Source organism: Shinella sp. M27, assembly GCF_049199905.1.
Classification (GTDB): domain Bacteria; phylum Pseudomonadota; class Alphaproteobacteria; order Rhizobiales; family Rhizobiaceae; genus Shinella.
The window spans coordinates 109,830-165,632 of sequence record NZ_JBLZPK010000060.1 but is presented as its reverse complement, the minus strand read 5'-3'; the positions used below and the strand labels follow the sequence as shown (position 1 = coordinate 165,632).

Annotated in this window: 53 protein-coding genes (1 of these 53 cut by a window edge); 34 read left to right on the top strand and 19 right to left on the bottom strand. The window is 63.0% G+C overall.

Going from position 1 to position 55,803, the window contains the following annotated elements; translation table 11 throughout:
* Positions 1–648: the 3' portion of a porin gene (locus ACOZK4_RS22805; RefSeq protein WP_421593978.1), read on the top strand. The gene continues 510 nt to the left of window position 1, outside the view; the window shows 648 of its 1,158 coding nt (coding positions 511–1,158); its start codon lies off the left edge, out of view; it ends in the stop codon at positions 646–648.
* 48 nt (positions 649–696) lie between these two features.
* On the opposite strand, the gene ACOZK4_RS22800 is transcribed toward ACOZK4_RS22805, so the two are convergent.
* The 3 genes from ACOZK4_RS22800 to ACOZK4_RS22790 all read right to left on the bottom strand — a co-directional run bounded on the left by ACOZK4_RS22800 (position 697) and on the right by ACOZK4_RS22790 (position 3,154).
* The gene (locus ACOZK4_RS22800) at positions 697–1,446 is read right to left on the bottom strand and encodes a TerC family protein (protein ID WP_313525606.1); all 750 of its coding nucleotides are present in this window, start codon (positions 1,444–1,446) and stop codon (positions 697–699) included.
* Positions 1,447–1,544: 98 nt separating this feature from the next.
* Positions 1,545–2,396 carry an AraC family transcriptional regulator gene (locus tag ACOZK4_RS22795; protein ID WP_421593977.1) on the bottom strand — a complete coding sequence of 284 codons (852 nt, stop codon included), beginning with the start codon at positions 2,394–2,396 and terminating at the stop codon, positions 1,545–1,547.
* A 98-nt stretch (positions 2,397–2,494) separates the two neighbouring features.
* On the bottom strand, positions 2,495–3,154 hold the full coding sequence (locus ACOZK4_RS22790; protein ID WP_421593976.1) for a TetR/AcrR family transcriptional regulator: 660 nt from the start codon (positions 3,152–3,154) through the stop codon (positions 2,495–2,497).
* Positions 3,155–3,298: 144 nt separating this feature from the next.
* On the opposite strand from ACOZK4_RS22790, the gene ACOZK4_RS22785 reads away from it, so the two are divergent.
* Positions 3,299–4,495, top strand: a complete 1,197-nt coding sequence (locus tag ACOZK4_RS22785; protein ID WP_421593975.1) for an HlyD family secretion protein — start codon at positions 3,299–3,301, stop codon at positions 4,493–4,495.
* An 80-nt stretch (positions 4,496–4,575) separates the two neighbouring features.
* Positions 4,576–6,168, top strand: coding sequence for a DHA2 family efflux MFS transporter permease subunit (locus ACOZK4_RS22780; protein WP_421593974.1), 1,593 nt, complete (start codon positions 4,576–4,578; stop codon positions 6,166–6,168).
* Here the strand turns inward: ACOZK4_RS22780 and ACOZK4_RS22775 are convergent, their stop codons facing one another.
* Positions 6,169–7,047, bottom strand: a complete 879-nt coding sequence (locus ACOZK4_RS22775; RefSeq protein WP_421593972.1) for a PhzF family phenazine biosynthesis protein — start codon at positions 7,045–7,047, stop codon at positions 6,169–6,171. It lies immediately after the preceding gene.
* Between the two features lie 117 nt (positions 7,048–7,164).
* Here ACOZK4_RS22775 and ACOZK4_RS22770 point away from each other — a divergent pair, with 117 nt between their 5' ends.
* From ACOZK4_RS22770 to ACOZK4_RS22750, 5 genes are all read left to right on the top strand, one after another.
* On the top strand, positions 7,165–8,283 hold the full coding sequence (locus ACOZK4_RS22770) for a metallophosphoesterase (protein WP_421593971.1): 1,119 nt from the start codon (positions 7,165–7,167) through the stop codon (positions 8,281–8,283).
* Positions 8,284–8,368: 85 nt separating this feature from the next.
* Positions 8,369–9,409, top strand: coding sequence for a LacI family DNA-binding transcriptional regulator (locus tag ACOZK4_RS22765; protein ID WP_421593970.1), 1,041 nt, complete (start codon positions 8,369–8,371; stop codon positions 9,407–9,409).
* A 9-nt stretch (positions 9,410–9,418) separates the two neighbouring features.
* The gene (gene xylB, locus ACOZK4_RS22760; protein WP_421593969.1) at positions 9,419–10,873 is read left to right on the top strand and encodes a xylulokinase; all 1,455 of its coding nucleotides are present in this window, start codon (positions 9,419–9,421) and stop codon (positions 10,871–10,873) included.
* 27 nt (positions 10,874–10,900) lie between these two features.
* Positions 10,901–12,211, top strand: coding sequence for a xylose isomerase (gene xylA / locus ACOZK4_RS22755; protein WP_421593968.1), 1,311 nt, complete (start codon positions 10,901–10,903; stop codon positions 12,209–12,211).
* A 341-nt stretch (positions 12,212–12,552) separates the two neighbouring features.
* Complete coding sequence (locus ACOZK4_RS22750; RefSeq protein ID WP_421593967.1) at positions 12,553–14,061, top strand: methyl-accepting chemotaxis protein; 1,509 nt, start codon at positions 12,553–12,555, stop codon at positions 14,059–14,061.
* An 8-nt stretch (positions 14,062–14,069) separates the two neighbouring features.
* On the opposite strand, the gene ACOZK4_RS22745 is transcribed toward ACOZK4_RS22750, so the two are convergent.
* Positions 14,070–15,101: a LacI family DNA-binding transcriptional regulator gene (locus ACOZK4_RS22745; RefSeq protein ID WP_313525634.1), complete on the bottom strand. Its 1,032-nt coding sequence runs from the start codon at positions 15,099–15,101 to the stop codon at positions 14,070–14,072.
* A 207-nt stretch (positions 15,102–15,308) separates the two neighbouring features.
* On the opposite strand from ACOZK4_RS22745, the gene ACOZK4_RS22740 reads away from it, so the two are divergent.
* The 5 genes from ACOZK4_RS22740 to ACOZK4_RS22720 all read left to right on the top strand — a co-directional run bounded on the left by ACOZK4_RS22740 (position 15,309) and on the right by ACOZK4_RS22720 (position 21,486).
* Positions 15,309–16,835, top strand: coding sequence for a sugar ABC transporter ATP-binding protein (locus tag ACOZK4_RS22740; RefSeq protein ID WP_421593966.1), 1,527 nt, complete (start codon positions 15,309–15,311; stop codon positions 16,833–16,835).
* Positions 16,836–16,976: 141 nt separating this feature from the next.
* Positions 16,977–17,987: an ABC transporter permease gene (locus ACOZK4_RS22735; protein ID WP_421593964.1), complete on the top strand. Its 1,011-nt coding sequence runs from the start codon at positions 16,977–16,979 to the stop codon at positions 17,985–17,987.
* 104 nt (positions 17,988–18,091) lie between these two features.
* Positions 18,092–19,042, top strand: coding sequence for a substrate-binding domain-containing protein (locus ACOZK4_RS22730; protein WP_313525643.1), 951 nt, complete (start codon positions 18,092–18,094; stop codon positions 19,040–19,042).
* Positions 19,043–19,235: 193 nt separating this feature from the next.
* Positions 19,236–20,288: a sugar phosphate isomerase/epimerase family protein gene (locus ACOZK4_RS22725; RefSeq protein ID WP_421593963.1), complete on the top strand. Its 1,053-nt coding sequence runs from the start codon at positions 19,236–19,238 to the stop codon at positions 20,286–20,288.
* A 13-nt stretch (positions 20,289–20,301) separates the two neighbouring features.
* A complete protein-coding gene (locus ACOZK4_RS22720) occupies positions 20,302–21,486 on the top strand; it encodes a Gfo/Idh/MocA family protein (RefSeq protein ID WP_421593962.1) in 1,185 nt (394 codons plus the stop codon).
* 45 nt (positions 21,487–21,531) lie between these two features.
* On the opposite strand, the gene ACOZK4_RS22715 is transcribed toward ACOZK4_RS22720, so the two are convergent.
* Complete coding sequence (locus ACOZK4_RS22715) at positions 21,532–22,422, bottom strand: HD-GYP domain-containing protein (protein ID WP_421593961.1); 891 nt, start codon at positions 22,420–22,422, stop codon at positions 21,532–21,534.
* Positions 22,423–22,625: 203 nt separating this feature from the next.
* Here ACOZK4_RS22715 and ACOZK4_RS22710 point away from each other — a divergent pair, with 203 nt between their 5' ends.
* Both ACOZK4_RS22710 and ACOZK4_RS22705 read left to right on the top strand, forming a co-directional pair.
* A complete protein-coding gene (locus tag ACOZK4_RS22710; RefSeq protein ID WP_421593960.1) occupies positions 22,626–24,002 on the top strand; it encodes a GH1 family beta-glucosidase in 1,377 nt (458 codons plus the stop codon).
* Between the two features lie 92 nt (positions 24,003–24,094).
* A complete protein-coding gene (locus ACOZK4_RS22705) occupies positions 24,095–26,287 on the top strand; it encodes a putative bifunctional diguanylate cyclase/phosphodiesterase (protein WP_421593959.1) in 2,193 nt (730 codons plus the stop codon).
* On the opposite strand, the gene ACOZK4_RS22700 is transcribed toward ACOZK4_RS22705, so the two are convergent.
* Positions 26,288–27,235: a rhodanese-related sulfurtransferase gene (locus ACOZK4_RS22700; RefSeq protein ID WP_421593958.1), complete on the bottom strand. Its 948-nt coding sequence runs from the start codon at positions 27,233–27,235 to the stop codon at positions 26,288–26,290.
* Between the two features lie 60 nt (positions 27,236–27,295).
* Positions 27,296–27,781, bottom strand: coding sequence for a CYTH domain-containing protein (locus tag ACOZK4_RS22695; protein ID WP_421593957.1), 486 nt, complete (start codon positions 27,779–27,781; stop codon positions 27,296–27,298).
* Positions 27,782–27,936: 155 nt separating this feature from the next.
* Here ACOZK4_RS22695 and ACOZK4_RS22690 point away from each other — a divergent pair, with 155 nt between their 5' ends.
* The 4 genes from ACOZK4_RS22690 (at position 27,937) to ACOZK4_RS22675 (ending at position 30,385) form a co-directional block, all read left to right on the top strand.
* Complete coding sequence (locus ACOZK4_RS22690; protein WP_244762509.1) at positions 27,937–28,575, top strand: 2-dehydro-3-deoxy-phosphogluconate aldolase; 639 nt, start codon at positions 27,937–27,939, stop codon at positions 28,573–28,575.
* 118 nt (positions 28,576–28,693) lie between these two features.
* A complete protein-coding gene (locus ACOZK4_RS22685; RefSeq protein ID WP_421593956.1) occupies positions 28,694–29,386 on the top strand; it encodes a tellurite resistance TerB family protein in 693 nt (230 codons plus the stop codon).
* A 97-nt stretch (positions 29,387–29,483) separates the two neighbouring features.
* Complete coding sequence (locus ACOZK4_RS22680) at positions 29,484–30,176, top strand: GNAT family N-acetyltransferase (protein ID WP_421593954.1); 693 nt, start codon at positions 29,484–29,486, stop codon at positions 30,174–30,176.
* Entirely contained in the window at positions 30,173–30,385 is a 213-nt protein-coding gene (locus tag ACOZK4_RS22675; protein ID WP_421593953.1) for a hypothetical protein, read from the top strand. The genes ACOZK4_RS22680 and ACOZK4_RS22675 overlap by 4 nt, the downstream gene beginning before the upstream one ends.
* Here the strand turns inward: ACOZK4_RS22675 and ACOZK4_RS22670 are convergent.
* The 3 genes from ACOZK4_RS22670 to ACOZK4_RS22660 form a co-directional block, all read right to left on the bottom strand.
* Entirely contained in the window at positions 30,382–31,401 is a 1,020-nt protein-coding gene (locus tag ACOZK4_RS22670; protein WP_421593952.1) for a nickel/cobalt transporter, read from the bottom strand. The genes ACOZK4_RS22675 and ACOZK4_RS22670 overlap by 4 nt on opposite strands.
* The gene (locus ACOZK4_RS22665) at positions 31,395–32,036 is read right to left on the bottom strand and encodes a DUF1007 family protein (protein ID WP_421593951.1); all 642 of its coding nucleotides are present in this window, start codon (positions 32,034–32,036) and stop codon (positions 31,395–31,397) included. Before ACOZK4_RS22665 ends, ACOZK4_RS22670 begins: the two co-directional genes overlap by 7 nt.
* Before the next feature lie 137 nt (positions 32,037–32,173).
* On the bottom strand, positions 32,174–33,079 hold the full coding sequence (locus ACOZK4_RS22660) for a LysR family transcriptional regulator (protein WP_421593949.1): 906 nt from the start codon (positions 33,077–33,079) through the stop codon (positions 32,174–32,176).
* A gap of 600 nt (positions 33,080–33,679) precedes the next feature.
* Here ACOZK4_RS22660 and odc2 point away from each other — a divergent pair.
* The 3 genes from odc2 to ACOZK4_RS22645 all read left to right on the top strand — a co-directional run bounded on the left by odc2 (position 33,680) and on the right by ACOZK4_RS22645 (position 36,129).
* Positions 33,680–34,813: an ornithine/lysine decarboxylase gene (odc2, locus tag ACOZK4_RS22655; RefSeq protein WP_421593948.1), complete on the top strand. Its 1,134-nt coding sequence runs from the start codon at positions 33,680–33,682 to the stop codon at positions 34,811–34,813.
* A 93-nt stretch (positions 34,814–34,906) separates the two neighbouring features.
* Positions 34,907–35,494, top strand: coding sequence for a GNAT family N-acetyltransferase (locus ACOZK4_RS22650; RefSeq protein ID WP_421593946.1), 588 nt, complete (start codon positions 34,907–34,909; stop codon positions 35,492–35,494).
* Positions 35,495–35,682: 188 nt separating this feature from the next.
* Positions 35,683–36,129: a glyoxalase superfamily protein gene (locus ACOZK4_RS22645; RefSeq protein ID WP_421594152.1), complete on the top strand. Its 447-nt coding sequence runs from the start codon at positions 35,683–35,685 to the stop codon at positions 36,127–36,129.
* Positions 36,130–36,133: 4 nt separating this feature from the next.
* On the opposite strand, the gene ACOZK4_RS22640 is transcribed toward ACOZK4_RS22645, so the two are convergent.
* Positions 36,134–37,297: a hypothetical protein gene (locus tag ACOZK4_RS22640; RefSeq protein WP_421593944.1), complete on the bottom strand. Its 1,164-nt coding sequence runs from the start codon at positions 37,295–37,297 to the stop codon at positions 36,134–36,136.
* 249 nt (positions 37,298–37,546) lie between these two features.
* On the opposite strand from ACOZK4_RS22640, the gene ACOZK4_RS22635 reads away from it, so the two are divergent.
* Entirely contained in the window at positions 37,547–37,849 is a 303-nt protein-coding gene (locus ACOZK4_RS22635) for a hypothetical protein (RefSeq protein WP_421593943.1), read from the top strand.
* A gap of 62 nt (positions 37,850–37,911) precedes the next feature.
* Here the strand turns inward: ACOZK4_RS22635 and ACOZK4_RS22630 are convergent, their stop codons facing one another.
* From ACOZK4_RS22630 to ACOZK4_RS22615, 4 genes are all read right to left on the bottom strand, one after another.
* Complete coding sequence (locus tag ACOZK4_RS22630; protein WP_421593941.1) at positions 37,912–38,307, bottom strand: VOC family protein; 396 nt, start codon at positions 38,305–38,307, stop codon at positions 37,912–37,914.
* 25 nt (positions 38,308–38,332) lie between these two features.
* A complete protein-coding gene (locus ACOZK4_RS22625; protein WP_421593940.1) occupies positions 38,333–39,322 on the bottom strand; it encodes a WD40 repeat domain-containing protein in 990 nt (329 codons plus the stop codon).
* A complete protein-coding gene (locus tag ACOZK4_RS22620; protein WP_421593939.1) occupies positions 39,322–40,443 on the bottom strand; it encodes a CobW family GTP-binding protein in 1,122 nt (373 codons plus the stop codon). The genes ACOZK4_RS22625 and ACOZK4_RS22620 overlap by 1 nt, the downstream gene beginning before the upstream one ends.
* Before the next feature lie 91 nt (positions 40,444–40,534).
* A complete protein-coding gene (locus ACOZK4_RS22615; protein WP_421593938.1) occupies positions 40,535–41,338 on the bottom strand; it encodes a creatininase family protein in 804 nt (267 codons plus the stop codon).
* Positions 41,339–41,430: 92 nt separating this feature from the next.
* On the opposite strand from ACOZK4_RS22615, the gene ACOZK4_RS22610 reads away from it, so the two are divergent.
* The 4 genes from ACOZK4_RS22610 to ACOZK4_RS22595 are packed head-to-tail and all read left to right on the top strand — an operon-like array spanning position 41,431 to position 44,534.
* Entirely contained in the window at positions 41,431–41,976 is a 546-nt protein-coding gene (locus ACOZK4_RS22610; protein ID WP_313525712.1) for a MarR family transcriptional regulator, read from the top strand.
* A gap of 48 nt (positions 41,977–42,024) precedes the next feature.
* Positions 42,025–43,053, top strand: coding sequence for a LacI family DNA-binding transcriptional regulator (locus ACOZK4_RS22605; protein WP_298102861.1), 1,029 nt, complete (start codon positions 42,025–42,027; stop codon positions 43,051–43,053).
* A gap of 26 nt (positions 43,054–43,079) precedes the next feature.
* Positions 43,080–44,069: a 2-hydroxyacid dehydrogenase gene (locus ACOZK4_RS22600; protein ID WP_421593935.1), complete on the top strand. Its 990-nt coding sequence runs from the start codon at positions 43,080–43,082 to the stop codon at positions 44,067–44,069.
* 60 nt (positions 44,070–44,129) lie between these two features.
* Positions 44,130–44,534: a hypothetical protein gene (locus ACOZK4_RS22595; protein WP_421593933.1), complete on the top strand. Its 405-nt coding sequence runs from the start codon at positions 44,130–44,132 to the stop codon at positions 44,532–44,534.
* Between the two features lie 4 nt (positions 44,535–44,538).
* On the opposite strand, the gene ACOZK4_RS22590 is transcribed toward ACOZK4_RS22595, so the two are convergent.
* Entirely contained in the window at positions 44,539–45,318 is a 780-nt protein-coding gene (locus ACOZK4_RS22590; protein WP_421593932.1) for a gamma-glutamyl-gamma-aminobutyrate hydrolase family protein, read from the bottom strand.
* A 454-nt stretch (positions 45,319–45,772) separates the two neighbouring features.
* On the opposite strand from ACOZK4_RS22590, the gene ACOZK4_RS22585 reads away from it, so the two are divergent.
* The 6 genes from ACOZK4_RS22585 to ACOZK4_RS22560 all read left to right on the top strand — a co-directional run bounded on the left by ACOZK4_RS22585 (position 45,773) and on the right by ACOZK4_RS22560 (position 52,573).
* The gene (locus ACOZK4_RS22585; protein ID WP_421593930.1) at positions 45,773–48,082 is read left to right on the top strand and encodes a putative bifunctional diguanylate cyclase/phosphodiesterase; all 2,310 of its coding nucleotides are present in this window, start codon (positions 45,773–45,775) and stop codon (positions 48,080–48,082) included.
* A gap of 179 nt (positions 48,083–48,261) precedes the next feature.
* Positions 48,262–49,032 carry an N-acyl amino acid synthase FeeM domain-containing protein gene (locus ACOZK4_RS22580; protein WP_421593929.1) on the top strand — a complete coding sequence of 257 codons (771 nt, stop codon included), beginning with the start codon at positions 48,262–48,264 and terminating at the stop codon, positions 49,030–49,032.
* Positions 49,033–49,283: 251 nt separating this feature from the next.
* Positions 49,284–49,508 (top strand): aa3-type cytochrome c oxidase subunit IV, encoded by a 225-nt coding sequence (locus tag ACOZK4_RS22575; RefSeq protein WP_117370600.1) that lies wholly within the window; start codon positions 49,284–49,286, stop codon positions 49,506–49,508.
* 89 nt (positions 49,509–49,597) lie between these two features.
* Positions 49,598–50,752: a Re/Si-specific NAD(P)(+) transhydrogenase subunit alpha gene (locus tag ACOZK4_RS22570; protein ID WP_421593926.1), complete on the top strand. Its 1,155-nt coding sequence runs from the start codon at positions 49,598–49,600 to the stop codon at positions 50,750–50,752.
* On the top strand, positions 50,752–51,162 hold the full coding sequence (locus ACOZK4_RS22565; RefSeq protein WP_023515780.1) for an NAD(P) transhydrogenase subunit alpha: 411 nt from the start codon (positions 50,752–50,754) through the stop codon (positions 51,160–51,162). The genes ACOZK4_RS22570 and ACOZK4_RS22565 overlap by 1 nt, the downstream gene beginning before the upstream one ends.
* 10 nt (positions 51,163–51,172) lie before the next feature.
* A complete protein-coding gene (locus tag ACOZK4_RS22560) occupies positions 51,173–52,573 on the top strand; it encodes an NAD(P)(+) transhydrogenase (Re/Si-specific) subunit beta (protein WP_421593924.1) in 1,401 nt (466 codons plus the stop codon).
* Between the two features lie 121 nt (positions 52,574–52,694).
* On the opposite strand, the gene ACOZK4_RS22555 is transcribed toward ACOZK4_RS22560, so the two are convergent.
* Together ACOZK4_RS22555 and rpsU are read right to left on the bottom strand one after the other, a co-directional pair.
* A complete protein-coding gene (locus ACOZK4_RS22555; protein ID WP_313525757.1) occupies positions 52,695–53,525 on the bottom strand; it encodes a tetratricopeptide repeat protein in 831 nt (276 codons plus the stop codon).
* 372 nt (positions 53,526–53,897) lie between these two features.
* Positions 53,898–54,128 carry a 30S ribosomal protein S21 gene (gene rpsU / locus ACOZK4_RS22550; protein ID WP_313525744.1) on the bottom strand — a complete coding sequence of 77 codons (231 nt, stop codon included), beginning with the start codon at positions 54,126–54,128 and terminating at the stop codon, positions 53,898–53,900.
* A gap of 439 nt (positions 54,129–54,567) precedes the next feature.
* Between rpsU and ACOZK4_RS22545 the strand changes: the two genes are divergently transcribed.
* Positions 54,568–55,803: sarcosine oxidase subunit beta family protein (locus tag ACOZK4_RS22545; protein WP_421593922.1), on the top strand; the 1,236-nt coding region annotated here is incomplete at its 3' end.

The following is a 55,803-nucleotide window of genomic DNA, read 5'->3' as shown; positions in this document are numbered from 1 at the left end:
TTTCGCGTCGGCATGAACGACTCGCTGTTTTCCACCTTCCCGGCCTATGCCGGCTATGTGATCAGCGATGACCTCGGCGTTCCCTATGGTCCGTTCGAAACCAGCCAGATCGTCTATACCCATACCGGTGAAAACGGCTTCTCGGCCGCGGGCGGTCTCGAGCTTCCCGGCGACGGCGCCACCAATTCGGACTATGTCCCCAACATCGTCGCCGGAGCTTCGCTGACTAAGGACTGGGGGGCGATCGCCTTCATCGCGGCTTACGACGCGGTGGCGGAGGAGGGGGCGGCGAAGCTGCGGCTCGACCTGACACTGAGCGACAAGGTGTCCGTCTTCGCCATGGCCGGTTACAGCACCAACGATCCGGCCGGCACCGGCGTCGGCAATACGGATAGCAACAATTATTACGCCCAGTGGAACGGTGATTGGGCGCTCTGGGCGGGGGCGAATTTCCAGGTCACGGACAAGCTCGCCTTCTATACGCAGGCCGCCTATGACGAGGATGAGAATTTCGCTTTCGTTGCCGACCTTCCTGTCACTGTCGTCGACGGTTTCACAGTGACGCCCGAGCTTGCCTATCGCGACAATTTCGACATTCCGGATGCCGATGCCTGGGGCGGCTATCTGCGCTTCGAGCGCACGTTCTGACAGGACATTGAAAAAAGGGCCGGCGATGAGCCGGCCCTTTCGTTTGCGTCAGTGTCTCGTGCCCTTGTTTCTTTGCCGCGCATTGCGCGAGACCATGTTCAACACCTCGACGAGCGCCGAGAAGGCCATGGCGGCGTAGACGTAGCCCTTGGGGACGTGGAAACCCATGCCTTCGGCAATCAGCGTCGTACCGATCATCAGCAGGAAGGCGAGCGCCAGCATGACGATCGTCGGGTTGCGTTCGATGAAGTTGGCAAGCGGCGTTGCTGCAACCAGCATGACCGTGACGGCGACGACGACGGCGACCACCATGATCGGCAGGTGCGGCGTCATGCCGACGGCGGTGATGATGCTGTCGACCGAGAAGACGAGGTCGAGCAGCAGGATCTGGCCGATGGCGGCGGCAAAGCCCGTCGTCGCCGGGCCGCCGACCATGTCTTCCTTGTGATCGACCGGGTCCACATTGTGGTGGATCTCCTTGGTCGCCTTCCAGACGAGGAAGAGGCCGCCGGCGATCAGGATCATGTCCTTCCAGGAATAGCCGTGACCGAAGGCCTCGAAGACCGGGGTGGTGAGCTGGACGATCCACGCGATGGTGCCGAGAAGGGCAAGGCGCATGACGAGCGCAAGGCCGATGCCGATGCGGCGGGCGCGCTCGCGATGTTCGGGTGGCAGCTTGTTCGTCAGGATCGAAATGAAGATAAGGTTGTCGATACCGAGAACCACTTCCATCACGACGAGCGTGACGAGTGCAATCCAGGCGGCCGGGTCTTGCATGAGCGCAAGAATGCTGTCCATCCGGTCTTCCTCTCCTTAAATATGGTTTGAGAATGGACTTCCGTATGTATGCAGATTTTGACCGCTGGCAAGCGGACCGGCCACCGTTGGCGCTGATATCACGATTTCGTCATCTGATCGGCGAGCGGCAGCCAGATTTCGACGCGACCGAGCCCGGTTTCCGGGTCGAAATCCTCGCCGTAAAATTCGAGCACGTCCGGAAACCCGCCGACCGTGCGTCCTGACGTCGGCAGCCAGGTACGGAAAGCGGCATCGACCGTTGCCGGGATGCCGTTGACATGGCCGTGGTGCTGGAACATGGCCCAGCTCTGCGCCGGCACGGCGATGATCTCGAATTCGGCTGGAAGGTCGTCGCGACGCGACACGCGTGCGCCGGCGACATAACGAAAGCCGGGTTTTCCCGGTTGCATGGTGCAGAGGCCGTAGGCAGTCTTGTCGACCTGGCCGGGGATATGGCCGAAATAGGCGTTGAACCGCTGCCAAAGTGCGGGAATGCCCGCCGCCTTGCCGGGGTCGAAATCACCGCCGAGGCCGGCGATGATGAAGGCATCGAGCGTTTCGATGCGGGGTGCGGGAAGGTTGCTTTTCTCGATGGTCGACATGCGGATGGGCTCCTGAAGCGTGAGGCCGGAAAGATCGCGCCGGGCGCGGAGCGTTTCGGGTGTCAGGCCGAATTCCTCGCGGAAGGCGCGGGTGAATGCCTCATGGGAGCCGTAGCCGGCATCGAGCGCGACGGTCAGGATGTTGTCCGCCCCACCGGCAAGCTGGCGGGCGGCTTCGGACAGACGGCGGGCGCGCAGATAGCGGTTGAGGTTCTGCCCGGTCATCTGGCTGAAGCGCCGCGACAGGTGGTGGCGCGACATGCCGGCCATCTCAGCGATTTCGGACAGGGCTATGGCCCGCCCGAAATGGCTTTCGATGAACCAGATGGCTTTTGCAACGGGGTGCATGGATGGCGTCGCTCCTCATGGACAGCCATCTTATGACGTCCCTGGCGACCCGTCACTTGATCGTGGTTGCGCGTTCGCGGCTGAGTGCGGCAAAAGCGTCAGGCTTTCGCGCCATAGGCCGCGAGGAACATGCGGATCGCCGACGTGACGTTCTTCTCGATCGCCGTCTTTGCGGGCACCTCTTCCATGGCGCCGAAAATGCGGGGCTTGAAGAGGCCGACGGTGGTGAGCTCAATGAACTGCTTGGCCGCGTGCGTGGTGTCGTCACAGGTGAGAATGCCGGCTGCGACCTGGCGGTCGAGATAATCCTGCAGCACCGAGACGGGGTTGATCGACGATGCGGAGAAAAAGCGGCTACAGAGGCTCGGCAGCCGGTGGTTCGCGGCAATCACCATGCGCATGGCGCGGATCGTCTGATCTGCGGTCATGTGCGCGGCAAACAGCATGCCGAACGCCATGAGCGCATCGGCAAGCGGCTGGCCGCTGTCCAGCGCGTGCCGGATCGTTTCGGTGATCCGGCGCCGCTCGCGCTCGATCATGTCGGCGAACAGGTCTTCCTTGTTCTCGAAATAGACGTAGATCGTGCCCTTGGAGACACCGGCGGCGCGCGTAATGTCGTTCATGCTGGCGGCTTCGAAGCCTTGCTCCATGAACACCCGCTTGGCCCCGTCAAGGATCTGCTCGCGTTTGGCGGGGTCTTCACCCGCCACGCGGCGACCCGTCTGCGGGATGGCCAGTCTGTCTTCCGTGGTATCCATCTGCCTTTCCAAGCTTGAAACTTTCTGTGAACTATTTCGAACCGCGTGGTTCGATTTCACTTGATATGCGGGATAAAGAGGTCTATGTCAAATCGAACCGAACGGTTCAGTTCATTTTTTACCCCAGAGAATGGTGGCATGCGCATGTCGACTTCCCATGGCGCCGGCACGGCGAAGGTTCGCCCGGTCAATGATGATTTCCAGGCTGAAACCGCCGAGGCAAAGCCGGTGACGACCGCCGAGGCGCCCGCGCCCGCGCCCGCCGCTGCCGTCGCCGAGCCGGAAAAGAAGAAGAGCGGCCGCCGCTTCATGTTGCCGATCGTCGGACTTGCGCTGTTATCCGCCGCCGGCTGGTACGGCTACCAGTGGTGGACGCATGGCCGCTTCATGATCTCGACCGACGATGCCTATATCGAAGGCGATATCGCTTCCATCTCGCCGAAGGTCTCCGGTTATGTCGCAGCGGTGAATGTCGTTGCCAACCAGACGGTTAAGGCCGGGGATCCCCTGGTCACGCTCGACGATGGCGACTACCTGCTCGCCCGCGAGCAGGCCGAAGCCCAGATCGCCACGCAGAAGCTCGCCCTTCACCGCATCGACGCGCAGATCGACGGCGCCAAGGCGAGCCTTGCCCAGGCCGAAGCCCAGAAGACCGCCTATCAGGCTGCTCTCAGCGGTGCCCAGGTTGCGGAAAAGCGCGCCAAGGAATTGGCGAACAAGGAAGTCGGCACGACGGCCTCACTCGACAGCGCCACGGTGGCGCTCGACCAGGCCAGAGCCAATCTCGTCGGCGCGGATGCCAATATCGTTTCCGCTAGGGCGAGCATTGCGGTGCTTCAGGCGCAGCGCGCCGAATCGGACAGCGGCATCCGCTCGCTGGAGCTTGCCCGCGACAAGGCGGTGCGCGACCTCGGCTTCACCGTGCTGAAGGCGCCCTATGACGGTGTCGTCGGGAACATTTCGGTGCAGGTCGGCGACCTCGTTTCGGCCGGCGGCCGCCTTGCGGCGCTGGTTCCCGTGAAGGACCTCTATATCGAGGCGAACTTCAAGGAAACGCAGATCGCCCATCTCGTGCCGGGCTCCAAGGTGCATCTGCATGTCGATGCCTATGAGGAAGACGACATTCTCGGCACGGTCGAGTCCATCGCGCCAGCGTCCGGCTCGGTGTTCTCGCTGCTGCCGGCGGAAAACGCCACGGGCAACTTCACCAAGGTCACCCAGCGCGTGCCGGTCAGGATCGCGATCCCTAGGGATGTGCTGGATACCGGCAAGCTGCGTGCCGGCCTCAGCGTCGTCGTCGATGTCGACAGCCGCACGGCGCCGGGCGCCAAGGCTGAGTAAACACGAAAACATTGTTTTGACCGCATTGCGCAGCCGGGTGATATCGCCTGGCTGCCGTGCTTCCAGAAGGAACGCGGGCCATGGCCGCGACCGCTCAATCGACCGCAGGCGCCCTGACGGCTGCCCCCGCGCAGGCCGATAAAGTTCCCGTCCGCCGCGTCATCGCCTTCTTCGCGATGGTCTTCGGTATGTTCATGTCGATCCTCGACATCCAGATCGTCTCCGCCTCGCTCTCAGAAATCCAGGCCGGCCTCGGCGCCGGCGCGGACGAGATCGCCTGGGTGCAGACATCCTATCTGATCGCCGAAGTGATCATGATCCCGCTGTCGGGCACGCTGGCGCGTATCGTCTCGACGCGTATCCTGTTCAGCTTCTCCGCCGCCGGTTTCACGCTGGCCAGCGCGCTTGCCGCGACGGCAACGAATATCGACCAGATGATCGTCTACCGCGTCCTCCAGGGCTTTATCGGCGGCGGCATGATCCCTTCGGTCTTCGCAGCCGCCTTCACCATCTTCCCGCCCTCCAAGCGCTCCGTCGTCTCGCCGATGATCGGCCTCGTCGCGACGCTGGCGCCCACCATCGGCCCGACGGTCGGCGGCTATCTCAGCCACGCCTTTTCCTGGCATTGGCTGTTCCTCGTCAACATCATCCCCGGCATCATCGTCACGGTTCTCACCTTCAACCTGATCGATTTCGACAAGCCGGAATTCAATCTGATCAAGCGTTTCGACTGGTGGGGCCTCATCTCGATGGCCGTCTTTCTCGGTTCGCTGGAATACGTGCTGGAAGAGGGTAACAACAAGGACTGGTTCAACGACGAGCATATTGTGCTCGGCTCGCTGGCGATCGTGATCGCCGGCGTCGTGTTCTTCTGGCGGGCCTTCAAGGTTCCGTTCCCCGTGGTGGACCTGCGCGCCTTCGCCAACCGGAATTTCGCCTTCGGCTCGATCTTCTCCTTCGTGATGGGCATCGGCCTCTATGGCCTGACCTATCTCTACCCGCTCTATCTGGCGCGCATCCGTGGCTACGATTCGCTGATGATCGGCGAGACCATGTTCGTCTCCGGTCTTGCCATGTTCTTCACCGCGCCGATCGCCGGGATGATGTCGTCCAGGCTCGATCCGCGCGTCATGATGATGATGGGTTTCGGCGGCTTTGCGCTCGGCACCTGGTCGATGACGGGGATGACGGCCGACTGGGATTTCTATGAGCTGCTGGTGCCGCAGATCCTGCGCGGCTGCTCGCTGATGATCTGCATGGTGCCGATCAACAACGTCGCGCTCGGCACGCTGTCGCCCGACCGTATCCGCAACGCGTCAGGCCTGTTCAACCTGACGCGCAACCTCGGCGGTGCCGTGGGGCTTGCGGTCATCAACACGATCCTCACCCAGCGCTCGCAGGAGCACTATCTGCGGCTGTCGGAGCATGTGCAGTGGGGTAATCCCGAGGCCGTCGACCAGCTTCGCAACATGGCGGCGAATTTCACCGCCCATGGCCTCGACGGACCGACGATCGCGATCAAGAAGATGGCCGGCATGGTGCAGCAGCAGGCCTATATTTTGTCCTTCATCGATATCTTCCTGCTGCTGACGGGCCTTTTCGCCACGCTCATCGTCTGCGTGCTGGCGATCCGCAAGCCGCAGGCCGTTGGCGGTGGTGGCGGCGGCCATTGATCAGACGCTGAGCGTGCCGCTCATCACCGGCACGCAGGCGCCGCCGATGTGAACCCTGCCATCGGCGTCGACCGCGACGGAGAGCAGGCTTGGCCGCCCCATGTCGATGCCCTGCGCCACCGTGAAACGGCGCGGGGCGCCGCCTGCCAGCTTGGCCAGAAGCGCGCAGGTCGCCGCCGTGGCGCTTCCGGTCGCCGGATCTTCCGGCAGGCCGTCGAAGGGTGCAAACATCCGGGCGCTGAAATCGACCGTGCCGTCCTCGTCCGACAATTCGCGGCAATAAAGATAGATCGCGTCGGCATGATCCGTTGGCAGGATGGCGGAGAAGGCGGTCATATCCGCCTTGGCACGCCGCAGGGCATCGCGTGTCGCGATCTCCACAACGATGAAGCCGAGGCCGACGGAGGCGATGCAGGGCTGGTGCACGGCAAGTGCGATATCCGCCTCATCGAGTGACAGGCAGGCCGCGACGCTGGTCGGCGTGAAGGTTTTTCCGATGCTCAGCGGCTGCGGTGCCGTCAGCTCTACCGCGTCGACCTCGCCGTCGATGCGAAGGATTTTCGCCCGCACGAGACCTGCGGCCTCCTCGAAGATGAATTCCTCCACCGCATCGTCGGCGAGTGCCAGTGCATAGGCAGTGCCGACATTGGGGTGGCCGGCAAAGGGCACTTCGAGGGTCGGCGTGAAGATGCGCACATGGGCCGTGTGGGCTTCGTCCTTCGGGCGCAGCACGAAGGTCGTTTCGGAATAGTTGAATTCGCGGGCGATGGTCTGCATCTCCGCGTCCGTCAAGCGGTCCGCATCGAGCACCACGGCCAGCGGATTGCCGCCGAAGCGGGTCCGGGTGAAGACGTCAAGCGTGTGATAGGCGAGTTTCATCGGGGGCCTCCGTCACCGTTTTGGTAGCAAGTCCGTCCTCACCCCTCAAGCGGCGCTGTACCTCGGCGTCATCCTGATTCAGAATGCGGTCCTCTGTTCTTTTCATGGAGCGTCCGCATGTCCTTCCGCCCCACGCGCCGCCATCTTCTTCTCGGAGCGGGTGGTCTCGGCCTGTCGCTCGCTTTGCCGCGCCTTTCGGCGGTTGCGCAAGGCGCGCGGTCCGCAACGGATGCGACCTTCCTGTTTTCCTGCGACGTGCATGCCTGCCTCGTTTCGACCGATAGCCTGAGCCCGAATTGCGCGGCGGAGGGCAAGACGGATTCAGCACTGCTGCGCCATGTGGCGGCGCTGAATTCGGTCGGCGACCTCATCTGGCCGGTCGAGATCGGCGGCAAGCCCTCGGGTCTCGCCAGTGCCGGCACGCGGATCGCGACGCCGCTCGGCCTCGTGCTCGGCGGCGACATGACGGATGACGGCGGCGGGCAGGTGAAAGTGCCGGGGGAGGGGCGCCAGCTGCAGCAGTTCGCCAGCCGCTACCAGCAGGGCACCGGGCCGGACCGGGTGCACTATCCCGTCTATAACGGTCTCGGCAATCACGATCTCGACCAAGACGGTGTTGCGCCGCATATCGACTGGTACCGGCGCGAACTGCGCGACTATGTCGAGCTGAACCATCGCTCCACGGTGTTCTACAAGGCGCCCGTGCCGGCGGGGAACTACGACATCGATTCCGACAACTATTCCTGGGACTGGGGCGGCCTGCATCTCGTGCAGCTCCAGCGCTTCGGCGGCGACGACACGAAGCATGCCGTCAGTGGCCTTGCCTGGCTGAAGCAGGATCTTGCTGACGCCGCGGCTGACGGCCGCCCGGTGGTTCTGTTCCAGCATTACGGCTGGGACCAGTTCTCCACCGAGCACTGGGATCCGACGGCGAAGACGTTCGATCCGCACGGGGACGGTCCGGCCCATTGGTGGACGGATGCGGAGCGCGCGGCCCTTCTCGATGTGCTCAAGGGCTACAATATCGTCGGCATCTTCCACGGCCACGAGCACCCGACCCCGATGATCTACAACAGCGCGGGCCACGACATCTTCAAGCCCGTCGCCGCCTTCCTCGGCGGTTTCGCGCTGGTGCGCGTGACGGATGGTTTTGTGGACGTTGCGCTCGCGCAAGCCGATGAAACTTCCGGCGAAATCACCTTCACCAACGCCTTCAGCAAACGCCTCGCCGGCTGAGAAAATCCATGCCGAAAACGGCGTCGGCAAATTTTTGATTTACGTACATCAAAAATTCCTCTAAGGGTCTCGGCACGGAGGAGCGATGAGACCCACAGTCCATGACATTGCCGCGGAAGCGGGCGTGAGCCTTGCCACCGTCGATCGGGTTTTGAACGATCGGCCGGGTGTGCGCGGCGTCACCAAGGCCAAGGTCGAGGCGGCCATCGCATCGCTTGGCTATGTGCGCGATGTCGCGGCGGCCAACCTCGCCAAGAGCCGCGTCTATCCGCTTGTCTTCATCCTGCCCGAGGGCGACAATCCCTTCATGCGTGGCCTGGAAGCGGAAGTACGACGCACCGGCCTGCACTCCGCCATCGAGCGTACCCGGCTCTCCGTCGTGACGGTTCCAGCCTTCGATGCGGCAGCGCTGGCGGCAGCGATGGACGCAGCCATCGCCGAGGGCGTTTCCGGCATCGCCACAGTTGCGGTCGATGCCCCCGAGGTCTTTGCCGCGATCGACCGTGCGCGCGAGGCGGGCGTTCCGGTCGTCACCCTCGTCTCCGACCTCTCGGGCTCGGGCCGCGATCATTTCATCGGCGTCGACAACATCGCCGCCGGCCGCACTGCCGGTAGCCTGATGGGCCGTTTCCTCGGCCACCGGCCGGGGCCGGTGGCCGTGCTTGCCGGCTCGATGCGCGTGCGCGATCATGGCGAGCGCCTCGAAGGCTTTCTCGCTGCCATGTCGGCCATGCCGGACGCCCGCGCGATCCTGCCGGTCTTGGAAGGCCAGGACGATCCGGATCTGTCTTTCAAACTGATCGCTAATTGCCTTGCGGCCGTGCCCGATCTCGCCGGCATCTACAATCTCGGCGCCGGCAACCGCGGTCTGCTGAAGGCGCTGGTGGCGCGCGGCGCGGACCTTTGCGTGATCGTGCATGAGCTCACCGGCGAGACCCGCGGCGCGCTCGAAAGCGGGGTCGTCGACGCCGTGCTCAATCAGGATGCCGGCCATGAGGTGCGCAGCGCCATTCGCGTGCTGCGGGCCAAGGCGGATGGCCTGTCGGTCAATGCCGCGCAGGAGCGCATCCGCCTCGACATCTTCATCAAGGACAACCTTCCGCCGGCCGGTCCGGACGAGGAATAGGAGAGCCACATGTATCTCGGGATCGACTTGGGCACGTCGGGCGTCAAGGCCATGCTCATCGATGGCGACCAGCGCGTCATCGGCTCGGCCACCGGCCAGGAGGTCGCCACCGCGCGTCCGCATGCCGGCTGGTCCGAGCAGGACCCGGCCGACTGGATTCGCGCGACGGAGGAAGCGATTGCCGGCCTTCGCGCCGCCCACCCCGCCGAGCTTTCGGCCGTGCGCGGCATCGGCCTTTCCGGCCATATGCACGGCGCGACCTTGCTCGATGCCGAGGACAAGGTGCTGCGCCCCTGCATTATGTGGAACGACACGCGCAGCCATCGCGAGGCGGCAAGCCTCGATGCCGATCCGCGCTTCCGCAAGATCACCGGTAACATCGTCTTCCCCGGCTTCACCGCGCCGAAACTCGCCTGGGTGAAGAACAACGAGCCGGATATCTTTGCGAAAGTCCGCTGGGTCCTGCTGCCGAAGGACTTTTTGCGCGTCTGGCTGACCGGCGAGCATCTGTCGGAAATGTCGGATTCCGCCGGCACGTCCTGGCTCGATACCGGTGCCCGCAAGTGGTCGGCGGAGCTTCTCGCCGCGACGGGTCTCGAAGAGCGCCAGATGCCGGGGCTGGTGGAGGGCACGGATGCCGCCGGCATCCTTCGCCCGGAGCTTGCCGCCCGATGGGGCCTCGGTGAGGGCGTCGTCGTGGCGGGCGGAGCTGGCGACAATGCCGCCTCGGCCTGCGGCATGGGCACGGTGCGCGAGGGCGCGGCCTTCGTGTCGCTTGGCACGTCGGGTGTGCTCTTTGCGGCCAATGCCAGCTATCTGCCGAACCCGGAAAGTGCGGTCCATGCCTTCTGCCACGCACTGCCGAATACCTGGCACCAGATGGGCGTCATCCTTTCGGCGACCGACGCGCTGAACTGGCATTCGCGCGTCACCGGCGCCTCCGCCGCCGACCTGACGAAGGAACTCGGCGATGCGCTGCAAGCGCCCTCCGGCGTCACCTTTCTGCCCTATCTCTCCGGCGAGCGCACGCCGCACAATGATGCCGCCATCCGCGGGGCCTTCCTCGGGCTCGGCCATGAAAGCAGCCGTGTTGTGCTGACGCAGGCGGTGCTGGAGGGCGTGTCCTTCGCGATCCGTGACAGCCTCGAAGCGCTGAAATCCGCCGGCACCAAGCTGTCGCGCGTCACGGCCATCGGCGGCGGCTCGCGCTCGCGCTACTGGCTGAAATCCATCGCCACGGCGCTCGGCCTTCCCGTCGATCTCCCGGCGGATGGTGATTTCGGTGCGGCTTTCGGCGCCGCCCGTCTCGGCCTCATCGCCGCGACCGGTGCCGATCCCGTCGCGGTCTGCACCGCGCCCGTGACCGCTGAGACCATCGAACCCGAGGCGGCGCTCGGCGCGGCCTATGAAGGTGCCTATCAGCGCTACCGCCGGCTCTATCCGGCCGTCCGCGCCGCTTACTGACCCCAAACCATTTCAAGAGGAGACATCATGGCTACCGGCTTTTTCGGCGATATCGCCAAGATCAAATACGAAGGCCCCGACAGCACCAACCCGCTGGCCTTCCGCCACTACAATCCCGACGAGATCGTCGCCGGCAAGCGCATGGAAGATCACCTGCGCTTTGCCGTCGCCTACTGGCACACCTTCGTCTGGCCGGGCGGCGACCCCTTCGGCGGCCAGACCTTCGAGCGCCCGTGGTTCGAGGACAACATACAGGCGGCGAAGCTGAAGGCCGATGTCGCCTTCGAATTCTTTCAGCTGCTCGGCGTTCCCTTCTACTGCTTCCACGATGCGGACGTGCGCCCGGAAGGCAAGGACTTCGTTGAGAACACGAGGAATCTGAACGAGATCGTCGATTACTTTGCCAGGAAACAGGCCGAGACCGGCGTGAAGCTGCTCTGGGGCACGGCGAACCTCTTCTCCAACCGCCGCTATATGGGTGGTGCCGCGACGAACCCGGATCCCGACGTTTTCGCGTTCGCCGCCGCGACGGTGAAGACCTGCATGGACGCCACGCACCGCCTCGGCGGTGACAACTACGTGCTGTGGGGCGGCCGCGAGGGCTACGAGACGCTGCTCAACACCAATCTCGGCCAGGAACTCGATCAGCTCGGCCGCTTCGTCAACATGGTCGTCGAATACAAGCACAAGATCGGCTTCAAGGGCGCGATCCTGATCGAGCCCAAGCCGCAGGAGCCGACCAAGCACCAGTACGACTACGACGTCGCGACGGTCTTCGGCTTCCTCAAGAAATACGGCCTTGAGAACGAGGTGAAGGTCAATATCGAGCAGGGCCATGCGATCCTGGCCGGCCATTCCTTCGAGCACGAGCTGGCGCTGGCCAATGCGCTCGGCATCTTCGGTTCCATCGACATGAACCGCAACGATTACCAGTCCGGCTGGGATACCGACCAGTTCCCCAACAACGTGCCGGAAATGGCGCTGGCCTTCTATCAGGTTCTCGCCGGCGGCGGCTTCACCACCGGCGGCACGAATTTCGATGCGAAGCTGCGCCGCCAGTCGATCGATCCGGAAGACCTGCTGATCGGCCACATCGGCGGCATGGATTGCTGCGCGCGCGGCCTGAAGGCTGCGGCCAGGATGATCGAGGACAAGGCGCTGTCGGCTCCGCTCGCCGATCGCTATGCCGGTTGGCAGTCTCCGGAAGCGCAGAACGTGCTTTCGGGCGGTTCTTCGCTGGAGGCTTTGGAGGCCTACGTGCTGAACCACGGCGTCAATCCGAAGCCGCGTTCCGGCAAGCAGGAACTCCTGGAAAACGTGGTCAATCGCTACGTCTGATCCCTGCTGTCGTCGGCTGAAGATCGAAGGGCGTCCTCGTGGCGCCCTTTTCTTTTCTACGTTGCGGAACGCTTTGCCTCACGTAAGGTTAGATATATCTTTTTGTTGTATTCAATAACAATGGAATCAAGTGGTATTTACTGGTGTCAATCATAACAGTAAGGAGCGCTTATCAGATATTTTTGATTCCGGATTGTTGTTCGTCAATTTTGAAGCAAGTATTTCCTTTCGATCTATAGTGTTTATTTACTATCAACTGCAAAAAATCACGACAAACCGGAAGCCGGCCTCTTGATTCGGGACTTGGCGCCAGTTGCCCTCCGCAGCAAAGGAATTTTCGGATGTCGGTGCACGATACCAAGACCCAGCAGCTCAACGAACGTCTCCAGTTCGTCAATTTCGATACGGCTCAGCGCGACGCGCTGAAGAATGCCTTGCCGACGATCTCGGCATCGCTCGGCGGCGCGCTCGACATCTTCTACACCAAGGCCCGCGCGACGCCCGAGACGGCCCGGTTCTTTTCCAACGAGGCGCATATCCAGAGCGCCAAGGGGCGTCAGGTCAAGCATTGGGAAGTGATCGGTTCGGCGAAATTCGACACGCACTATGTCGATGCCGTCACGACGATCGGCAAGACCCATGCCCGCCTCGGCCTCGAGCCGCGCTGGTACATCGGCGGCTATGCGCTGATCCTAGAGGCGATCGTCGAGGGCGTCATCGCCAAGCACCTCGAGGGGTTTCTCTACCGCAAGAAGGCTGCGGCGATCAGCGGTGAGATCAACGCCATCGTGAAAGCGGCGCTTGTCGATATGGACTATGCGATCTCCGTCTATCTGGAAGCCCTTCAGGAGGAGCGTGAGAAATCGGAAGCAGAGCGGCAGGCCCGCAACGCGGAGCAGGAGGAGGCGCTGGGTGCGCTCGACACCTCGCTCAATCGGCTTGCCGGCGGCGATCTCACGGCCTCCATCGCCAAGCCGCTCGCCCCGCAGTTCGAGCGCCTGCGCACCAATTTCAATGCCGCCATCGAAAAGCTGGACGATACGTTGGGTTCCATCGTGACGGCGGCCGAGGATGCCGCCGGCAATTCCGGCGAGCTGGTCAATGCCACCGACGACATGGCCAAGCGCACCGAGCAGCAGGCCGCTTCACTTGAGGAAACCGCTGCGGCCGTCGAGGAGATCACCACTATTTCCCGCGAGGCGGCGATCCGTGCCGAGGAAGCCCGCCGCGTCGTCGGCAGCGCGACGGAGGAGGCCAAGCGCTCCGGCCAGATCGTCGAGCAGGCCGTCACCGCCATGGGTGCGATCCAGGAGTCCTCTGGCAAGATCACCCAGATTATCGGCGTGATCGACCAGATCTCCTTCCAGACCAACCTTCTGGCGCTCAATGCCGGCGTCGAGGCGGCGCGAGCAGGCGAGGCCGGCAAGGGCTTTGCCGTCGTGGCGCAGGAGGTTCGCGAACTCGCCCAGAAATCCGCGGAGGCGGCCAAGGAGATCAAGTCGCTGATCGACAAGTCCTTCGAGGACGTGCAGCTCGGCGTGTCCTTGGTCCACAAGACCGGCGAGGCGCTGCATCACATCGGCGAGCAGGTGGTGCATGTCAATGCGCATATCGACGCCATGAGCAATTCCGCCCGCGAGCAGTCGGCCGGCATCTCCGAAATCAACACGGCGGTCGGCAGCATGGATCAGATGACCCAGCAGAATGCCGCGATGGTCGAGGAAACCAATGCGGCCACGCACAATCTAATGCAGATCAGTACGACATTGAAGGGGCTGGTCGACCGGTTCACCGTCTCGGCGACCCGCGTACAGCGCGCGGCGAAGCCGGCACATCGCCGCTACGGCTAGAAATACCTCTAGCGGCGCACGAAGCGCCGCGCGGGCGTAGACACCGAATTGCGGACGATCAGGTCCGGCCGAAGCAGGATTTCCGTTTCGGCCGGTTCGTTGTTGGACAGCAGCTCGAAGAGCAACGCCATGGCGCTCCTGCCGATGGCTGTGCGCGGCTGGCGGATCGTTGTCAGCGACGGCGTCATGAAGCTCGCCTGCGGCACGTCGTCGAAACCGGTTACGGAAAAATCGCTCGGGATATCGTAGCCGCGCGCGCCAAGCCCGATCATCACGCCGATGGCGGTCTGGTCGTTGACGCACATGAAGGCGCTCGGCAGCGTGTCGCGCATGAAAAGCTGCTCGAGGGCGAGGCGGCCGCTCTCGATCGTCCCGTCGCCCTCCAGGATGAGGCGCTCACCGAGCGGCACGCCTGCGGCATCCATTCCTGCATCATAGCCCTGCCGGCGGCGGCTATAGGCGAGGCGCGTGCGCGAATCACCGATGAAGGCGATCTTGCGGTGTCCCTCGGCGATCAGGAGGTCGACGGCCTTGCGGGCACCCTCGATGTCATCGACGCCGACATAGGGGATGCCGCCATTATAGACCGGCTCGAAAACGCCAACGCTGGGCGGCAGGCGCGCGGTCATGCTCTGATGGCCGAAGGGCAGGATGCCGGTGAACAGGATGAGCCCGGCCGCCTGGTTGGAATTCAGGAACTTCAGATATTCCAGCCCGCGCTGTGGATCGTTCTGGGTGTGGCCGATCAGGATGCCGTAGCCATGCGCGCGCGCCTCGTTTTCCAGGCCGACGAGGATGTTGGAGAAGTTGGGGTCGCCGATATCGGGCGCCACGACGAGGATCATGTTCGAGCGGCCAAGCCTCAGGCTGCGCGCCATGGCATTGGTCGTGTAGCCGGTGATGGCGATCGCCTGGTTGACCTTCAGCCGCGTCGAATTCGCCACTTTTTCCGGGGTGTGGATCGCCCGCGATACGGTCGCGATCGAGACCTGCGCGATGCGCGCGACGTCCTCGATCGTGGCGGGGCTGGATGCAGACAACTGGCTCTCACTCGGCGGTGGCAATGCCAGTCTGGCGATCTGGAATTGCTGAAATCAAACGAAGTGCGGGGACACTACACAGACTGGACCGGTGGTCAAACGGCGCTTGCTGAAAATTCCTGATATCCCATGATGTAAACCTTTACATAGATCGTGTAAAGGTTTACATCATGCTCAAGCGGTCGAGGAGCCGCAGGGAGGAAATCGATGAATCCGGACGCTGTCGACGGGGCTCCCGTCGTTCTTTCCGCGCGCCGTATCAGCAAGTCGTTCAACGGCGTGCAGGTCCTGTTCAGCGTCAATTTCGAGCTTCGCGCCGGTGAAATCCACGCGCTGATGGGCGAGAATGGTGCTGGCAAATCCACCCTCGTGAAAATCCTCTCGGGTTTCGAGCAGCCGACCTCGGGCGAGATTCTGTTTGACGGGCAACCCGTCAAGCTGCCGCCGAACGGCCAGGCCGAGCATCTCGGCATCGTCATCATCCACCAGGAATTCAACCTCGCCGAACATCTGACTGTCACCGAGAGCCTGTTTCTCGGCCGCGAGGTCACCCGTTTCGGCATGCTCGACCGCAAGTTCATGCGCACTGAGACGCGCCGCGTGCTCGACCAGCTCGGCTCGCATGTCGACGCGAATGCGATGATCAGCTCGCTCTCCATCGCCGACAAGCAGATGGTGGAGATCGCCAAGGCGATCAGCCGTGATGCGCGCATCATCTTCATGGACGAGCCGACCGCCGTGCTCTCCCGCGAGGAGACCAATTATCTCTTCCGGCAGGTGCGCAAGCTGCGCGAAAAGGGCACATCCTTCGTCTTCGTCTCGCACAAGCTGGACGAGGTGATGGAGCTGACCGACCGCGTGACCGTGCTGCGCGACGGGCAATGGGTGAAGACCGCGCCGACCAGCATTCTCGACGGCGAATCCATCGCGCAGCTGATGGTCGGCCGTGAGCTCTCCAGTCTCTATCCCGGCAAGCAGGAGCCGAGCATTGACGAAGAGGTGACGCTCGCCGTCTCCGGGCTGACGACGCATTATGTGCAGGATGCGAGCTTCGAGGTGCGCAAGGGCGAGATCCTCGGCTTTTCCGGCCTGATCGGCTCGGGCCGCACGGAATTGATGGAAGCGGTCGCGGGCCTGCGTTCGCGCGTTTCAGGCGAGGTTACGGTGCGCGGCGAAAGCGTGTCGGCCGGCGATGTGCATGCCGCCAACCGCGTCGGCATCGCCTATATGACCAAGGACCGCAAGCATAAGGGCCTGCTGCTCAATTCCCGCATGACGGCGAACCTGACGCTGCAATCGCTCGATCAGCACGGCAAATACGGTTATCTCAGCCCGAAGAGCGAGGCCGCGGCGCTTGAGCGTGCCCGCCGTCGCTTCGACATCCGCGTGCGGGACGGGCGTGTGGTCGCCGGCCGCATGTCGGGCGGCAACCAGCAGAAGCTTTTGCTCGCCAAGGTCATGGAGACCGAACCCGACGTCATCATCATCGACGAGCCGACGCGCGGCATCGATGTCGGCACCAAGCAGCAGATCTACCATTTCATTTCCGCACTCGCCCGCGACGGCAAGTCGATCATCGTCGTCTCCTCGGAGATGCCGGAGATCATCGGGCTATGCACCCGCGTCGCCGTCATGCGCGAGGGGCGGATCGTCGGCATTCTCGAGGGCGAGGAAATCTCCGAACAGGAGATCATGCGCTATTCGGCAGGGTTGAAGAAGAAGACCGCGGCCTGAGCGTCAGCGGGCTGCGAGAGCATTTCCAGCCGAAGCGGTTTCGCTTCGGCGTCGGACAATGCGTTAAAAAACAAGAAGCGAGAGCATTTCCGGTCTGCCGGAAATGCTCTGGGCAACAACGATTTTGGGTTGGGGACAAACATGACCGCAGGCGAAGATACGGTTGAAACGAAGGCGCGCGGCCGAAGCTGGCGGGATGTCGATCTGAGAGCCGTCGCGCCCTTTGCTGCGCTTGCGCTGCTGCTTATCGTCGGTGCGCTGGTCAATCCGAATTTCATCGGCATCAACAACCTCGCGAATGTCGCGACCCGCAGCGCCTTTATCGCGATCATCGCCGTCGGTGCGACCTTCGTCATCTCGTCGGGCGACCTCGACCTTTCGGTCGGCTCGATGGTCGCCTTCGTCGCCTCGATCATGATCATCTTCATGAATTCCGGTGCGATTGCCGATCCGGGCCTGATGCTTGCGGCAGCTGTCGTGCTGACCATGGTCATCGGCGCGGCCTGCGGTCTCGCCAACGGCCTCATCACCACCGTCGGCAAGATCGAGCCGTTCATCGCGACGCTCGGCACGATGGGCATCTATCGCGGCCTCACCACGTGGCTGTCGCAGGGCGGCGCGATCACCCTGCGCGAGCCGGAATTGCAGGCGCTCTATCGCCCGGCCTATTTCGGCTACATCCTCGGCGTGCCGGTGCCGATCGTCGTCATCCTCGTCGTCACCGCGATTGCCGCCTTCATCCTCTATCGCACGCGCTATGGCCGCCATGTCGTCGCCGTCGGCTCGAATGCGGATGTCGCGCGCTATTCTGGCATCCCGGTCAACCGTGTGCGCACCATCGCCTTCGTCATCCAGGGACTCTGCGTGGCGATTGCCGTGCTGCTCTATGTGCCGCGCCTCGGCTCCACCTCGGCCACGACCGGCATCCTGTGGGAACTCCAGGCGATCACGGCCGTCGTCGTCGGCGGCACGGCGCTGAAGGGCGGGGCGGGGCGCGTCTGGGGCACGATCTGCGGCGCCTTCATTCTCGAACTGGTCGGCAACATCATGCTGCTCTCCAACTTCATCAGCGAATATCTGATCGGGGCCATTCAGGGCGCGATCATCATCATTGCGATGCTCGTCCAGCGCTCGCTGGTACGGAAATCGTGAGACCAGGCAGGGCCGGCATGCGCAAAGCGGCCGGGCCTGCGGGGACGTAGCCGGGTTCACAGGTCCCCGGTGAGGAACGAAGACCTGCTTTTGGGAGGAAACTCATGCGCAAGAAACTTTTGGGCCTGACGGTTGCGGCGATGGCGCTGATCGCCGGTGCCGTTCATGCGGAAGACAAGAAGGTGACGATCGGCGTCTCCATTCCGGCGGCTGACCACGGCTGGACCTCCGGCGTCGTCTATCACGCCGAGCGTGTCGCCAAGCTCCTCATGGAGCGCAATCCGGGCCTCAACGTCATCGTGAAGACCTCGCCGGATCCGGCAAGCCAGGCGAATGCCGTGCAGGACCTGGAAACGCAGGGCATCGACGCGCTCGTCATCCTGCCGACCGACCCGGATCCGCTGGTCAACGCCATCAAGGAAGTCAAGGGCAAGGGCACCTTCGTCGCGCTAGTCGACCGTGCGCCGAGCACCAACGACAATTCCGTGCGTGACCTCTATGTCGCCGGCAACAACTTCGCACTTGGCCAGACGGCCGGCGAATATATCAAGACCCAGACGCCGGACGCCGAAGTCGTCGTTATCAGGGGCATGGCGATCCCGATCGACCAGCAGCGCCAGGATGGTTTCGACAAGGGCATCGAAGGTTCGAACGTCAAGGTTCTCGACCGCCAGTACGGCAACTGGAACCGCGACGATGCCTTCAAGGTCATGCAGGACTACCTGACCAAGTACCAGAAGATCGACGTCGTATGGTGCCAGGACGACGACATGGCCGTCGGCGTTCTCCAGGCCATCGAGCAGGCCGGCCGCAAGGACATCCAGTATGTCATCGCCGGTGCCGGTTCGAAGGACATGATCAAGAAGGTCATGGATGGCGACAAGATGATCCCGGTCGACGTGCTCTATCCGCCGGCAATGGTCGGTACCGCGCTCGAAATGACCGCCGCCAATTTCTACGGCCAGGTCCCGGTTCGCGGCGTCTACACGATCGATGCCACGCTGGTGACGAAGGACAACGCGAAGGACTTCTACTTCCCGGACTCCCCGTTCTGATCTGATGACATGAAGGCCGCCCGGGACATGATGATCCGGGCGGCTTTTCTTTCGCCTTTTCGTGGGTCTCATCCGCACTTTCACATTGCCCGATCCGCCAAAGGCCGATAGCTTTCCACGCGCTGTGGTACGTACCGCAAAAATTTCTGAGACAGGCCGCGAGGATCGGCCGAGTTCCTGGGAGGACGCCGATATGAAGACGATCAAGGGCCCGGCCCTGTTTCTTGCACAGTTCGCGGGTGATGCCGCACCGTTCAATTCCTGGGACTCGATCACCAAATGGGCCGCCGATATAGGCTACAAGGGCGTGCAGGTTCCAAGCTGGGACGGCCGCTTCATCGACCTGAAGAAGGCCGCATCCTCCAAGGCCTATTGCGATGAATTTGCCGGCAAGGCACGCGAGAACGGCGTCGAGGTTACGGAACTCTCGACGCACCTGCAGGGGCAGCTCGTTGCCGTGCATCCTGCCTATGACGAAGCCTTCGATGGCTTTGCGGCGCCGGAAGTGCGCGGCAATCCGAAAGCACGGCAGGAATGGGCGGTCGAGCAGGTGAAGATGGCGCTGACGGCGTCGAAGCATCTCGGCCTCGATGCGATGGCGAGCTTCTCCGGCGCTCTCGCCTGGCCCTTCGTCTATCCCTGGCCGCAGCGTCCCGCCGGCCTCGTCGAGACTGCCTTCGATGAGCTGGCGAAACGCTGGAAGCCGATCCTCGACCATGCCGAGGATTGCGGCGTCGATGTCTGCTACGAGATCCATCCGGGCGAGGACCTGCACGACGGCATCACCTACGAGATGTTCCTGGAGCGCACCGGCAATCATGCCCGCGCCTGCATGCTCTACGATCCCTCGCACTACATCCTGCAGTGCCTCGACTATCTCGACAATATCGACATCTACAAGGACCGCATCCGCATGTTCCATGTGAAGGATGCCGAGTTCAATCCGACGGGTCGGCAGGGGGTCTATGGCGGCTATCAGGGCTGGGTGAACCGCGCCGGCCGCTTCCGCTCGCTGGGCGACGGCCAGGTCGATTTCGGCGCCGTCTTCTCCAAGATGGCCGCGAACGATTTCGCCGGCTGGGCCGTGGTTGAATGGGAATGCGCGCTGAAGCATCCGGAAGACGGTGCCCGTGAGGGTGCGGAATTCGTGAAGGCCCATATCATCCGCGTGACGGAAAAGGCCTTCGACGATTTTGCCGACAGCGGCACCGATCAGGCCGCGAACCGGCGTATGCTGGGACTTTAAGGAGGAACACCGCATGGCAATCGAAGGAAGCGCAAGCGAAACACGGGAACGCCGCATCCGGCTTGGCATGGTCGGCGGCGGCTCCGGCGCCTTCATCGGCGCGGTGCACCGCATCGCGGCCCGGCTGGACGATCATTATGAGCTGGTCGCCGGTGCGCTGTCGTCCTCGCCGGAAAAGGCCGAGCAGTCGGCGCGCGAACTGGGGCTCGACCCGTCGCGCAGCTATGGCAGTTTCAAGGAAATGGCCATCCGCGAGGCCAAGCTGAAGAACGGCATCGAGGCGGTGGCGATCGTCACGCCGAACCATGTGCATTACGAGGCGGCGAAGGAATTCCTGAAACGCGGTATCCATGTCATCTGCGACAAGCCGCTGACCTCGACGCTGCCGGATGCGCGCAAGCTGAAGACGCTCGCCGAGGAGAGCGATGCGCTCTTCGTGCTCACCCACAATTACACAGGCTATCCGATGGTCCGTCAGGCCCGCGAAATGGTCGCGAACGGCGAACTCGGCACGATCCGGCTGGTGCAGATGGAATATCCGCAGGACTGGCTGACGGAAGACATCGAGAGCAGCGGCCAGAAACAGGCGGCCTGGCGCACGGATCCCAGCAAGTCGGGCGCGGGCGGCTCCACCGGCGATATCGGCACGCATGCCTATAATCTTGGCTGCTTCGTCTCCGGTCTGGAGCTGGAAGAGCTCTCGGCCGATCTCGACAGCTTCGTGCCGGGCCGCAAGCTCGATGACAACGCCCATGTCATGATGCGTTTCAAGGAGAAGGACGGCGCCCGCGCCAAGGGTATGCTGTGGTGCAGCCAGGTCGCGCCCGGCCATGAGAACGGCCTGAAGGTGCGCGTCTATGGTACCAAGGGCGGCCTCGAGTGGGTGCAGGCCGATCCGAACTATCTCTGGTACACGCCCTTCGGTGAGCCGAAGCGCCTGATCACCCGCAACGGTGCCGGCTCGGGTGCCGCCGCCGCTCGCATGAGCCGCGTGCCGTCGGGACATCCGGAAGGCTACCTCGAAGGCTTCGCCAATATCTATTCGGAAGCTGCACGTGCGATCTATGCCAAGCGCAGCGGCGCCAAAGCCGATCCCGCCATCACCTATCCGACGATCGATGACGGCCTCAAGGGCATGCTGTTCGTCGATGCCTGCGTGCAGTCGTCGAAGAAGAACGGCGCCTGGGTCAAGGTCTGAGGCACTTTGCCTGCCGGCCGTCGCGTGTAGCGGCGGCCGCTGGGACTATTCGAAAATGCTGCCGAGGCGGAGCACCAGCTTCTTGTCGAAGAGGTGGCCGCGGTCGAACATCCAGTTGAGCGCGTCGCGCGTCGTCCAGGCGCGTTTGTAGGGGCGGGCGCTGGTCAGGGCCTCGAACACATCGCAGACGGTGGAAAGCCGGATTTCCTGGCTCAGTTGCTCGGCCTTGAGGCCGAGCGGATAGCCGCTGCCGTCGAGCACTTCATGGTGGAACCGGGTGATGTCGAGCGTCAACGGCGACAGGGTGCCGAGCTCCCTCAACAGCCGGTAGCCGATTTCGGGATGGCCGCGCACCACGCTTTTCTCCGCCGCCTCCAGCTGGCCGGTTTTGTTGAGAATGGCGTTCGGCACCATCAGCTTGCCGACATCGTGTAGGAGGCCGGCGACGCCGAGCTCTCGAACCGTCGCGTCGTCATAGTCGAGCAGCCGTGCAAGGCGCATCATCAGCGCGCTGACGGCAAGCGAGTGCACATAGGTGCCTTCGTCCTTGGATTTCAGGCGCGTGACCTTCAGGAAGACATCGGGGGCGGCGTCGATACGGTCGGAAATCTCGTCGGCGACCGGCCCAAGCATTTCGACCCGCAAATCGCCGGAGCGCACGGCGGCGAAGCTGTCGCGCAGCGCGCTTGCGCTCCGGGCTACGCTTTCCTGCGTCTGCTTGCGTTCCTCCGCTGCAAGGGTAGCATCCGCATCGATATCGATCGTGCTGCGTTGCGTGTTGATCAACGCATAGGTCGCAGATGTGGCGAGAATAGCCCGCACGGTCTCGTCGGACTGGATGAGAAAGCGCCGGCCGGAGAATTCGCTGGCGGTGCATTCCACGGACTCGACGAACATGCCTTTGCGTACGAGATGCTTCGGAATTCTCCGTACCACGTCTGTGTCCTCATCCCTGCTCACTGATATTTTGCAGGAACAAAACCTAATCTTTGTTTAAGCATGCTCTGTTTTATGGCGCATTCTGTGGCTTTTACGAAAACGCCGATTGCGGTTTTGCGCCATTGATTTTTGCTCGTTCTCGCCTTACTGCAACGTTGCAGTAGCGCCTGCTCCAGGTTGCCCACATCGAGAGACGCCCCATGATCGACCCTAAGACCCTTGCCGACCGTTTTCCCGGCGATTTCGTGTTCGGCGTGGCAACCGCCGCTTTCCAGATCGAGGGGGCATCGAAGCTCGACGGCCGCAAGCCGTCGATCTGGGATGCGTTCTCCAACATGCCGGGGAGGGTCTATGGCCGCCATAACGGCGATGTCGCCTGCGATCACTATAACCGCCTCGAGCAGGACCTCGATCTGATCCAGTCGCTCGGCGTGGAGGCCTACCGTTTCTCCATCGCATGGCCGCGCATCATTCCCGAGGGCACGGGGGCGGTGAACGAGAAGGGCCTCGATTTCTATGATCGGCTGGTCGATGGCCTGAAGGCACGTGGCATCAAGGCCTTTGCGACGCTCTATCACTGGGACCTGCCGCTGATGCTGGCGGGTGACGGCGGCTGGACGGCGCGGCAGACGGCCTATGCCTTCCAACGTTATGCCAAGACGGTTATCGCTCGGCTCGGCGACCGGCTGGATGCGGTGGCGACCTTCAACGAGCCCTGGTGCTCCGTCTGGCTGAGCCACCTCTACGGCATCCATGCGCCGGGTGAGCGCAACATGGATGCGGCCCTTCACGCGCTGCATTTCACCAATCTGGCACATGGTCTTGGCGTTGCGGCGATCCGCGCCGAACAGCCGAACCTCCCCGTCGGCCTCGTGCTGAACGCCCATTCCGTCTATGCCGGCAGTGACAGTGCGGCCGACCAGGATGCCGCCGCGCGCGCCTATGATTTCCACAACGGCGTCTTCTTCGGTCCGGTCTTCAAGGGCGAATATCCCGAACGCTTCCTTTCCGCACTCGGCCATCGTATGCCGGAAATCGAGCCGGGCGACATGGAGACGATTGCCCAGCCGCTCGACTGGTGGGGCCTCAACTATTACACGCCGATGCGTGTGGCGGATGACCCGACCGAGGGCGCGGATTTCCCGGCGACGCGGCCCGCGCCGCCGGTGGTGGATATCAAGACCGATATCGGCTGGGAGGTCTTTGCGCCGGCACTCGGCGATCTCATCCGCAAGCTCAATGCGGACTATGCGCTGCCCGATTGCTACATCACGGAAAATGGCGCCTGCTACAATATGGGCGTGGAAAACGGCGTGATCGACGACCAGCCGCGCCTCGACTATATCGCCGACCATCTCGGCATCACGGCGGACCTGATCGGTGAAGGTTATCCGATGCGCGGTTATTTCGCCTGGAGCCTGATGGACAATTTCGAATGGGCGGAAGGCTACAGAATGCGCTTCGGCATCGTGCATGTCGATTACGACACACAGGTGCGTACCGTGAAGAAGAGCGGCGAATGGTACGGCGCGCTCGCCGGTCAATTCCCGAAGGGCAACCACAAGCCGGCCGCTTGATCGCGATATCAGAAATTACTGATATTGGCGCCGTCAACGTAAAGGATTCATAACGCTTCTGCCGCATCATTCTCCTCTGGTTGGAGAACCTGATGCGGCGGCTTGCGCACCACCTTTCCGGAATGCTCGGCGCCCGGCGGCTTACGGTCGTTCTCGGGGTGCTTGGCTCGTTTGCGATCGTCGTCAGCCTTGCCACCGTGCTCGTCATGATGGCGCTGGGCTTCCTCGCCAACCGGGCAAACGAACTCGACGAGGAACGCACACGCCAGACCGTGTTCGGCGCGCTCTCCTCCATGCGCAGTTCCATCGTCACCACCGTGCGCGACTATTCTGTCTGGGACGATGCGGCCGAGCGCGTCTACGGCACACCCGATATGCCTTGGCTCGTCACCAATTTCGGTCTTGCTACCGAAGGCGGACCGCTGTTCGATACCGTCTTCCTTGTCGACGAGAAGGGCGGCACGATGCTCGCCTATCGCAATGGCGTGCCCTTCGACATGGATGCCGGGACCTTCGGCGGCGCGGCTTTCGAGACGATGCGTCGGGAGGTGATCGAAGCGGGGCTCACGCCGGGCACGGAAATCGGTGCCTTCCTTCGCACATCGAAAGGCTCGGCCGTCGCCGCCATTTCCGCCATCCGGCCCGCCTCCGATGCCGTCAAGGCACCGCAAAGTGGTATGCGAACGCTTTTCATCCTGCGGCACCTGACGCCCGCCCGCATCTCGAAGATATCGGACAATTTCCTCGTTTCCGGCCTTCTGCTGACGGATACCGCGCCGGCAACCGGCGATGCCGTCGCGCTCAACGGCCCCGACGGCAAACCGCTCGGTTATCTCTCCTGGACACCGGAAGCGCCGGGCGACAAGAGCTATGATCAGGTGCGCCCACTCGTGCTTCTGGCGCTTGCCGGTGTGATCGTCTTCTTCGTGCTCCTGGTGCTGACGGGGGCGATCTTCGCCGTCCGCCTCAAGGCGGATGAGAACAGTGCACGCTTGCAGGCGCTCACCGACCGGCTGAGCGGGCTTCGCAACCGCACCGGCCTCTATCTCGGCCTCGACGAGTTGAATGCGCGGGCAGTTGCGGAAGCGTGCGATGTGCTGATGCTCTATCTTGATCTCGACGGCTTCAAGGACGTCAATGATTTCTACGGCCATGCGGTCGGCGACCGGCTCATTCGCGGTGTTTCCGCCGGCCTGTCCCGCCTCGTGCCTGAAGACGCCATGCTCGCCCGCATTGGCGGCGATGAATTCGCCATCGTGTTCCTTGCCGGCGCTGATGGCGCGGAAACGGAACGGTTGACCCGCGCGCTCCTCGACTTCTTCACCGAGCCCTTCGCCATCGGCGAACGCGTCGCCATCGTCGGCGCCAGCATCGGCATTGCCGTGTCACATCGGGGCGCCGTTGCAGGCGAAGAGCTGTTGCGGCGCGCCGATGTCGCCATGTATCGCGCCAAACATGCCGGCCGCGGCCGCGCCATGCACTATGAAACGCTGATGGACGACGACCGCGACCTGCGGCGCGAAATGGAGGAGGCCCTCAGGGCGGCGGTGGGGCGCGGCGAGATCGATGTCGCCTACCAGCCGATCGTCCGTGCCCGCGGACGCGATATCTGCGGCGTCGAGGCGCTGGCGCGCTGGACGCGCGACGGCCAACCCGTGCCGCCTGATGTCTTCATTCCGCTGGCGGAGGCGACAGGCATCATCGACGCGCTCGGTCCGCTGATCCTGAAACGGGCTTGCGAAGCGGCGCGGCAATGGCCCGATCTCGGCGTTTCGATCAACGTCTCGCCGGCGCAGTTCCGCAATCCCTATTTCCCGGATCAGGCACTCGCGACCATCGCGGCGGCGGGCATCGATCCCGCGCGCATCACGCTCGAAATCACCGAGGGCTATTTCATCCAGAATCCCGGCCGGGCGAAGCTTGTCATGGACCGCTTGAAGGCGGGCGGCGTGCGCATCGCGCTCGATGATTTCGGCGCAGGCTTTTCGTCGATCGGTTATCTCATCCGCTTCGGTTTCGACCGCATGAAGATCGACCGCTCGCTCACCATGGCCGGGCAGCAGTCGATCAAGGGCGGCGCGATGCTGCAGGCGACGGTGGCGCTTGCCGCGTCCTTCGATATGCCCGTCACCGCCGAGGGCGTGGAGACGGCCGAGCAGGCGGCCTTCCTGCATCTGTGCGGCTGCGATCAGCTCCAGGGCTATTTCTACGGACGGCCGATGAGCGAAAAGGCGATCTGCGACCTCATCGCCCCGCCGGCTTCTCCGCAAAGCATTGCCGGCTGATCACTTGCCGAGGTGGCGTTCACCGCGCTGTTTTGCCAGATCCATCTGCTTCTGCCGCTGGCGAAAGCGCATGCGGTCCTCTTCGCTGCGGGTTCCATGGCAATGCGCGCAGGATACGCCCGCCTCGTAGAGCGGGGACGCGATCTCTTCCGCTGTCAGCGGATGGCGGCAGGCGCGGCAGAGTTTGAGATCGCCTTCTTCCAGGCCATGCAGCACAGAGACGCGTTCGTCGAAGACGAAGCAGGCGCCTTCCCAGAGGCTTTCCTCCGGCGGCACCTCCTCGAGATATTTCAGGATGCCGCCCTTGAGGTGATAGACCTCCTCGAAACCTTCTTGCTTCATGAAGGCAGTCGCCTTCTCGCAGCGGATGCCGCCGGTGCAATACATGGCGATCTTCGGCTTGTTGTGAAGGCCGGTATTGTTGCGCACCCAGTCCGGAAACTCGCGGAAGGTCTTGGTGTTCGGATCGACCGCACCCTTGAAGATGCCGATCGCCGTCTCGTAGTCGTTGCGGGTATCGATGACGATCGTATCGGGATCGGAAATCAGCGCGTTCCAGTCGCGCGGGTCGACATAGGTGCCGACGGAGCGCGTGGGGTCGATATCCTCGACGCCCATGGTGACGATCTCCTTCTTGAGCCGCACCTTCATGCGCAGGAAGGGCATGGCGCTGGCATGGCTTTCCTTGTGCTCCAGGCCGGAAAATTCCGGCTGGTTGCGCAGGAAGGACAAGACGGTGCGGATGCCGGCGGCCGGGCCGGCGATCGTGCCGTTGATGCCTTCATGGGCGAGCAGCAGCGTGCCGCGCACGCCGTTTTCCTCGCAAAGCGCCTGCAAGGGATCGCGCAGCTCCGCAAAGCGCGGAACCGAGACGAAATGGTAGAGCGCGGCAACCAGGAAGCCGTCATTCGCCGGCTGCGAAGAAATCTCGTGTGCGATGTCTGTCATGGGGCCGCCACATACAGCTTTCGCGCTTTTCAGGCAATGCGGCGCAAAAGCGCGCTATAGTTATGCCAGTTGATGCAGGTGGGCGCCATCGCTCGCGCCGAGCGCCATTGACTGGTTGGAATACTGGCTTTCGCCCGTGACTTCGCGGCCAACCCAGTTCGGCAGCTGCGGATCGTCGTGGATCGAGGAAAGCTCTACTTCGGCAATGACAAGGCCGCGATGGGCGCCGCTATAGACATCGACCTCCCAGACATAGCCTTCATGCGGCACCTTGTAGCGCACCTTCTCGATGATGGTGCCGACAGTGTGGCGCAGCATGTCCTCGGCCTCTTCGCGGCTGATCTCGACTTCATATTCGTCGCGGACGAGGGCTGTATGGCCGACTTTGATCGTGAGGCGGGCACGCCCGTCGCCATAGATGCGAACGCGCAGCGACCGATCGTCCTGGGCCACGATATAGGCTTGCCTTATCGCGACGCCTTCGTTTGCGAAGGTGCGCCATCGCTGGCCCGACACCAGGAACTTCCGCTCGATCTCTTTAGCCATAGGCTTGCTTTCGCTGTCTCTGAGATGGGCTTGGGCGAGCGAAGACTACACGATACGTGTGTCATGACAAGTCCATGAATCAGGCTTAAGGCTCGACACAAGGTCGCAGACGCGCTATGTCGAGCAAAATTCAATCGTTTTAAAAGGTCCATGCCATGAGCGAGAAGAACGCCAAGCTCCTGTCCGTCCTGAAGCTGCAGCCGGTAGTGCCGGTGCTGGTTATCGATGACCTCAAGACGGCCGTGCCGTTGGCGCGAGCGTTGGTCGCGGGCGGCCTCAAGGCGATCGAAATCACGCTGCGCACACCGGCCGCTCTCGAAGCGATCCGTGCGGTCGCCAACGAGGTCGAGGGTGCCGTCGCCGGCGCGGGCACGATCCTCAATGCCGCGCAGTTCGAAGCCGCCGTCGAGGCCGGCTCGCAGTTCATCGTCAGCCCCGGCACGACGCAGGAGCTGATCGACGCCGCTGCCGATTCCGACATTCCGCTGCTGCCGGGTGCGGCGACCGCCAGCGAAGTCATGGGCCTGCGCGAAGAGGGCTATCAGGTGCTGAAATTCTTCCCGGCCGAGCAGGCCGGCGGCGCTGCCTACCTGAAGTCGCTGTCCTCGCCGCTCGCCGGCACGCTGTTCTGCCCGACCGGCGGCATCTCGCTCTCGAATGCCCGCGACTACCTTTCACTGCCGAACGTCGTTTGCGTCGGCGGCTCCTGGGTCGCGCCGAAGGACCTCGTCGCCAAGGGTGACTGGGCGGGCATCGAGAAGCTCGCCGCCGAAGCAGCCGCGCTCAAGGGCTGAACAAGGTTCAACGGATTTGCAGACGGGCGGCCTTCGGTCGCCCGTTATGCGTTTGTAATCGGGCGCGCGCATTCCTATCTTGCCTTTGCACTAGGCAGGAGAAACGGAGACGCTCCCTATGTTTGACGCCAAGAAGTTGCTTGACCAGTTCCTCGGTTCGCAGGTGCCCGGTGCCGGGGGATCCGTGCGCGACCGCGCCGGCCAGGTCACCCAGCTTGCCAAGGACAATCCGCTTGCCTCGATTGCCATTGCCGGCGTGCTGCTTGGCACGGGCACCGGCCGTCAGGTTGCGGGCTCCGCGCTGAAGCTCGGCAGCCTCGCGGCGATCGCCGGCCTCGGCTACCAGGCCTATAAGAATTACAAGGCGGGTCAGGATCCGGTCGAGACGACGCAGGCCGGCACGCCCGAGCTTCTGCCGCCGCCGACCGATTCCGGCTTTCATCCCGAGGCCGTCAGCACCGACTTCGCGCTGATCCTCGTGCGCGCCATGATCGCCGCCTCGCGCGCCGATGGCCATATCGACGATGCCGAGCGCGCCCGCATCATGGACAAGCTGAAGGTTTCCGGCCTCGGCGAGGATGCCGCGAAGTTCCTCGAAGACGAGCTCGCCAACCCGATCGATCTCGATGCGATCGTCGCGGCCGCGACGACCGAGGAACACCGTGTCGAGCTCTACACGGCCTCGCGCCTCGCCATCGAGCCGAAGACGCGTGCCGAGCGCGGCTACCTCGACCTGCTCGCCGGCCGCCTCGGCCTTGCCGATGCGCTGGTCGGTCATATCGAGGCGACGGTTTCTGCCGCCACCGTTTAAGTTTTGCCGGGAGCGGCTGAACGCCGCTCCCTGCTTTCCACATTGCTTCACGCCGCCCGCTGTTCTATCCCTTCGGCACGACCGAAGGAGAATTCTGATGCGCGATCTCAAGGACTGGAAGGGTTGCCCGCCGCCGGCACCCGTGACGCTCGAAGGCCGTTATGTGCGCCTTGAGCCCTATGATCGTGCCAAGCATCTTCAGGCACTCTGGGACACCTTCGGCGGCATGCAGATCAATCCGCTGCTGCGCTATTTCGCCCAGGCCGATTTTACCGGCATCGAGGGTTTCGATGCCTGGTCGGAAGCGGTCATCACGTCCGGCTGGGTGCGCGAAGTGATCGTCGACAAGGCGAGCGGCAAGCCTGTCGGCATGGCGCATTACATGCGGCCGGACCCGGCGAACGGCGTCGTCGAAATCGGCGGCATCGCCCATGGCGGCGGCATGTCGCGTTCGCCGCTTTCCACCGAGGCGCAGTATCTGCTCGCCAAGCACATGTTCGAGGACTTGGGTTACCGCCGCTACGAGTGGAAATGCCACAACGGCAATGAGCCGAGCAAGCGCACCGCCACCCGCCTCGGCTTCAGCTTCGAAGGCGTCTTCCGCCAGCATATGCTGTCGAAGGGCGAAAACCGCGATACGGCCTGGTTCTCGATCATCGACGGCGAATGGCCTGTCATCGCCAAGGCCTTCGATCTCTGGCTGTCGCCGGAGAATTTCGACGCGGACGGGCAGCAGAAACGCAAGCTCGAAGACATTCGCGCCGAGATCGCCAAGGCGGATGCGGCATGAGCGAGGACGGCAAGGGAAAGTCCGCGGCGCTTGCGGCGCTCATCATCCTCATCGGCACGGGCGTGGTGTTCTACTTCCTGCCGCGGGTGATGATCGCCATCGGCGGCTTTTCGCCGTTGCTTGCCGGCGTCTTCGGCACGCTGATCGTGCTCGGCTTCTTCCTGCTCTTCTGGCTGCGCGCCCGCTATCAGCGCAATCGCGGCAATTAAGCCTGTAACGAAGCGCCGAGCAGTAAGAGTCCCAGGATCATCACCATGAGAGCGCCGCCGATTTCGATGGCGGTGCCGATGCGGGCGGCGGCCGAGCCGTTGCCGGCAAAGCGCAGCGCTGCCCCCTTGGCGGTGACGGCCAGCGTGGCCAGCGTCGAGACGGTGATCGCCGTCCCGATCGACATGGCGAGTACGGCAAGCACACCCCCGAAATAGAGGCCGTTGAGCAGCGCGAAGCTCAACACGATCAGTGCACCGGAGCACGGGCGAAGCCCCACGGCGACGATGGCTGACCAAGCCTCGCGGAGCGCAAAGCGTTCGCCCTTCAGCAGCGACGGATCCGGCGCGTGCGCATGGCCGCAGGTCGAGCAGATTTCTCCGGCGTGATGATGATGATGGTGGTGGTGACCGTGGTCGTGGTGCTCATGTGTGCCATGCACCTCCACAGCCTGCGCACCAAGGGCGGAGGCACGGCGCGCGGACGGCCGCAGCTTCTTGAAAAGCAGCCAGGCGCCGAAGAGGGCGATGAGGGCGTAGCTGCCGGTTTCGAGCGCGCGGGTGGCGTCCGTCATCGAGACCGTGGTGCCGCGCAGGAAGAGATAGGCCGCGCCGACCAGCAGGATGGCGACCACGCCTTGCAGGAGAGAGGACAGGAAGGATAGGAGCACACCGCGCTTCAGCTCCACCTCGTTTGCCAGCATATAGGAGGAGATGACTGCCTTGCCGTGGCCGGGGCCGGCGGCATGGAAGACGCCATAGGCGAAGGAGAGGCCGACCAGCGTCGAGGCCGCCCATGGGTTTTCGCGCATGTCCTTCAGCGCGCCCGTCATCAGGCGGTAGAAACCCTGCTGCTGCGCATTGATCCAGCCGAACAGGCTGCCGAACGTGCCCGTGGTGTTGAAACCCGGCTCGGCCGAGCCGATGCCGAGCGGCGAGGCGGCATGCGCGAGGCCGGCGGTTGCTACGACGGTGGCAGCCAGCGTGAGAAGGGCGAGCGTGCGGCCGCGGCTCAGCATGTCACTTCCAGGCGGGTGGCGAAGAGTTTCGTCATGTCGGTGCCGGTCGGGTCGTTGAAGAAGGCGTCGGTCAGCTTGTCCTGGTTCTGCGCCAGCACCTCGTCCGCATCGGGCCGCACGACGGCATGTTTGCAGGCGGCGAACTTGTCGCCGACGGCGACGAGGTCGTCATCCGAGGAAAAATCCATCGAGGCATACATGGTTGGGTCATAGACGCCGAAGGTGAGCGTGCCCTTGAGCGGCATGACTTCACCGGGTTTCACGGTGAAGAACATCAGGAGCTGGCCGTCCTTGTAGTCGACATTGATCACGTCGGGCTTTGCGACCTTGATGGTTCGGCCGTCCTCGGTGATCGTCGTGTAGTAGCTGAACTCCTCCAGCGACTCGAGCACCGTCTTGCCGACCTCGGCCAGTTCGTCGGGGTCGAGCTCAGCATTGCTGTTCTTGTCGAAGTCCATCACGACGCTTGCCGAAAACATCTCGTCGAAGCGCCAGACATTGCGCAATTCGCTGATCATGCCGTCATCGCCGGCCACCACCTCCAGCCGCGCCTCCGCAAAGATATGCGGATGGGCAAGTGCTGCGGCCGGGGCAAGGAGGGCTGCGCCCGCGGCGAGAAGAGGGAGGTATCGCATCAGTTTCAAGCCTCTTGCAGCGCGGAAGCGGGCGTCGGAATCGACCGTTTGAATGGAGCCGAAATGGGTCGGAATTGGGACTTTTTGCCGGGGCAATTCCCGACGCAAAACCGCTCCACACTTTTGCTGGATTTGCGTCAGGCCTCAATTCCCGGATTGCGGCGGAACCAGGCGTGCAGGAAATCGACGAAGGTGCGCACCTTCGCGGGCAGATAGCGCCGGTGCGGATAGATCGCATAAATGCCGCGGTCGGTCGGAAGATAATCCTCGAGGATCGAGACGATGCGGCCGGAATCGAGACAGGAACGGGCGATGAAGGCGGGGACCTGCGCGACGCCGAGGCCGCTTGCCGCCGCCCGCACGGCTGCCGTCGGGCTGTTCACCTCGATATGGCCGCTGACGGGAACGGAAAAACCGGCACCCTTCTCGTCGATGAAACGCCAGTTGCTGTGCGATTTGCCGTTGGTATCGATGATGCAGGGCAGGCGGGCGAGATCGCTCGGGTGATTGATCGGGCCGACCCGGTCGAGGAACTCCTGGCTGACGCACATCTTCAGGTAAAAATCGCCGATCTTGCGGGCGATCAGCGCCGAATCCTCCAGCCGCGTGATGCGCACGGCGACATCGAAGCCTTCCTCGACGAGATCGACGAAGCGATCGTCGGAGACGATTTCGAGCGACAGTTCCGGATGTTCCTTGCCGAAATCGATCAGCGACTGGCCGATATCGGCATCGACGAAGGTGCGCGGGGCGGAGACCTTCAGCTTGCCGCGCAGGTCCGTGTTCTTCTCGCGCACGAGATCGGCGAGATTGTCGATTTCCTTCAGGATGTCGGAGGCGGTGCGGTAGTAGGTGTGGCCGGGTTCGGTCATCGAGAACTGGCGGGTGGTGCGGTTGAGCAGCAACGCGCCGAGTTCGTCTTCGAGTTCGCGCACATATTTGGACAGGAGCGCCTTCGACCGGCCGGTCTTGCGCGAGGCTGCGGAAAAGCCTTCGGCATCGACGACGTCGATGAAGGCCCGGATTCGGGTCAATGTATCCATGTGTCCCCACTTGAATGATGCGTCGCGCGTGCCTGTTTTTCAGGGATTGCGGCGCATGCCCGGCGGCCTGACGGCCGGGCGCATAAAGGAATGCAACGAAAACCAGTTCCGCGAATGTCGTGGTTCGGGGAATATTTTCAATAGGAGCCCGCAAAAAACCTCTTGATTACGACAGCGATTCTTCTTATCTCCCCCTTGCCCAAAGTCGCACGTGCCTGTGGGTGTCCGCCGACCCTCGATTTGGTGAGGAATTCGGTAAGGTACCTGGAATTAACCCCTCCAGTCGTTTCTCCGGCCAACCGGAAGAGCGAGGACATCTTGAAGCAACGACGGTGCGGGCCTTTCTGGTGTCTGCCGGCTTTCCAACAGCCGGGGTTACTGAAGAGGCACACCTTCATTGCCGGACGTGCGGTCGGGTTTTCCCACCAATCAATGGCAGACAAAGCGAATTGAAGCCTAGGCGGGCTTCTGTTCACCGATCGCGCATGATGCGCATGCTTGGTTCCGGGGTCTCCACCGGCTGGTTCCATCGCATGCCCGCATCTGCCCTTTGTCCTCTGGGATTGTTCCCGGAGAAACCTGGATATGGGGAATACCGAGATGGCTTCTGCACGTATTATCGACTTCCTGAACACCCGACGTCCCGACGGCCCGTGCCTCGTGGTCGACCTCGATGTCGTGCGCGACAATTTCAAGGCGTTCCGCCACGCGCTGCCCGACAGCTCGATCTACTATGCCGTCAAGGCCAACCCGGCGCCGGAAGTCCTGCGCCTGCTCGCCTCCATGGGCTCCAATTTCGATTGCGCGTCCGTCGCCGAAATCGAAATGGCGCTCGATGCCGGTGCCACCCCGAGCCGTATCTCCTTCGGCAACACGATCAAGAAGGAACGCGACGTCGCCAAGGCGCATGCGCTCGGTGTTTCGCTCTTCGCCGTCGACAGCCATGAGGAAGTCGAGAAGATTTCGCGTGCCGCTCCGGGTGCCCGCGTGTTCTGCCGCGTCCTGACGGATGGCGAAGGGGCCGAATGGCCGCTGTCGCGCAAGTTCGGCTGCGTGCCGCAGATGGCCGTCGATGTGCTCGTTTACGCCCACCAGAACGGTCTCGTCTCCTATGGCGTGTCGTTCCATGTCGGCTCGCAGATGACGAAGGTCGATGCCTGGGATTCGGCGCTTGCCGATGCCAAGCGCGTCTTCGTGCAGCTGAAGAAGCAGGGCATCGAGCTCAAGATGGTCAATATGGGCGGCGGCTTCCCGACGAAGTACCTGCGCGACGTGCCCTCGGCGGAAGCCTATGGCAAGGCGATCTTCGGCGCGCTGAAGAAGCACTTCGGCAACCAGATCCCGGAAACCATCATCGAGCCGGGCCGCGGCATGGTCGGCAATGCGGGTGTCATCAAGGCGGAAGTCGTTCTCGTCTCGAAGAAGTCCGACAACGACAACCATCGCTGGGTCTTCCTCGACATCGGCAAGTTTGGCGGTCTCGCCGAAACCATGGACGAGGCGATCCGTTACCCGATCCGCACCGCGCGCGATGCAGACGAAATGGAGCCCTGCGTGCTCGCCGGCCCGACCTGCGATTCGGCCGACGTGATGTACGAGAAGAACATGTATCCGCTGCCGGTCTCGCTTTCGATCGGCGACGAGGTTCTGATAGAGGGCACCGGCGCCTACACGACGACCTATTCGGCCGTCGCCTTCAACGGCTTCGAGCCGCTCAAGGCCTACGTCATCTAAGCCTGTCGGCGCTCCCGTTTCGCGCGGGAGCGCCAGCTTCACAATTCGTTCCAGACACCGTTTGAATCGGTTTTGAGCACGGGAGGCCCAGAGATGGCCACTGTTCTTGATTCTGTCCGCGCGTTCTTCGCGCATGCCACTTTCACCATCGACCAGGAAAATGCCGGCGATGTCGTCGCGCGCGAGCGCCTGCTCGACCGCGTCATGGGTGAGGCCCGCTTCCGCAAGTCGTCGGAAAAGATCCGTCGCGGCCGCCTGCCGGCCGAAGGCCTGGCGCTGGTCGCGCGTGATCCGGATGGCCATGTCATCGGCACGGTGCGGCTGTGGAATGTCGAGGCCGGCGTCGATTCCGACGGCAATGCCGTGTCCGCGCTGCTGCTCGGCCCGCTCGCCGTCGATTGCCAGCATGAAGGCAAGGGCATTGGCGGCGCGCTGGTGCGGGCTGCCATCACCGAGGCGCGCGACCGTGGTCACGGTGCCGTGCTGCTGGTCGGCGATCCGGAATATTACGAGCGCTTCGGCTTCTTTGCCGACAAGGCGCAGCACCTCGTCATGCCCGGCCCCTTCGAGCGCCGCCGGTTCCTGGCGCTGGAGTTGCAGGACGGCTGGCTTTCCGGTGCGGCCGGCATGCTCGTCGCGAGCGGCCGGCGCCTTGCCGCGGATCTGCGCAAGGCGGCCTGACGGCGCCGGTTTGACTTCAAGGCGAAGGTGCGCTATCGGGACGGCAGGGTGAGAGCCCCCGCCGTCCGCGAGCGCAAGCTTGGTGAAGTCTCTCGTTTCAGACAATCGGTCTTCCAGCTTCATGCATGCGAACCGGTGGCAATGCGGGCTCCCTCCGAAATGACGCATGCAACGACTGGAGTCCCGACATGCGTCCGACATCGACGCCCCTTCCATCCCTCGATGCCCTGAAAGACCAGGCGAAGCGTCTGCGCGCGCGTTTTGCCGCCGATGGCGAAGCGATTTCTCATTCCCGCGCACTGGAGCTGATCGCCGCGCAATACGGCTTTCGCGACTGGAACACGTTGCATGCGGCCACCGGAAACCGGCCGCCGTTCAATCCGTGGATGCTCGGCTCGCGGGTCCGCGGCCACTATCTCGGCCAGCCCTTCGATGCGACGGTGCTCGGCGTGCAGGCGCTGACGAGCCAGCCCGGTCTCTACCGCATGACCCTGCATTTCGACGAGCCGGTGGACGTGGTGACCTTCGACAGTTTCTCCGCCTTCCGCCAGCGCGTGAACTGCACCGTCGACGAGACGGGGCGGACAGCGGCAAAAACGTCCGACGGGCGGCCGCATCTTGAACTGGAATGGTGAGCCGTCAGAACGAGCCCGTCATCCGCGCCGCAAGGCCGTCGACCGTGAAGTTGGCGGCCTTGTCGTTTTCGCGGCGCGCGAGGCGGCTGTATTCCAGCACCAGCGTCGCGCCCTTGCTCAGCGTATAAGCGAGCGTCGCCGACGCGGTTTTCGTGCGCGTGCGATAGTCGAAATAGAGCCAATCGCTATAGGCCTGTTCATAGGCCAGCGTCAGTTTCAGCTTTTCCGTCAGCGCTTTTTCCAGCGACAGGCCGATCGTGCGCACATCCTCGCCCAATGCGTCGTCGATATCGGCGAGCTGGATGTCGCGCCCGACTTTCGCCTTTAGAATGGCTTCGCGCGGCAACTGCCATGCGGCCTCGCCCTTCAGGAAGGGGCGCAGGCGCTGCACGCTCTTGCCGAGATCGGGGCTTGCGACCCCGACCACGCCCGCCTCCGCCAGCAGCGTGAGATTTCCGAAGACACGGCCATAGGCGAGCGAGCCGCGCAGCGTCTCGGCGGGAAACCGCCCGAAGGTCTTTTGTTCGGCCCGATCGATATGGTTGGTGCGGTATTGCAGCGTCGCCCCCACCTCGCCACCCAGGAGGGGGCGGATATGGCCTGCGGTCAGATCATAGAGCCGATTACCGGCTTCGAGCTGCGTGGGCCGCAGGCCCGCCAGCGTGAAATGCGCACGGCCCCGGTCCAGGCTGGAGAGCGAGGCGGTGAGATGGCTCTTGCCGCCATTGTGCGCGACGATGACGCCGACACTTCCCGCGGCCGCGATATCGGCTTTGCGGTAGCCGATCAGCAGACCCGGCAAGGCAAGAAAGATATCGCCGGAGCGCCGATGCTCGATGCCGCCCTTCAGGGTCAGCTTGATGGCCTCGCCGATGTCCCTGGTGAGGCCGAGCTCTACCCCTGCCGTGCTCTGGCTGGCGAAGGGATATCTGGCCACGCGTTGCACGCTTGCCGCAAGTCCATAGGCGAGTTGGGTTTCCTCCAGGGCGAGCGATCCCCGCAACGCCACCTTCGCCTCGCCGAAAGCGGCCGAAAGCGTCGTCGGATCCTTAAAAACATTTGAGGTCCAGCCACTCCCGATGCTGTAATCAAAAGTTGAATCGGCAATCGCGGAGTTGTGCTGAACCAGCAGGATTGCCGCGTAGACCAGGCCTTGAAGAGAACGCATCGAAAACTGTCCCTGTCCGTTAATGGAACAGAATCCTAAGGTTGCATGGTTAAAAATTCTCTCAATGGTTGATATTCGCGCCGTTATTGCAATTTAGCGTACTAAAAGTTGTACTCGGTCAGGATTCGTTAAACTTGTCCTTGTTATGGTTAACTCTTTGCTATGACTGGCAAATCCGGTTGTGTAAATCGCAGCTTATATTACCTTTGATTGCGTACCAATGAGGTGCACAACCGAAGGAGAGAGATCATGAACAAGACCCGCATCATTGCAATCGCTACCGTCATTGCTCTCGCCGGCGCTGGCCAGGCATCGGCCGGCGGCCTGCTCGGCCTCGGCATTCTCGGCAACAAGACCGGCGGTATCGTCATTGCCCCCAGTGTCGGCGTCGGTGTCGGCAATGTCCTCAGCGACAACGACGGCAACAGCATCCTGAACGGCGTTCTCAACAACAACCTGAACGGCACCCTGTCGGGCGTGCTGAACGGCAATGTGCTGGGCATTCTCAGCGGCGGCGGCGGCGACTGCGGCTGCAAGAAGCGCAATCACTGACCGCACCATCCCCGCCCTTGCGGTCGGTGGGCCCGGAGGAGCTTGTCTCTTCCGGGCTTATTCTATTCCAGGTTCAGCTGCCAGGAGATGCCGAAGCGATCCTGTACCCAGGTGAAAAGGCGGCTGAAACCGTAGTTATCGACCGGCATCAGGTCCGTGCCGTCAGCACCGAGTGCCGCGTGCAGCTCCCGGAGGCGGGTTTCCGACTCGCATTCGACGAAGAAGGAAAAGGATGGCGTGAAGGTGAAGCCGTGGGCGGCCGGGCTGTCGATGCACATCACCGACTGGCGGCCAAGGCTGAAGCGGGCACGGAAGACGGAGCCCTCCTTGCCGTCCTCGCCCGGTCCGTAGTGCTGAATGTCTTCAACGCGGCTGTCGGGGAAAAGGCCGATATAGAAGGTCATCGCCTCCTCGGCGCGACCTTCGAACATCAGGAACGGCGTGATCGACGAAACCATAGCATCCTCCTGTAGGAAGGCGGCATTATCCGGCGATGTCGATCACACCGCAATCACCGGCGTCGCTGGCAAAGGCTATGAGCTTGCCGCTCCTGCTCCAGGCCATGGAGGTAATGGCGCCCTTGCCGGGGCGGCGCAGCAACACTTCGCGGCTGTCGGCAAAACGCGCGGCGAGCACCATGCCGTCGGAATAGCCGATGGCGACGACCTCTTCCGCCGGGTGGCAGGCGACGGCCGTGACCATCACGTCAGCGCGGGTGCCGAGTTCCAGCGGCGGCTTGCCCATCGGGCCGTCCTTGGCCGAGAAGGGCCAGACAATGGCGGCCGGCGCACCCGAAGAGGCAAGCCACTTGCCCTTGGCGGACCAGGAGAGCGACTTCACCTTGGCGGGATAGCCGGTCATGCGCATGTGGCGTGTATCGGCGCCTACCTTGGTGTCGAGCTTCCAGCCGTGCAGGGCGTTTTCCTGCATGCTGGTCACGACGAAGCGGCCGTCGGGCGAGAAGGTGACGCCGGTATGGGCGCCCTTCCATTCGAGATCGACCGGCTGGCCGGCCATCGCCACCCAATGCAGCGAGACGCCGTTATAGCGGGCGATGCCGAGGCGCAGTCCCTTCGGCGCAAAGGCGATGCCTTCCACCGAACGGCTTTCGGTGAATTCCTTGATCGTGCCGTCGGCGAGGCGCACGCGCGCCGTGCGGCCCTCCGCAAAGCCGACCGCGCCCTGCGGGCCGGGTGCCACGACGGAGATCCACTTGCGCGGGACTTCGGCGATGAGCGTCACGTTACCATCGGCCGCGATCCGCTGCACCTTGCCGTCCTCGCCGCCCGTGATCAGCGTATCGTTCGCCTCGTCGCGCACGCAGGCCAGCAGCCCGTCATGCGCCTCCGTGACCTTCTGGCCATGGTCGAGGCGGTGGATGGTGCCGGAGGCGGAGGCGAAGAACGGCACGTCGCCGAGGAAAGCGGCCGCGATGACGTGGCCGTCGAGATCAAGAGGCGCGACTGTCGGCATCAGTTCTTCTGTGCCTCACAGGCCTTGAAGCTGCGTTCGATCTTCTCGCGATCAAGATCGCGACCGATGAAGACGAGGCGGCTTTCGCGCTTCTCGCCGTCCTTCCAGGCGCGCTGGTGGTCGCCTTCGACGATCATGTGCACGCCCTGCACGACATACCGCTCCTCATCGCCGGCAAAGGCGATGATGCCCTTCAGGCGCAGGATATTAGGGCCTTCCGTCTGGGTGATCTTCTGGATCCACTGGAAGAAGCGGTCCGGGTTCATGTCGCCGCCGCGCAACGAGATCGACTGCACCGTCACGTCATGGATCGGCGAGACGCCGTGGTCGTGGTGGTGGTCATGATCATGGTGGTGATCGTGGTCGTGATGATCGCGATCATGGTGGTGGTGATCATGATCGTGGCCATGGTGATGATGGTCGTGGCCGCAATCCGGGCCGCAGACATGGTCTTCGTGATCGTGGTCGAGGAAATGCGGATCGTTTTCCAGCGCCCGTTCCAGATTGAACGCGCCCTGGTCGAGAACTTTGGTCAGGTCGATTTCCGAGCGGGTCGTGCGATGGATGCGGGCGGACGGGTTGATGGCGCGCACCGTCGCCTCGATCTTCGCCAGTTCGTCGGCGCCGACGAGGTCAGTCTTGTTGATCAGCACGACATCGGCAAAGGCGATCTGGTCCTCGGCTTCGCGGCTGTCCTTCAGGCGCAGCGGCAGGTGTTTTGCATCGACCAGCGCCACGACGGCGTCGAGTTCAGTCTTCTGGCGAACGTCGTCGTCCATGAAGAAGGTCTGGGCGACCGGCACCGGATCGGCAAGGCCTGTCGTCTCGACGATGATGGCGTCGAAGCGGCCGGGGCGGCGCATCAGGCCTTCCACGACGCGGATCAGGTCGCCGCGTACGGTGCAGCAGATGCAGCCGTTGTTCATTTCGTAGATTTCCTCGTCCGACTCGACGATCAGGTCGTTGTCGATGCCGATCTCGCCGAACTCGTTGACGATGACGGCATATTTCTTACCGTGGTTGCCGGTGAGGATGCGGTTCAGCAGCGTCGTCTTGCCGGCGCCGAGATAGCCGGTGAGAACGGTGACGGGAATGGGCTTTGCGGGGGCTGTTTCGGTCATGGGAACCTCGAACAAGGACGGGGACGCTGGCGAGCGTCCGGTTGGGTCTGATATAGGAGATCGGATGGGCCAGCGCAAATGCCGGATGCGGCTATAAAAGCGTCTTTGCGTCGAAAGCCGCGACATCTTCCAGCAGCCCGACGAGGCCGTGCAGCGCGTGCGCGATCAACTGCTCGCCCTTTTCGGCGGTGGCGGCACTGGCGTCTCCCGCCACGCCCTTCGGGTTGAGGTCGGACATTTTCCAGCCGAAGGCGTGCGGGCCATAGGCGCGCAGATGGGCGAAGCGGGCGGCGAACTCCGTCTGGCGCGAGACGAAGCGTTCGGCCTTCGCCATATCCACCCGTTCGGGGTGGAGGGCAAGCATGACGGAGGTTTCGATATCGCCGCCATGGATGTCGATGGCCTTGTCCTCCGGGGAAATCCAGCCGTCAGGCTGGCCGAAGCGGGTCCAGGCGGTGGCGATCGCGAGCATGCCGAAGCGCACGCGCGCTTCCGTCGCGACGATGGTCATCAGAGGGGAATTGCCGCCATGGGCATTGAGCAGCACCAGCTTGCGGATGCCGAAGCGGTTGAGGTCCCCGGCGATGCGCAGCCAGCGCTCGATTGCGTCGCCATAGGGGAGCGAATGCGTGCCGGGCACGTCGAGATGTTCGGGCGAGTAGCCGAAGGGCTCGACGGGCAGGAATGTGACGGGCAGGTGCTCCGGCAGAACGGCGGCCAGCCGTTCCGCGATGCCTTCGGCGATCAGCGTGTCGGTTTCGAGCGGCAGGTGCGGGCCGTGGCCCTCATGCGCGCCGAGCGGCAGCACGGCGATCCAGTCCGCGCGGTCTTCCGGGGTCAGCATGGGGTCGTTTTCCACCCATCGCCTCTTGGGGCGTGCCTGGGTATGCGCCATACCGATCCTCCCTTGCCGCCGGCCTTCTTCCTCTGTCATACAGAGCCGGGCCAGCGATGCAAGGTATCGGCGGGCGGTGCAGGAGGCGATGGATGGGCAAGAAGCACAAGGACGGCAAGGACAGCAAGGACGCCAAGAAGGGCAAGAAGAAGAAATCGCACGGGGATGTGTCCGGTGCGGGACTTGCCTCTGCCGTCGTCAATGCTGCCCGGTCCATGCGCACCGTGCTCTCGCGCAATCTTCTCGCCACCGGCCTCTATGCCGGGCAGGACGGCGTAATCCTGGCGCTGTCGGAGGAGGGGGGGCTGACGGCAGGCGCGCTCGCCGCGCGCCTTGGCGTGAAGGCGCCGACCATGACGCGCACCATCGGGCGGCTGGAGGCGCAGGGCTTCGTCGAGCGCCGGCCGGACGAGACGGATGGGCGTCTGACCATGGTGCATCTGACCGAAGCGGGCCGGTCTTCCGTCGATCGCATTTCCGAAGCCGGCCGGCTCAGCGAGCGGCAGGCGGCGGAGGGTTTGAGCGAAAAGGACGTGCGCCATCTCCTCAAGCTGCTGCGCGCCATGGACGAGAATCTGCATGTCTCCGCGCCTGATACGGCGGAGAATGGCGCAAAGCCTGTTGCCGACGACATTTAAACTGTTTAAATAAACTGTTTTAAAGGATGCGTTGCTGCGGGAGGCTACGTGGCACAGAAAATCAAGCTTTCCACCATCGCGGAGACGCTGGGCGTTTCCACCGCGACGGTATCGCTTGCGCTGAGAGACAGTCCGCTCGTTGCTGCCGCGACGCGCGACCGGATCAAGGAACAGGCGCGGGCGCTCGGCTATATCTACAACCGCCGCGCCGCCAGCCTGCGCACCTCCCGATCGGGCATCATCGGCGTCGTCGTGCACGACATCATGAACCCGTTCTATGCGGAAATCCTGAAGTCGATCGAAAGCGAGCTCGATCGCGATCGACAGACTTTCATCCTGTCCAACCACTACGATTCCGTCGAAAAGCAGCGCAATTTCATCGAGACGCTTTTGCAGCTCGGCGGTGACGGCGTCATCATGTCGCCGGCCATCGGCACGCCGCCGGAGGATATCCAGCTTGCCGAGGACAACGGCATGCCGGCGATTCTGATCGCGCGCTCCATCGACGGGCTCGACGTGCCGATCTTCCGCGGTGACGACAGCTATGGCATTTCACTTGCCACCAACCACCTGATCGGGCTTGGCCACCGCACCATCGCTATGGTGGGCGGTACGGACCAGACCTCGACGGGCCGTGACCGTTACCAGGGCTATGTCAATGCGTTGCGCAAGGCCAATATCGAGGTCGATCCGAGCCTGCGCATTCCCGGTCCCCGCACCAAGCAGGGTGGCTTCGAGGCCGCGGTGCACTTCCTCTCCCTGCCGCAGAAGCCGACCGCGGCCGTCTGCTGGAACGATCTCGTCGCAATCGGCCTGATGAACGGCATTGCGCGTGCCGGCCTCGTGCCCGGCCGCGATGTTTCCGTCACCGGCTATGACGATCTGGAAGAGGCGGCGATCGCGACGCCCGCACTCACCACCGTCTGGAACGGCCAGTCGGAAGTCGGCCGAAACGCCGCCCGCGCGCTGCTCGACAAGCTCAAGGGCAGCCATGAGCCTGATGGCATTCATCTCATCAAGCCGGAAATGCGCATCCGGCAATCCACCGGACCGCTGAAGCCGCATCCCGAAGGCTGAGGTCGCAAGCGCAGACGAGGTTTCCCATGTCGGCCAAGACACGCATTCTCGTGCCCGGACCTATCCGCGAACGGGTACTGGAGCGGCTGAAGGAGCGCTTCGATGTCGTGCGAATCGAACGGGCCGACCCGGCGCTGCTCGCCCGCTCGGAAGCCGCGGCCATTTCAGGCGTTGCCGTCTCAGGCGGCGTCAACGGGGCCTTGATCGAGCATCTGCCGGCCCTGGAGATCATCGCGAGTTTCGGCGTCGGTTATGACGGTGTCGATGTCGCCGCCGCTGCCGCACGCGGCATCGCCGTCACCAACACGCCCGATGTTTTGAATGACGAGGTGGCCGACACCGCCATTGGGCTGCTGCTCAATACGCTGCGCCGGTTCCCGCAGGCGGAAACCTGGCTGCGCGAGGGGCGCTGGAAGCGCGAGGGCGCCTTTCCGCTGACGCCGCTCACTCTGCGCGGCCGCACCTTGGGTATCTACGGGCTTGGCCGCATCGGCCTTGCCATTGCCGACCGGCTGAAGGGTTTTGGTGTCGCGATCGCCTATCATACGCGGCGTCCGCGGGCGGATGTGCCCTATGCCTATTATCCGTCGCTCATCGAGATGGCGCAGGCGGTGGACACGCTGATCGCCATCGTGCCGAAGACGGCCGAGACCCATCGCACCATCGACGCGACCGTGCTGAAGGCGCTTGGCGCCGATGGCGTGCTGATCAATGTCGGGCGCGGCTGGACCGTCGATGAGGAGGCGCTTGTGCAGGCGCTTGAGAACGGTGTCATCGCCGGGGCCGGGCTCGACGTGTTCTACGACGAGCCCCATGTGCCGGAGGCGTTGCTGGCGCTGCCGAATGTCTCGCTTCTGCCGCATGTCGCCTCGGCCTCCGTCGCGACACGGGATGCGATGGCCGATCTGGTCGCCGATAATCTGCAGGCTTGGTTCGACACGGGTTCGGCGCTGACACCCGTGTCGGAGACGCCCTTTACGCGAAAAACCGGGGCAGGGCTGGAAAGCCTTCGTTAACCCTTCGGCAAGTTTGGCGGCGCATGATCCTTCCGACGAGTCGTTGCGAAGGAGAATGCCATGAAGATGCTGATGATGGTCGCCGCAGTCGGTGTGGCCTCGTTCGGTCTCTGGAGCGTGGCCAATCACCAGACGCCCGGTGTTGATCCGGTCGTCTCGAATTCGATCCCGGCCGGTGCGACCGACCACGCCTACACGATCTCCAACGTCACGGCGAACACGGCCTGCCTTGCCGAACGCGGCACGCGCATTTCCAGCCGCAGCGAGCGCTTCACCGCGAATGCGGATTGTGATGCGGTCTGGCCGGGCCTTTCGGCGGCGCGGACCTGGATCAACAATGGCGATGGTACGGTGGTCGTTGCGGACGCGCGCGGCGAGCCGATCCTGACCGTCGTCGATGGCGATGGTGCCTATGAGACGGTCGAACCGGCTGACGCCTTGGTCACGATGATTTCCGCCGACTGACGGCCTACTCGGCCGCCGTCCGGTGCATCAGGCCCTGCTTGGAAGCCGTATAGTCGCGCACGGCTTCGCCGAAGGCGGCGAAAAGCTTGTTGGAGGGCTGGTCGGAGCCGATCCAATATTCCGGATGCCACTGCACGCCGACCGCAAAGGCCTTCGCGCCGATGACGGAGACGGCCTCGATCGTGCCGTCTTCGGCGACGGCTTCCACGGCAAGGCGCGGTGCCCGTTCCGAGATGGCCTGGCGATGCAGCGAGTTCACCTGCACCTCACCCGCGCCGACGATACCGGCCAGGCAGCTGCCTTCCTTGACCGACACCGTCTGGCGAATGCCATAGGCGACGTCGAGAACCGGCGTATCGGGCTTGCGGTGATCCCACATGCCCGGCTGATCCTGGATTTCGTTGGCGAGCGTGCCGCCGAGCACGACGTTCAGTTCCTGAATGCCACGGCAGATGGCGAGCAGCGGAATGCCGCGCTCCAGCGCCCGCTCGATCAGCGGCAGGCTGGTCGCGTCGCGCGCCCGGTCATAGGGGCCTTCCGCATCGGTGGCTTCCTTGCCGTAGAGCGAGGGGTGCACATTGGTGCGCGAACCGCTGACGAGAAGTCCGTCCACCCGATCGAGAATGCCGTCGAAGTCGTTGTCGTCCTCAAGTGCGGGCACGAGAAAGACGGTGACGTCGGCGCCCTTCACGGCGGCGCGGACATACTGGTTGGGTGTGGCCTGCCAGACGTTGCCTTCGATCTCCCTGATATCGGCGGGGATGGCGACGACGGGTTTCGACATGATGGGCTCCAGAAAAGAAATACCAAAACAGGATTTGATATCAAATCTCGTTTCAGTCAATTCCCCCTTTCAGGCGAAATGACGGCGAAAATGCCTAGGGGGCGGTGGGAAGTCTAGGACCGGCGGCCGGAACTGACAAGATTTTACGATTTGGTGTGTGCAGGCTGTTAACCACGCATTTGCAAACAGCGATTGCACGCGTGAGAATTTTTTGCCGTAGCCACGCGCAATACTGTGTCGTCTTGGAGTCAGGAAGTTGCGCCTAAAGCTTATGAAAAGTTGAGTCTGACGTGGGGAGAGCCCGGTTTCTGCAATATTGGGTTGAGTACCTCTTCCCTCGGTTGAACAGGCGTGCAATAATCCCTGCGGTTACCCTCGTTATTGGGTAATTTCCCGAAATCATTCATTAAATGTTGGCCGGTAACCCTCACTCGTCATAGGGAGTGCCGAGTCCATGAAGGATAAGGGTCAAAACACACTGCCAGCTGATGTGTACTTTTCGTTCGTCAGCTCGCTGTACGGGAATCGCCAGACCCTTTTCGTGGGCATGATTTCGCATGTCATCACGTTTTCCTTCGTTTACGCCAAGACCGCCGATCCGTTCTTTCTCGCCTGCAGCGCGCTGGTCGTGCTCGTCTGGTCGTTGCGCGCGCAGGGCATGCGCCGCTTCGACCGCGTGGAGAAATCGGCGCTCGACATGGACGGCATCCGCTTCTGGGAAAACTGGTACAACACCGGTGCCGTCGGCACGACGATCGTGCTCGGCTCGGCCTGCGGCTACAGTCTTCTTGTCAGCCGCGACAGCTTTGCCGAGCTCGCTTGCATTTCGGTGACGCTCGCCACCATGGTCTCGGTCGTCGGCCGCAACTATGGTTCGCGCCGCGCCGTGGACTATATCACGCTGTCGGCCTGTATCCCGATGGTGCTCGGCTTCCTTGGCCTGCAGGATTTCTACCATGCGGTGCTGGCCGTCCTCATCCTGCCCTTCATTCTGACGACGCGCATGATGGCGAACGGCGTGCGCGCGTTCCTCTATGAGAACGTGCTGGCTGCCCGCGAGATATCGACGATCGCCGACCGTTTCGATACGGCGCTGAACAACATGCCACATGGCCTGTTCATGCTGGATGCCGATCATCGTATCCTCGTCGCCAACCGCCGGGCCTGTGAACTCCTGCACCTCGGCAGCCAGGAGCGCCTGAAGGATTGTCATCTCGACGTCGTCCTGCGGTTCGGCGTACGCAACACCTTCTTCAATGCCGATCAGAGCAAGGCGATCCTGCGCCAGCTCGACGAACTCTTGAGAGGCGAGCGTTCGCGCGCACTCGTGCAGGTGACGGATGGTCTCTATCTCGAATTCACCGCCTCGACGCGCGAAAACGGCGGCGCGGTCCTGATCTTCGAAGACGTCACGGCACGTGTCCGGGCGGAAAACAAGATCCTGCACATGGTGCGCTACGACAGCCTCACCGGCCTGCCGAACCGCACCTATTTCGCCGATCTCGTCCAGGAATCGCTCGCCGAGCGCAAGAAGCCCGGCACGGTTGGCTTCATGGTTCTCGATGTCGACGACTTCAAGCACGTCAACGACATGAAGGGCCACGTCACCGGCGACCGGCTGCTCTGCGCCATCGCCGAGCGCGTGCGCCGCCTGGCCGGCGACAAGGTTCTGGCCGCCCATCTGATGGGCGACGAATTCATCCTGTTCTTCCCCAACGAGGGCAACCGCCGCGACCTCGAAACGCGCATGCGCCGCGTCCATGAGCAACTGCGCGGCACCTATGCCGTCGATGGCATGACCCTTCAGGTCTCCTTCTCCGCCGGCAGCGTCACCGTGCCGAGCGAGGACTTCCGGCTGGAGGAAATGCAGATTCGCGCCGACCTCGCGCTCTTCGAGACCAAGTCGCGCGCCAAGGGCGGTTTCACCCTGTTCGAGCAGGAGATGGACGCGCGTTATGTCGACCGGCAGAAGCTGAAGGACGACCTGCGCAAGGCCATCACCGACAATGCGCTGTCGGTCGCCTACCAGCCGATGTTCGTGCCGGATGGTTCCCGCATCGAATGCTGCGAGGCGCTGTCGCGCTGGACGCATCCCGAGCGTGGTCCGGTCGCGCCGAACATCTTCATCCAGATCGCCGAGGAGATGGGCATCGTCTCCGACATCACGCGCTTCATGATCATGCGCGCCTGCGCCGACTGCGCGACGTGGCCGGCGCATATGAGTGTGTCGGTCAATCTCTCGGTGCAGGATTTGCGCGGTACCGGCATCGTCGATCTCGTCGCCGAGGCGCTGGAGGCGGCAGGGCTGGAGCCGCACCGACTGCATCTGGAAGTCACAGAAAGCTGCCTGATGGAAGAGCCGGTGAAGGTGCAGGCGATTCTTCAGGAATTGCGCGCCCGCGGCATCACGATTGCCATCGACGATTTCGGCACCGGCTATTCCAGCCTCAGCTATCTCGACCAGCTGCCGCTTGATCTCATCAAGATCGACCGTTCCTTCGTCCGCAACATCGGCGAGGACGCCCGCCGCTTCAAACTGCTGCGCGGCACCGTCAACCTGTCGCGCGAACTCGGCCTGCGCATCGTCATCGAAGGTGTGGAAACGCAGGAGCAATTGGCGCTCATCAACAAGTATGAGTGTGCCGATCTCGTGCAGGGTTACGTTTTTGCGGCCCCGATGTCGCTTAGCGCGCTGCGCGATCTCTACGAAACGCTCGGCGGCACGCCCGGCAATTCCCACCGCAGCGGTCGCCGCGTCGCCTGATTTTCTTCAGCTTTTTTGCGCAGCGTATGAAATCGATACGCTATATCAGCTTCTTCAAAATTAGCGTTAACCAACTATTAAGGTTAATGAATGGTATTTTACACAAATTGTCGTATATCGACGATTGTAGGTGACGGCAGCGCGGTGGCTGCCGGCTTTCAATCGAGGATGTGCGCGCAATGGCGAGCGTGGATACGGCGACCAATCGTTTTTCGGACAAGCTTCTGGAACTGCTCGACCGGGTGGAATACCGCCGGGTGGAAACGGGCGAGGACATGGAAGAAGTCGCGCGCATCCGCTTCAAGGCCTACAAGATGGCCGATATCCTGCCGCTCAAGGGCAACACGCTGATCGACGACATCGATTTCGACAGCCATGCCTATGTCTTCGGCATCTATTACGAAGAGCGCCTGATCTCGACGGTGCGCCTTCACCATGTGACGCCGGAGCACCGCGTCAGTTCGTCGGGCTCGATCTTCCCGAACGAGATCAATGCCTTCCTCGACGCCGGGATGTCGCTGATCGACCCGGTGCGCCTGGCCGCCGATCCGCTGGTCCTGCGCGAAATGCCGGCGATCCCGTATCTCACGCTGCGCATCGCCACCATGGCGACGGACTATTTCGCCGTCGACCGCTGCCTGCAACTCGTCAAGCCGCAGCACGCCGCCTTCTACAAGCGCGTCTTCGACGCCGACACGATCGTCGAGCCGCAGAAGGATTGCGGCGAGTACAACATCGACCTCACGCTGATGGCGACCCGCACGAAGGAAACGCTGCCGCCGCTCTACAAGCGCTTCCCGTTCTTCAAGTCGGAAGCCTATGAGCGCCGCATGATGTTCGCGCGCGGCGGCGATATGCCGTTCAGCCCGCTGACCGTGCGCCCGACCGCCCGCCGCGCCCATTTCGGCCATGGCCAGATCGAGATTTCCGGCAACGCCTACGCAGGCTGAGACACGCGTAATGATGTCGCAGACGGGCTGGTTTCGAAGGAAACCGGCCCGTTGCGTTTCGGAAACGATACAGGGCTGAAACCAGCCCCGTCCTTGCCGTTGCGCTTTGTCTATCCATTGTGTATGGCCTGAAAGACATTGCGCTTTCGCGCATGAGGGAAAGCGGACCGCCTTTGGGTCCGGGGAATATTAGGCGCTCGTCGGGTGGAGAGTGTTCCGGCTGGGAGCGCAGGTGCTTAGGAGAAGGTACTATGGCTGAACATCATTCCGGACCGGTGGAAATGGGCGCTCCGATGGATTACCCGGAGCATGAGAAGACCTACAACCTCTTCATCGCCGGCGCCAAGTACGGCACGCTGTTCTGCGTCGCCCTGCTGATCGCCATGGCTGCCGGTTTCTTCACCAGCGCCGGCTTCTTCAGCGCGCTGCTGCTGCTCATCATCCTCAACGTCGTCGGGTTCATCCTGCTCCGTTGATCTAAAAATCTGCATTTCATTTGCAGCTTATTGCGGCGCCGTCCGGCGCCGTGATCCAACACGGCCAGTCTCGGGGGGAGGACCACGGTTTGAGTCAGTGTGTTTTTATAGCACGGGAAAGCGATGCAGCGGAGGGCCGCGTCGCGGGCTCCGTTGAAACAGTCAAGAAAATGAAGAGCCTTGGTCTCGACGTGCTCGTCGAGACCGGTGCGGGGCTTCGGTCCCGAATCCTGGATGCCGATTATGAGGCTGCCGGGGCGCGCATCGTGGGGGCGGGCGAGGCGAATGCCGCTGACGTCGTCCTGAAGGTGCGCCGGCCGACCGCGGCCGAGATCGCGACCTACAAGTCTGGCGCCATCGTCATTGCCACGATGGATCCATATGGCAATGAAACCGCCATCGCGGAGATGGCCAATGCCGGTCTCACCACCTTTGCCATGGAATTGATGCCGCGCATCACGCGGGCCCAGTCGATGGACATCCTGTCCTCGCAGGCCAACCTTGCCGGCTACCAGGCCGTCATCGATGCGGCTCATGAATTCGACCGCGCCATGCCGATGATGATGACCGCCGCCGGTACCGTTCCGGCAGCAAAAGTCTTCGTCATGGGGGCAGGCGTTGCCGGCCTTCAGGCCATCGCCACGGCTCGCCGCCTCGGCGCCGCCGTCTCCGCCACGGACGTTCGGCCGGCCGCCAAGGAACAGGTTGCCTCGCTCGGCGCCAAGTTCATCGCCGTCGAGGACGACGAGTTCAAGGCCGCCGAAACTGCCGGCGGTTACGCGAAGGAGATGTCCAAGGAGTATCAGGCCAAGCAGGCCGCGCTCGTTGCCGACCATATCGCCAAGCAGGACATCGTCATCACCACGGCGCTGATCCCCGGCCGTCCGGCCCCACGTCTCGTGACGCGCCAGATGCTGGCCGCCATGAAGACCGGTTCCGTCGTCGTCGACCTCGCGGTCGAACGCGGCGGCAATATCGAGGGCTCCGAGCCCGGCAAGGTCGTGGAGGTCGAAGGCGTTAGGGTCATCGGCTATCTCAACGTTCCCGGCCGCATCGCGGCCTCCGCCTCCGCACTCTACGCCAAGAACCTCATCACCTTCCTCGAGACCATGGTCGACAAGGAAACGAAATCGGTTTCGGTCAATGTCGAGGATGAACTCGTCAAGGCGACGATGCTGACCAACGGCGGCGCCGTTGTGCATCCGAACTTCGGCGGATCCGTTCAGCAAGGGGAGGGTAAGTGATGGCGAACGAACTTCTCGACAAGGCAATCACCGATCTCGAACGTGCCGTGGAAGCGGTTCGCGCGGCGTCCGAATATGTGCCCGATGCGGCTGCCGCCGCGGCCCACGGTGTTTCCGGCGGCGCTATCGATCCCTTCGTCTTCCGTCTGGCGATCTTCGTGCTGTCGATCTTTGTCGGCTACTACGTCGTCTGGTCGGTGACGCCGGCGCTGCACACGCCGCTCATGGCCGTCACCAACGCGATTTCCTCGGTCATCGTCGTCGGCGCGCTCTTGGCCGTCGGTATCTCGCTTTCGGGTGTTGCGACCGGCTTCGGCTTCGTCGCGCTCATCCTTGCCTCCGTCAACATCTTCGGCGGCTTCCTCGTCACCCAGCGCATGCTGGCGATGTACAAGAAAAAAGAGAAGTGAGGGCGGCCCGATGAACGTTAACTTCGCAGCCTTCCTCTACCTCGTTTCCGGGGTGCTCTTCATCATGGCTCTTCGCGGCCTGTCGCATCCGACGACCAGCCGCCGCGGCAATATGCTCGGCATGATCGGCATGGGCATTGCCATCGGCACGACGCTGCTGCTCGCGACGCCGTCCTTCGGCGGCCTCGTGCTCATCGTGCTCGGTCTTGCCATCGGTGGCGGTGCCGGCGCTTACATCGCCCGCTCAATCCCGATGACCTCGATGCCGCAGCTCGTCGCCGGTTTCCACTCGCTCGTCGGCCTCGCCGCCGTGCTTGTGGCTGCCGCAGCGCTCTATTCGCCGGTGTCCTTCGGCATCGGCCAGATCGGCGAGATCCACGGCCAGGCGCTCGTCGAAATGGCACTGGGCGCCGCCATCGGCGCGATCACCTTCACGGGCTCGATCATCGCCTTCTTGAAGCTCGACGGGCGCATGTCCGGCAAGCCGATCATGCTGCCCTACCGGCATGTCATCAACATCGTGCTGCTGGCGGCGATCGTCTTCTTCATCGTCGGCCTGACGCTGTCGGAAAGCCATTTCGACTTCTGGCTGATCGTCGTCCTGGCGCTGGCGCTCGGCGTTCTGCTCATCGTGCCGATCGGCGGCGCCGACATGCCCGTCGTCGTGTCGATGCTCAACTCCTATTCGGGTTGGGCGGCGGCGGGCATCGGCTTTACGCTCGGCAATCTCGCGCTGATCATCACCGGCGCGCTGGTCGGTTCCTCGGGCGCGATCCTGTCCTACATCATGTGCAAGGGCATGAACCGCTCCTTCATCTCGGTCATCCTCGGTGGCTTCGGCGGCGACAGCGGTGCGGCGGCGAGCGATGACGGCGTGCAGCGGACGGTCAAGCAGGGGTCCGCTGACGACGCGGCCTTCCTGATGGCCAATGCCTCCAAGGTCATCATCGTGCCGGGCTACGGCATGGCAGTGGCGCAGGCGCAGCATGCGGTGCGGGAACTCGCCGATGCGCTGAAGAAGAACGGCGTCGAGGTGAAATACGCGATCCATCCGGTCGCCGGCCGCATGCCGGGCCACATGAACGTGCTGCTCGCCGAGGCGAACGTGCCCTATGACGAAGTGTTCGAGCTTGAGGACATCAACTCGGAATTCGCGCAGGCGGATGTGGCTTACGTCATTGGTGCCAACGACGTGACGAACCCGGCAGCGCGTGACGACAAGTCCTCGCCGATCTACGGCATGCCGATCCTCGACGTCGACAAGGCCAAGACCTGCCTCTTCGTCAAGCGTTCGCTCGGCTCCGGCTATGCCGGCATCGACAACACGCTGTTCTATAAGGATGGCACGATGATGCTGCTCGGCGACGCCAAGAAGATGACGGACGATATTGTCAAGGCGATGAACCACTAAAACATACCCCACGCCGAAGCATCGTTTCGGCGTGGGGTAAGGCAATCAAACGAATACTCCGAAATGAAAAAAGCCCGCGAGACGATCGCGGGCTTTTTGGTGTTGGTCATTGCGTCTGATATCAGCTCGGTTGGGCGCCGCCCTTTGCGCGCGCCAGGCCTGCCTTGGCCGGGGCATAATTCGGGTCGAGACGCAGCGCCTGCGCATAGGACTTCGACGCTTTGTTCATCTCGCCGCGGCGCTCATAGATCAGCGCCTGGTTCGCCCAGGATTCTGCGAGCTTGCCGTCGAGGTTGATGGCGGTGTTGAAATCCTGGAACGCGTTGTCGTCGTCGCCCTTCGCCGCATAGGAAATGCCGCGGCCGTTATAGGGTTCGGCCGAGTTCGGCGAGAGCGAGATGGCCTTCGAGAAGTCCTCGATCGCCTTGTCGTGCTGGCGGCGTGCCTGGAAGATCAGGCCGCGATTGTGGTAGGCGCGCGGGTCGGTCGTGTCGAGCTCGATTGCCTTGTTGAAGTCGCGGAAGGCTTCGTCGAGACGGCCGGCCTGGCGGTAGAGATTGCCGCGGCCGATATAGGCGACGTCATAGCTCGGGTTGAGCTGCAGCGCGGTGTTGTAGTCCGCTGCCGCCTGCGCCTGATCGCCCATGTTGCGCTCGACGAGTGCGCGGTTGGCATAGGCCTGGTAGAAACGCGGCTTGAGTTCGATGGCGCGGTTGAAATCATCCAGCGCCCGGCGGTGCTCGCCGGCACGGCCATAGGCCGAACCGCGCACGTTATAGGCTTCCGGATCCTGCGGGTTGGCGGAGATGACGGCCGAAAGCGAGGCGATGTTTTCCTGCGAGCCCTGGGCGCGCTCCACCTTCAGCACATCCGTCGAGGTCGTCGACTGGCAGCCGGCCAGAAGGAGCGCAAGCGACGTCGCGGCCACGGCGGCCATCAGGGGGCGGCGCATGCGGGCAGCCGAGGAGGGGAGACGATCGATCGGGAACCCGGTAGATGCAGCCATATCCAAGTGCTAATCCTCAAAATGAGCGTCTTCCACGCCTCATGCGTGAAGACATACGCTACGGCCTCCACGGCGCGCATCTGTTATGATGCATAGGGACGCCGTGGTCTTTTAACTTGCCAATTTTGTCTGAAATCGACATCGATTTCAGACAAAATTGGCGGGCCAATTCCGGCAAGGTTCGTAGCGATATCGCCCGGAATAGCACGGAAAGGTCTTTCACTTCCGTGAAAATCTTCCGGTCGCATTAAAAAAGGCGGCGGCGAAATATTCGCCCCCGCCCGGTCTTGCATCCGAAAGCGTCGAAAAGGCGACCGATTAACGGGCGCCCGGACGAGCGGTGACGCCGCCAGCTTCGCGCTGGGCGCGCTTGCGGGCCAGCTTGCGGACGCGACGGACGGCTTCGGCCTTTTCACGCGCACGCTTTTCAGACGGCTTTTCGAAATAGTCGCGCATCTTCATTTCACGGAAGATGCCTTCACGCTGCATCTTCTTCTTGAGAGCGCGGAGAGCCTGATCAACGTTGTTGTCGCGGACAAGTACCTGCACGAGAATCCCGTTCCTTTGGTTTTGTAAGCCCCGCGAGCACAGGTCGCCAGGCAAATAGATTGCGTTCGCACAGCCCGCAGGCTGGCAATTGGCGCGTCGGATACCAGAAGCCGGCGGGGAAGTCCAGCCTGAAGCGCCCGCATGTTAAGGATATTTGCGCCGAAGCACCGCAAGCCCGATGCATAACGGGTGCGAGGGTGCTTTGGAGAAGGCTTCTAAGTCTCCGACTTTTCAGGAGCGCGCGGCGGCCGGTCGAGTTCTCTTTCGAGATATCCGGTGCTTTCAAGGCAAACATCAAACACGCGACACCGGCCATGTCGCATGTGGTACAAGGTGCGCCTGAATGCGTCGCAAAGGATACGGCGTCGGGCGTCAGGATTTGCTTTCTATCGAGGCAGGAAACAGCCGGCTGCGGCCGGCGAGCGTTTGAGGATACGGGATGCGCAAATATTCGGTTTTCGCCGTGGCCCGCGAGGCGATGCGTGGCCACAAGGGATGGGAGGCGCAGTGGACCTCGCCCGAGCCGCGCAAGGAATACGACGTGATCATCGTCGGCGGCGGCGGCCATGGTCTTGGCGCGGCCTACTACCTCGCCAAAGAGCATGGCATCACCAATATCGCCGTGATCGAGAAGGGCTGGCTCGGCGGCGGCAATACCGGCCGTAACACGACCATCATCCGCTCGAACTATCTCTATGACGAGAGCATGGATATCTACGAGCACTCCCTGAAGCTCTGGGAAGGCTTGAGCCAGGATCTCAACTACAACGTCATGTATTCGCCGCGCGGCGTGATGATGCTGTCGCACAATGTGCATGACAAGCAGTCCTTCCAGCGCCACGTCCATGCCAACAGGCTCTACGGCATCGACAACGAATGGCTGACGCCGCAGCAGGCGAAGGAGTTCGTGCCGGTTCTCGATATTTCGGCCTCTGCCCGCTACCCGATCAACGGTGCCGCCCTGCAGCGCCGCGGCGGCACGGCCCGTCACGATGCCGTCGCCTGGGGTTATGCCCGTGCAGCGTCGGATCGTGGCGTTCACGTCATCCAGAACTGCGAAGTGAAGGGTATCCGCCGTGGTCCCGATGGCGCGGTGACGGGTGTCGAGACCTCCAAGGGCTTTATCGGCGCCAAAAAGGTCGCCGTGTCGGCCTCCGGCCACAACTCGGTCATCCTTTCCATGGCCGACGTTAAGCTGCCGCTGCATTCCGTTCCGCTTCAGGCGCTCGTTTCCGAGCCGATGAAACCGATCTTTCCCTGCGTGGTCATGTCCAACTCGGTGCATGCCTATATCTCGCAGTCGGACAAGGGCGAGCTCGTCATCGGCGCCGGTACGGACCAGTACAATTCCTACTCCCAGACCGGCGGTCTGCAGATCATCACGCATACGCTGGACGCCATCTGCGAACTCTTCCCGATGTTCCGCCGCGTCAAGATGATGCGTCAGTGGGGCGGCATCACCGATAACACGCCGGACCGTTCCGCGATCCAGGGCATCACGCCGGTGAAGAACCTTTTCGTCAATTGCGGCTGGGGCACCGGCGGCTTCAAGGCGACGCCGGGTTCGGCCCATCTCTTCGCGCATCTCATCGCCAAGGGCGAGCCGCACCGGCTGGCCGCCGGCCTGACGCTCGATCGCTTCCGCACCGGCCGCCTCATCGACGAGGCCGCGGCC

What these genes read in the sequence shown, in the direction of transcription:
- ACOZK4_RS22800 (WP_313525606.1), bottom strand. Translation starts at nt 1,446, where the DNA reads ATGGACAGCATTCTTGCGCTCATGCAAGACCCGGCCGCCTGGATTGCA.
- ACOZK4_RS22795 (WP_421593977.1), bottom strand. Translation starts at nt 2,396, where the DNA reads ATGCACCCCGTTGCAAAAGCCATCTGGTTCATCGAAAGCCATTTCGGG.
- ACOZK4_RS22790 (WP_421593976.1), bottom strand. Translation starts at nt 3,154, where the DNA reads ATGGATACCACGGAAGACAGACTGGCCATCCCGCAGACGGGTCGCCGC.
- ACOZK4_RS22785 (WP_421593975.1), top strand. Translation starts at nt 3,299, where the DNA reads ATGTCGACTTCCCATGGCGCCGGCACGGCGAAGGTTCGCCCGGTCAAT.
- ACOZK4_RS22780 (WP_421593974.1), top strand. Translation starts at nt 4,576, where the DNA reads ATGGCCGCGACCGCTCAATCGACCGCAGGCGCCCTGACGGCTGCCCCC.
- ACOZK4_RS22775 (WP_421593972.1), bottom strand. Translation starts at nt 7,047, where the DNA reads ATGAAACTCGCCTATCACACGCTTGACGTCTTCACCCGGACCCGCTTC.
- ACOZK4_RS22770 (WP_421593971.1), top strand. Translation starts at nt 7,165, where the DNA reads ATGTCCTTCCGCCCCACGCGCCGCCATCTTCTTCTCGGAGCGGGTGGT.
- ACOZK4_RS22765 (WP_421593970.1), top strand. Translation starts at nt 8,369, where the DNA reads ATGAGACCCACAGTCCATGACATTGCCGCGGAAGCGGGCGTGAGCCTT.
- xylB (WP_421593969.1), top strand. Translation starts at nt 9,419, where the DNA reads ATGTATCTCGGGATCGACTTGGGCACGTCGGGCGTCAAGGCCATGCTC.
- xylA (WP_421593968.1), top strand. Translation starts at nt 10,901, where the DNA reads ATGGCTACCGGCTTTTTCGGCGATATCGCCAAGATCAAATACGAAGGC.
- ACOZK4_RS22750 (WP_421593967.1), top strand. Translation starts at nt 12,553, where the DNA reads ATGTCGGTGCACGATACCAAGACCCAGCAGCTCAACGAACGTCTCCAG.
- ACOZK4_RS22740 (WP_421593966.1), top strand. Translation starts at nt 15,309, where the DNA reads ATGAATCCGGACGCTGTCGACGGGGCTCCCGTCGTTCTTTCCGCGCGC.
- ACOZK4_RS22735 (WP_421593964.1), top strand. Translation starts at nt 16,977, where the DNA reads ATGACCGCAGGCGAAGATACGGTTGAAACGAAGGCGCGCGGCCGAAGC.
- ACOZK4_RS22730 (WP_313525643.1), top strand. Translation starts at nt 18,092, where the DNA reads ATGCGCAAGAAACTTTTGGGCCTGACGGTTGCGGCGATGGCGCTGATC.
- ACOZK4_RS22725 (WP_421593963.1), top strand. Translation starts at nt 19,236, where the DNA reads ATGAAGACGATCAAGGGCCCGGCCCTGTTTCTTGCACAGTTCGCGGGT.
- ACOZK4_RS22720 (WP_421593962.1), top strand. Translation starts at nt 20,302, where the DNA reads ATGGCAATCGAAGGAAGCGCAAGCGAAACACGGGAACGCCGCATCCGG.
- ACOZK4_RS22710 (WP_421593960.1), top strand. Translation starts at nt 22,626, where the DNA reads ATGATCGACCCTAAGACCCTTGCCGACCGTTTTCCCGGCGATTTCGTG.
- ACOZK4_RS22705 (WP_421593959.1), top strand. Translation starts at nt 24,095, where the DNA reads ATGCGGCGGCTTGCGCACCACCTTTCCGGAATGCTCGGCGCCCGGCGG.
- ACOZK4_RS22700 (WP_421593958.1), bottom strand. Translation starts at nt 27,235, where the DNA reads ATGACAGACATCGCACACGAGATTTCTTCGCAGCCGGCGAATGACGGC.
- ACOZK4_RS22695 (WP_421593957.1), bottom strand. Translation starts at nt 27,781, where the DNA reads ATGGCTAAAGAGATCGAGCGGAAGTTCCTGGTGTCGGGCCAGCGATGG.
- ACOZK4_RS22690 (WP_244762509.1), top strand. Translation starts at nt 27,937, where the DNA reads ATGAGCGAGAAGAACGCCAAGCTCCTGTCCGTCCTGAAGCTGCAGCCG.
- ACOZK4_RS22685 (WP_421593956.1), top strand. Translation starts at nt 28,694, where the DNA reads ATGTTTGACGCCAAGAAGTTGCTTGACCAGTTCCTCGGTTCGCAGGTG.
- ACOZK4_RS22680 (WP_421593954.1), top strand. Translation starts at nt 29,484, where the DNA reads ATGCGCGATCTCAAGGACTGGAAGGGTTGCCCGCCGCCGGCACCCGTG.
- ACOZK4_RS22675 (WP_421593953.1), top strand. Translation starts at nt 30,173, where the DNA reads ATGAGCGAGGACGGCAAGGGAAAGTCCGCGGCGCTTGCGGCGCTCATC.
- ACOZK4_RS22670 (WP_421593952.1), bottom strand. Translation starts at nt 31,401, where the DNA reads ATGCTGAGCCGCGGCCGCACGCTCGCCCTTCTCACGCTGGCTGCCACC.
- ACOZK4_RS22665 (WP_421593951.1), bottom strand. Translation starts at nt 32,036, where the DNA reads ATGCGATACCTCCCTCTTCTCGCCGCGGGCGCAGCCCTCCTTGCCCCG.
- ACOZK4_RS22660 (WP_421593949.1), bottom strand. Translation starts at nt 33,079, where the DNA reads ATGGATACATTGACCCGAATCCGGGCCTTCATCGACGTCGTCGATGCC.
- odc2 (WP_421593948.1), top strand. Translation starts at nt 33,680, where the DNA reads ATGGCTTCTGCACGTATTATCGACTTCCTGAACACCCGACGTCCCGAC.
- ACOZK4_RS22650 (WP_421593946.1), top strand. Translation starts at nt 34,907, where the DNA reads ATGGCCACTGTTCTTGATTCTGTCCGCGCGTTCTTCGCGCATGCCACT.
- ACOZK4_RS22645 (WP_421594152.1), top strand. Translation starts at nt 35,683, where the DNA reads ATGCGTCCGACATCGACGCCCCTTCCATCCCTCGATGCCCTGAAAGAC.
- ACOZK4_RS22640 (WP_421593944.1), bottom strand. Translation starts at nt 37,297, where the DNA reads ATGCGTTCTCTTCAAGGCCTGGTCTACGCGGCAATCCTGCTGGTTCAG.
- ACOZK4_RS22635 (WP_421593943.1), top strand. Translation starts at nt 37,547, where the DNA reads ATGAACAAGACCCGCATCATTGCAATCGCTACCGTCATTGCTCTCGCC.
- ACOZK4_RS22630 (WP_421593941.1), bottom strand. Translation starts at nt 38,307, where the DNA reads ATGGTTTCGTCGATCACGCCGTTCCTGATGTTCGAAGGTCGCGCCGAG.
- ACOZK4_RS22625 (WP_421593940.1), bottom strand. Translation starts at nt 39,322, where the DNA reads ATGCCGACAGTCGCGCCTCTTGATCTCGACGGCCACGTCATCGCGGCC.
- ACOZK4_RS22620 (WP_421593939.1), bottom strand. Translation starts at nt 40,443, where the DNA reads ATGACCGAAACAGCCCCCGCAAAGCCCATTCCCGTCACCGTTCTCACC.
- ACOZK4_RS22615 (WP_421593938.1), bottom strand. Translation starts at nt 41,338, where the DNA reads ATGGCGCATACCCAGGCACGCCCCAAGAGGCGATGGGTGGAAAACGAC.
- ACOZK4_RS22610 (WP_313525712.1), top strand. Translation starts at nt 41,431, where the DNA reads ATGGGCAAGAAGCACAAGGACGGCAAGGACAGCAAGGACGCCAAGAAG.
- ACOZK4_RS22600 (WP_421593935.1), top strand. Translation starts at nt 43,080, where the DNA reads ATGTCGGCCAAGACACGCATTCTCGTGCCCGGACCTATCCGCGAACGG.
- ACOZK4_RS22595 (WP_421593933.1), top strand. Translation starts at nt 44,130, where the DNA reads ATGAAGATGCTGATGATGGTCGCCGCAGTCGGTGTGGCCTCGTTCGGT.
- ACOZK4_RS22590 (WP_421593932.1), bottom strand. Translation starts at nt 45,318, where the DNA reads ATGTCGAAACCCGTCGTCGCCATCCCCGCCGATATCAGGGAGATCGAA.
- ACOZK4_RS22585 (WP_421593930.1), top strand. Translation starts at nt 45,773, where the DNA reads ATGAAGGATAAGGGTCAAAACACACTGCCAGCTGATGTGTACTTTTCG.
- ACOZK4_RS22580 (WP_421593929.1), top strand. Translation starts at nt 48,262, where the DNA reads ATGGCGAGCGTGGATACGGCGACCAATCGTTTTTCGGACAAGCTTCTG.
- ACOZK4_RS22575 (WP_117370600.1), top strand. Translation starts at nt 49,284, where the DNA reads ATGGCTGAACATCATTCCGGACCGGTGGAAATGGGCGCTCCGATGGAT.
- ACOZK4_RS22565 (WP_023515780.1), top strand. Translation starts at nt 50,752, where the DNA reads ATGGCGAACGAACTTCTCGACAAGGCAATCACCGATCTCGAACGTGCC.
- ACOZK4_RS22560 (WP_421593924.1), top strand. Translation starts at nt 51,173, where the DNA reads ATGAACGTTAACTTCGCAGCCTTCCTCTACCTCGTTTCCGGGGTGCTC.
- ACOZK4_RS22555 (WP_313525757.1), bottom strand. Translation starts at nt 53,525, where the DNA reads ATGCGCCGCCCCCTGATGGCCGCCGTGGCCGCGACGTCGCTTGCGCTC.